The sequence below is a fragment of the Pseudomonas kuykendallii genome, assembly GCF_900106975.1.
Taxonomy (GTDB): Bacteria; Pseudomonadota; Gammaproteobacteria; order Pseudomonadales; family Pseudomonadaceae; genus Pseudomonas_O; species Pseudomonas_O kuykendallii.
In genome coordinates, this window is sequence record NZ_FNNU01000004.1 from 112,128 (window position 1) to 168,319 (window position 56,192).

At 67.2% G+C, this 56,192-nt stretch carries 50 protein-coding genes, 1 other RNA gene and 1 pseudogene (2 of these 52 cut by a window edge); 22 read left to right on the forward strand and 30 right to left on the reverse strand.

The window, feature by feature from the left end; translation table 11 throughout:
* The 3 genes from BLV15_RS13860 to prmB all read right to left on the reverse strand — a co-directional run.
* Positions 1–474, reverse strand: the 5' portion of a protein-coding gene (locus BLV15_RS13860) for a hypothetical protein (protein ID WP_139210728.1). The gene continues 150 nt to the left of window position 1, outside the view; the window shows 474 of its 624 coding nt (coding positions 1–474); it begins with the start codon at positions 472–474; its stop codon lies beyond the left edge, outside the window.
* Between the two features lie 164 nt (positions 475–638).
* The gene (locus BLV15_RS13865; protein ID WP_090229350.1) at positions 639–1,787 is read right to left on the reverse strand and encodes an acyl-CoA dehydrogenase family protein; all 1,149 of its coding nucleotides are present in this window, start codon (positions 1,785–1,787) and stop codon (positions 639–641) included.
* Positions 1,788–1,880: 93 nt separating this feature from the next.
* Positions 1,881–2,801 carry a 50S ribosomal protein L3 N(5)-glutamine methyltransferase gene (gene prmB / locus BLV15_RS13870; RefSeq protein WP_090229352.1) on the reverse strand — a complete coding sequence of 307 codons (921 nt, stop codon included), beginning with the start codon at positions 2,799–2,801 and terminating at the stop codon, positions 1,881–1,883.
* A gap of 167 nt (positions 2,802–2,968) precedes the next feature.
* On the opposite strand from prmB, the gene BLV15_RS13875 reads away from it, so the two are divergent.
* The 3 genes from BLV15_RS13875 to BLV15_RS13885 all read left to right on the forward strand — a co-directional run bounded on the left by BLV15_RS13875 (position 2,969) and on the right by BLV15_RS13885 (position 4,671).
* On the forward strand, positions 2,969–3,562 hold the full coding sequence (locus BLV15_RS13875; protein WP_090229355.1) for a cysteine hydrolase family protein: 594 nt from the start codon (positions 2,969–2,971) through the stop codon (positions 3,560–3,562).
* Between the two features lie 81 nt (positions 3,563–3,643).
* Complete coding sequence (locus tag BLV15_RS13880; protein WP_090229357.1) at positions 3,644–3,961, forward strand: hypothetical protein; 318 nt, start codon at positions 3,644–3,646, stop codon at positions 3,959–3,961.
* A 152-nt stretch (positions 3,962–4,113) separates the two neighbouring features.
* Positions 4,114–4,671, forward strand: a complete 558-nt coding sequence (locus BLV15_RS13885; RefSeq protein ID WP_090229359.1) for a Smr/MutS family protein — start codon at positions 4,114–4,116, stop codon at positions 4,669–4,671.
* 55 nt (positions 4,672–4,726) lie between these two features.
* Here BLV15_RS13885 and BLV15_RS13890 read toward each other — a convergent pair whose 3' ends face one another.
* The 6 genes from BLV15_RS13890 to BLV15_RS13915 form a co-directional block, all read right to left on the reverse strand.
* A complete protein-coding gene (locus BLV15_RS13890; RefSeq protein ID WP_090229360.1) occupies positions 4,727–5,455 on the reverse strand; it encodes a proteasome-type protease in 729 nt (242 codons plus the stop codon).
* Positions 5,456–5,572: 117 nt separating this feature from the next.
* Complete coding sequence (locus BLV15_RS13895; RefSeq protein ID WP_090229362.1) at positions 5,573–6,400, reverse strand: transglutaminase family protein; 828 nt, start codon at positions 6,398–6,400, stop codon at positions 5,573–5,575.
* Positions 6,397–7,350, reverse strand: a complete 954-nt coding sequence (locus BLV15_RS13900; protein WP_090229364.1) for an alpha-E domain-containing protein — start codon at positions 7,348–7,350, stop codon at positions 6,397–6,399. The genes BLV15_RS13895 and BLV15_RS13900 overlap by 4 nt, the downstream gene beginning before the upstream one ends.
* Positions 7,351–7,354: 4 nt before the next feature.
* On the reverse strand, positions 7,355–8,764 hold the full coding sequence (locus BLV15_RS13905) for a circularly permuted type 2 ATP-grasp protein (protein WP_090229366.1): 1,410 nt from the start codon (positions 8,762–8,764) through the stop codon (positions 7,355–7,357).
* Between the two features lie 216 nt (positions 8,765–8,980).
* On the reverse strand, positions 8,981–9,697 hold the full coding sequence (locus BLV15_RS13910) for a type 1 glutamine amidotransferase (protein WP_090229369.1): 717 nt from the start codon (positions 9,695–9,697) through the stop codon (positions 8,981–8,983).
* An 88-nt stretch (positions 9,698–9,785) separates the two neighbouring features.
* On the reverse strand, positions 9,786–10,127 hold the full coding sequence (locus BLV15_RS13915) for a ribonuclease E inhibitor RraB (protein ID WP_090229370.1): 342 nt from the start codon (positions 10,125–10,127) through the stop codon (positions 9,786–9,788).
* A 320-nt stretch (positions 10,128–10,447) separates the two neighbouring features.
* Here BLV15_RS13915 and BLV15_RS13920 point away from each other — a divergent pair, with 320 nt between their 5' ends.
* Both BLV15_RS13920 and BLV15_RS13925 read left to right on the forward strand, forming a co-directional pair.
* Entirely contained in the window at positions 10,448–11,338 is an 891-nt protein-coding gene (locus BLV15_RS13920; protein ID WP_090229374.1) for a DNA-3-methyladenine glycosylase family protein, read from the forward strand.
* Between the two features lie 2 nt (positions 11,339–11,340).
* Entirely contained in the window at positions 11,341–11,835 is a 495-nt protein-coding gene (locus BLV15_RS13925) for a methylated-DNA--[protein]-cysteine S-methyltransferase (protein WP_090229377.1), read from the forward strand.
* 2 nt (positions 11,836–11,837) lie between these two features.
* Here BLV15_RS13925 and BLV15_RS13930 read toward each other — a convergent pair whose 3' ends face one another.
* From BLV15_RS13930 to aroC, 5 genes are all read right to left on the reverse strand, one after another.
* A complete protein-coding gene (locus tag BLV15_RS13930; RefSeq protein WP_090229379.1) occupies positions 11,838–12,029 on the reverse strand; it encodes a PLDc N-terminal domain-containing protein in 192 nt (63 codons plus the stop codon).
* Positions 12,030–12,039: 10 nt separating this feature from the next.
* Complete coding sequence (locus BLV15_RS13935) at positions 12,040–12,234, reverse strand: PLDc N-terminal domain-containing protein (protein ID WP_090229382.1); 195 nt, start codon at positions 12,232–12,234, stop codon at positions 12,040–12,042.
* A 107-nt stretch (positions 12,235–12,341) separates the two neighbouring features.
* On the reverse strand, positions 12,342–12,887 hold the full coding sequence (locus tag BLV15_RS13940) for a 1,2-dihydroxy-3-keto-5-methylthiopentene dioxygenase (protein ID WP_090229384.1): 546 nt from the start codon (positions 12,885–12,887) through the stop codon (positions 12,342–12,344).
* A 97-nt stretch (positions 12,888–12,984) separates the two neighbouring features.
* Positions 12,985–14,139, reverse strand: a complete 1,155-nt coding sequence (locus tag BLV15_RS13945) for an MFS transporter (RefSeq protein WP_090229387.1) — start codon at positions 14,137–14,139, stop codon at positions 12,985–12,987.
* Positions 14,136–15,227: a chorismate synthase gene (gene aroC, locus BLV15_RS13950; protein WP_090229389.1), complete on the reverse strand. Its 1,092-nt coding sequence runs from the start codon at positions 15,225–15,227 to the stop codon at positions 14,136–14,138. The genes BLV15_RS13945 and aroC overlap by 4 nt, the downstream gene beginning before the upstream one ends.
* 130 nt (positions 15,228–15,357) lie before the next feature.
* Here aroC and BLV15_RS13955 point away from each other — a divergent pair, with 130 nt between their 5' ends.
* The 3 genes from BLV15_RS13955 (at position 15,358) to BLV15_RS13965 (ending at position 18,382) form a co-directional block, all read left to right on the forward strand.
* Positions 15,358–16,329, forward strand: coding sequence for an alpha/beta hydrolase (locus tag BLV15_RS13955; protein ID WP_090229392.1), 972 nt, complete (start codon positions 15,358–15,360; stop codon positions 16,327–16,329).
* A 43-nt stretch (positions 16,330–16,372) separates the two neighbouring features.
* The gene (locus tag BLV15_RS13960) at positions 16,373–17,143 is read left to right on the forward strand and encodes a hypothetical protein (RefSeq protein ID WP_090229395.1); all 771 of its coding nucleotides are present in this window, start codon (positions 16,373–16,375) and stop codon (positions 17,141–17,143) included.
* Positions 17,144–17,248: 105 nt separating this feature from the next.
* Positions 17,249–18,382, forward strand: a complete 1,134-nt coding sequence (locus BLV15_RS13965) for a Fic family protein (RefSeq protein ID WP_090229398.1) — start codon at positions 17,249–17,251, stop codon at positions 18,380–18,382.
* A 21-nt stretch (positions 18,383–18,403) separates the two neighbouring features.
* On the opposite strand, the gene recR is transcribed toward BLV15_RS13965, so the two are convergent.
* The 6 genes and pseudogenes from recR to BLV15_RS22545 all read right to left on the reverse strand — a co-directional run.
* A complete protein-coding gene (gene recR / locus BLV15_RS13970; RefSeq protein ID WP_090229400.1) occupies positions 18,404–19,003 on the reverse strand; it encodes a recombination mediator RecR in 600 nt (199 codons plus the stop codon).
* Between the two features lie 274 nt (positions 19,004–19,277).
* Positions 19,278–19,604, reverse strand: a complete 327-nt coding sequence (locus BLV15_RS13975; protein ID WP_090229404.1) for a YbaB/EbfC family nucleoid-associated protein — start codon at positions 19,602–19,604, stop codon at positions 19,278–19,280.
* Positions 19,601–21,655 carry a DNA polymerase III subunit gamma/tau gene (gene dnaX, locus BLV15_RS13980; RefSeq protein ID WP_090229407.1) on the reverse strand — a complete coding sequence of 685 codons (2,055 nt, stop codon included), beginning with the start codon at positions 21,653–21,655 and terminating at the stop codon, positions 19,601–19,603. Before dnaX ends, BLV15_RS13975 begins: the two co-directional genes overlap by 4 nt.
* A gap of 193 nt (positions 21,656–21,848) precedes the next feature.
* An RNA gene (gene ffs / locus BLV15_RS13985) (signal recognition particle sRNA small type) lies at positions 21,849–21,945 on the reverse strand.
* 128 nt (positions 21,946–22,073) lie between these two features.
* Positions 22,074–22,853 (reverse strand): methyl-accepting chemotaxis protein, encoded by a 780-nt coding sequence (locus BLV15_RS22540; RefSeq protein ID WP_376747761.1) that lies wholly within the window; start codon positions 22,851–22,853, stop codon positions 22,074–22,076.
* A 78-nt stretch (positions 22,854–22,931) separates the two neighbouring features.
* Positions 22,932–23,708, reverse strand: a pseudogene (locus tag BLV15_RS22545) (HAMP domain-containing protein); the annotation flags it as partial.
* 210 nt (positions 23,709–23,918) lie between these two features.
* Between BLV15_RS22545 and BLV15_RS13995 the strand changes: the two are divergent.
* The 6 genes from BLV15_RS13995 to BLV15_RS14020 all read left to right on the forward strand — a co-directional run bounded on the left by BLV15_RS13995 (position 23,919) and on the right by BLV15_RS14020 (position 30,317).
* Positions 23,919–24,197, forward strand: coding sequence for an HU family DNA-binding protein (locus BLV15_RS13995; RefSeq protein WP_090229412.1), 279 nt, complete (start codon positions 23,919–23,921; stop codon positions 24,195–24,197).
* A gap of 329 nt (positions 24,198–24,526) precedes the next feature.
* Entirely contained in the window at positions 24,527–25,459 is a 933-nt protein-coding gene (locus BLV15_RS14000; RefSeq protein ID WP_090229416.1) for a LysR family transcriptional regulator, read from the forward strand.
* A gap of 118 nt (positions 25,460–25,577) precedes the next feature.
* Complete coding sequence (locus tag BLV15_RS14005; protein ID WP_217632892.1) at positions 25,578–27,716, forward strand: FUSC family protein; 2,139 nt, start codon at positions 25,578–25,580, stop codon at positions 27,714–27,716.
* Positions 27,706–27,900 carry a DUF1656 domain-containing protein gene (locus BLV15_RS14010; protein ID WP_090229419.1) on the forward strand — a complete coding sequence of 65 codons (195 nt, stop codon included), beginning with the start codon at positions 27,706–27,708 and terminating at the stop codon, positions 27,898–27,900. Before BLV15_RS14005 ends, BLV15_RS14010 begins: the two co-directional genes overlap by 11 nt.
* Positions 27,893–28,819, forward strand: a complete 927-nt coding sequence (locus BLV15_RS14015) for an HlyD family secretion protein (protein ID WP_090229422.1) — start codon at positions 27,893–27,895, stop codon at positions 28,817–28,819. Before BLV15_RS14010 ends, BLV15_RS14015 begins: the two co-directional genes overlap by 8 nt.
* A 10-nt stretch (positions 28,820–28,829) precedes the next feature.
* Positions 28,830–30,317, forward strand: coding sequence for an efflux transporter outer membrane subunit (locus tag BLV15_RS14020; RefSeq protein WP_090229424.1), 1,488 nt, complete (start codon positions 28,830–28,832; stop codon positions 30,315–30,317).
* A 95-nt stretch (positions 30,318–30,412) separates the two neighbouring features.
* Here the strand turns inward: BLV15_RS14020 and ligA are convergent, their stop codons facing one another.
* The 4 genes from ligA to BLV15_RS14040 form a co-directional block, all read right to left on the reverse strand.
* Positions 30,413–32,791: an NAD-dependent DNA ligase LigA gene (gene ligA, locus BLV15_RS14025; RefSeq protein ID WP_090229426.1), complete on the reverse strand. Its 2,379-nt coding sequence runs from the start codon at positions 32,789–32,791 to the stop codon at positions 30,413–30,415.
* Positions 32,792–32,878: 87 nt separating this feature from the next.
* Complete coding sequence (gene zipA / locus BLV15_RS14030) at positions 32,879–33,685, reverse strand: cell division protein ZipA (protein ID WP_090229428.1); 807 nt, start codon at positions 33,683–33,685, stop codon at positions 32,879–32,881.
* A gap of 154 nt (positions 33,686–33,839) precedes the next feature.
* On the reverse strand, positions 33,840–37,328 hold the full coding sequence (smc, locus tag BLV15_RS14035; protein ID WP_090229431.1) for a chromosome segregation protein SMC: 3,489 nt from the start codon (positions 37,326–37,328) through the stop codon (positions 33,840–33,842).
* 26 nt (positions 37,329–37,354) lie between these two features.
* Positions 37,355–38,014 (reverse strand): GntR family transcriptional regulator, encoded by a 660-nt coding sequence (locus BLV15_RS14040; RefSeq protein ID WP_090229433.1) that lies wholly within the window; start codon positions 38,012–38,014, stop codon positions 37,355–37,357.
* Between the two features lie 210 nt (positions 38,015–38,224).
* Here BLV15_RS14040 and BLV15_RS14045 point away from each other — a divergent pair, with 210 nt between their 5' ends.
* The 6 genes from BLV15_RS14045 (at position 38,225) to BLV15_RS14070 (ending at position 46,950) form a co-directional block, all read left to right on the forward strand.
* A complete protein-coding gene (locus BLV15_RS14045; RefSeq protein ID WP_090229436.1) occupies positions 38,225–39,760 on the forward strand; it encodes a sigma-54-dependent transcriptional regulator in 1,536 nt (511 codons plus the stop codon).
* A gap of 293 nt (positions 39,761–40,053) precedes the next feature.
* Positions 40,054–40,437: a glycine cleavage system protein GcvH gene (gene gcvH, locus BLV15_RS14050; protein ID WP_090229438.1), complete on the forward strand. Its 384-nt coding sequence runs from the start codon at positions 40,054–40,056 to the stop codon at positions 40,435–40,437.
* 3 nt (positions 40,438–40,440) lie between these two features.
* Complete coding sequence (gcvP, locus tag BLV15_RS14055; RefSeq protein ID WP_090229441.1) at positions 40,441–43,287, forward strand: aminomethyl-transferring glycine dehydrogenase; 2,847 nt, start codon at positions 40,441–40,443, stop codon at positions 43,285–43,287.
* Between the two features lie 133 nt (positions 43,288–43,420).
* Entirely contained in the window at positions 43,421–44,797 is a 1,377-nt protein-coding gene (locus BLV15_RS14060) for an L-serine ammonia-lyase (RefSeq protein WP_090229444.1), read from the forward strand.
* Between the two features lie 100 nt (positions 44,798–44,897).
* Positions 44,898–46,013, forward strand: a complete 1,116-nt coding sequence (gene gcvT / locus BLV15_RS14065) for a glycine cleavage system aminomethyltransferase GcvT (protein WP_090229446.1) — start codon at positions 44,898–44,900, stop codon at positions 46,011–46,013.
* A gap of 292 nt (positions 46,014–46,305) precedes the next feature.
* Entirely contained in the window at positions 46,306–46,950 is a 645-nt protein-coding gene (locus BLV15_RS14070; protein ID WP_090229449.1) for a response regulator, read from the forward strand.
* On the opposite strand, the gene yegS is transcribed toward BLV15_RS14070, so the two are convergent.
* The 4 genes from yegS to BLV15_RS14090 form a co-directional block, all read right to left on the reverse strand.
* Positions 46,951–47,886 (reverse strand): lipid kinase YegS, encoded by a 936-nt coding sequence (gene yegS / locus BLV15_RS14075; protein WP_090229452.1) that lies wholly within the window; start codon positions 47,884–47,886, stop codon positions 46,951–46,953.
* A 202-nt stretch (positions 47,887–48,088) separates the two neighbouring features.
* Positions 48,089–49,648, reverse strand: coding sequence for an FGGY-family carbohydrate kinase (locus tag BLV15_RS14080; RefSeq protein ID WP_090229455.1), 1,560 nt, complete (start codon positions 49,646–49,648; stop codon positions 48,089–48,091).
* A 24-nt stretch (positions 49,649–49,672) separates the two neighbouring features.
* On the reverse strand, positions 49,673–51,250 hold the full coding sequence (locus BLV15_RS14085; protein ID WP_090229457.1) for a glycerol-3-phosphate dehydrogenase/oxidase: 1,578 nt from the start codon (positions 51,248–51,250) through the stop codon (positions 49,673–49,675).
* Positions 51,247–52,842: an FAD-binding oxidoreductase gene (locus tag BLV15_RS14090; protein ID WP_090229459.1), complete on the reverse strand. Its 1,596-nt coding sequence runs from the start codon at positions 52,840–52,842 to the stop codon at positions 51,247–51,249. The genes BLV15_RS14085 and BLV15_RS14090 overlap by 4 nt, the downstream gene beginning before the upstream one ends.
* Positions 52,843–52,972: 130 nt before the next feature.
* Here BLV15_RS14090 and gliR point away from each other — a divergent pair, with 130 nt between their 5' ends.
* Positions 52,973–54,022 (forward strand): AraC family transcriptional regulator GliR, encoded by a 1,050-nt coding sequence (gliR, locus tag BLV15_RS14095; RefSeq protein WP_090229461.1) that lies wholly within the window; start codon positions 52,973–52,975, stop codon positions 54,020–54,022.
* On the opposite strand, the gene BLV15_RS14100 is transcribed toward gliR, so the two are convergent.
* A complete protein-coding gene (locus tag BLV15_RS14100) occupies positions 54,019–55,233 on the reverse strand; it encodes a molybdopterin molybdotransferase MoeA (RefSeq protein WP_090229464.1) in 1,215 nt (404 codons plus the stop codon). The genes gliR and BLV15_RS14100 overlap by 4 nt on opposite strands.
* The gene (gene moaB / locus BLV15_RS14105) at positions 55,230–55,769 is read right to left on the reverse strand and encodes a molybdenum cofactor biosynthesis protein B (protein WP_090229466.1); all 540 of its coding nucleotides are present in this window, start codon (positions 55,767–55,769) and stop codon (positions 55,230–55,232) included. The genes BLV15_RS14100 and moaB overlap by 4 nt, the downstream gene beginning before the upstream one ends.
* 67 nt (positions 55,770–55,836) lie before the next feature.
* Here moaB and mobA point away from each other — a divergent pair, with 67 nt between their 5' ends.
* Positions 55,837–56,192, forward strand: the 5' portion of a protein-coding gene (gene mobA, locus BLV15_RS14110) for a molybdenum cofactor guanylyltransferase MobA (protein WP_090229469.1). It continues 250 nt past the right edge of the window; 356 of the gene's 606 nt are visible here — the first part of the coding sequence; the start codon lies at positions 55,837–55,839; the stop codon falls past the right edge of the window.

The window sequence follows — 56,192 nt, forward strand, 5'->3', positions numbered from 1 at the left end:
GCGCTGATCGCCGACCACAACCGGCGGCTCGGAAAAGTCGCCCGTCGAAAGCAGGCAGCGGACCTCGCGCCAGAAGCGTTGGCGGCTGTCCTCGCCAATGAAGCGACTGAGGAAGGTCTCCTCGTTTCCGGCGTGGGTCCTCACCAGATCGAGCAGGCCGTTGACGGTTTCCTCGGAGAACACGAAAGCCGATGGCCGCAGCGCCTCGCTCCGCCATTGGATACGGTTCCACTGCGCCACTGGCGCATTGAACACCCCTTCCAGCCGGGCAACCACCGTGGCCATTTCACTGCCCGGTAACGGAGGCCAGCTGTTATCGCCGGCGGCGAAGGGAATACAGGCGGAAATCACCGGCGCGGGGAAATTCGGCAACTCGGCCTGAACCGTCGCCGCAAGTCTGTCGCGGATCATCGTCGAGTCGTTCGGCACGAATGCCGTCCGATCCTGGGAGTGCGGGCTGGCGCTGAACATCATGGCTATCCGGATCGCTGGAATTGCATGACATCAGCAAGCGCCGGGCCAGCTTACAAAATCCGAGGGCCTCTTAAGAAACAATGACTTGTGTGAGCCTGCCGGCATTGTCGAGTTTCAAACTGCATGAATGCCCCAGGGCCGGGTTGCAATTTGCCCGCCTGCCACTACAGCCCCATCTGCTTGGCGATGATCTCGTTCATGATCTCCCGCGAGCCGCCGCCAATCGAAAGGACCCGCACGTCCCGGTACAACCGCTCCACCAGGCTTTCGCGCATGTAACCCATGCCGCCCAGAATCTGCACCGCGTCATGGGTGATGCGCTCGGCGGCGTCGGTGGCGATGTTCTTGGCCATGGAGATTTCCTTGATCACCGACTTGCCTGCGGCCATCTTCGCCGCCTGCCGGTAGGTGAACTCGCGCGAGCCCTCCAGCTGCGTGGCCATTTCCGCGAGGCGGTGCTTGAGTACCTGGAACTTGCCAATCGGCTTGCCGAAGGCACTGCGCTCGCGCGCCCAGCTCATCGCCACCTCCAGGGCCATCTGCGACGTCATGTTGGCCATGATCGCCAACGCCAGTCGCTCCGACTGGAAGTTCGCCATGATGCAGGCGAAGCCGGCATTTTCCACGCCGATGAGGTTTTCCCGGGGCACCAGGCAATCCTCGAAGAACAACTCGGCGGTATCCGATGCCCACCAGCCCATCTTCTTCAGCGGCTGCCCGACCCGGAATCCGGGTGTGCCCTTCTCGATCAGCAGCAGGCTTATCCCGCCAAATCCCACGTCGCCGGTGCGCACCGCCACGGTGTAATAGTCCGCGCGCGCGCCACTGGTGATGAAGGTCTTGCTGCCGCTGACCCGATAGAAATCGCCCTCGCGCACCGCGCGAGTCTTCAGATTGGCCACGTCGGAGCCGCCAGAAGGCTCGGTGACAGCCAGGGCGATGACCTTTACTCCCGCCAGGACGGCCGGAACCACGCGCTCGCGCAGCGCCGGAAGCGCCCAGCGCAGTACCGGCGGCAAGCCGATGTCGAGCGAGCCCAGACCGGCCACCAGGCCGCCAGAGCCGCACCGCATCAGCTCCTCGCTGGCGGCGACCTTGGCGAACAGGTCGCCTTCATGGCTACCGCCGAATGCCTCTGGATACCCGATGCCGAGGATTCCCGCCGCACCCGCCTGGCGATAAAGCGCCAGGGGAAAGCTGCCCTGCTCTTCCCAGACGTCGACCTGAGGGAGGATTTCCCTCTCGACGAAGCGCCGCACCGAATCGCGCACCAGTTGGTGGGAGGGCTCGAAGTATTCCTGGCACGCAGACATGGCATCGCTCCGATAGGGTCAGCGACGACCTTACCTAGCGCTTGCTTGGTTTTCAATCAGCCAGTTGTGCCACGCGCGATGGCATTTGCGCCGTCAGCGAGAAACCCGCGAGCGGAACAGAGCCTGGTGCTCGCGGCACTGGGCGGCGCCGAGAAGGAATACGCCGTGGCCGCCCCGGGCGAACTCCAGCCAAGTGAAACGCACTTCCGGATACAGCGCCTCGACATGCACCTGACTGTTGCCGACCTCGACGATCAGCAGACCGCGCTCGGTCAGATGATCCGCCGCCTCGGCGAGCATTCGCCGCACCAGATCCAGGCCGTCATCACCGCAGGCGAGCCCCATCGCCGGCTCGTGGTGGTACTCGGCGGGCATGTCGGCGAAATCCTCGGCATCGACATAGGGCGGATTGGAGACGATCAGGTCGAAACGCTGGCCCGGCAGGCCGTCGAAACCATCGCCCTGGACCGTATGCACGCGCGCCTCGAGGTCATGCCGCTCGATGTTCTGGTTGGCGACTTCCAGGGCATCGAAGGACAGGTCCGCCAGCAGCACTTCTGCCTCCGGAAAGGCATAGGCGCAGGCGATGCCGATGCAACCGGAACCGGTACAGAGGTCGAGGATGCGTTTCGGCTCATCCGCCAGCCAGGGCGTGAAGTGCCCGTCGATCAGTTCGGCGATGGGCGAGCGCGGCACCAGAACACGTTCGTCGACCAGGAACGGCAGCCCGCAGAACCACGCCTCGCCAAGCAGGTAGGCGGTCGGTACGCGCTCCTCGATGCGCCGCCGCAGCAATTCCTGCAGGGCGTCGCGCTCGTCATCCTCCAGCCGGCAATCGAGGTAGCTGTCGGCGATTTCGTAGGGCAGGTGCAATGCACCGAGGACCAGTTCGCGCGCCTCGTCCCAGGCGTTGTCGGTGCCATGGCCGAAGAACAGCTCCTCGGCATGGAAACGGCTGACGGCCCAGCGAATATGATCGCGCAGGCTGCGCAGGCGGGAAGACGAAGCGGTCACGGCGGTGCTCCAAGGCAAAAAAGCGCAAGTTTAGCCCAAGGCCAGCGCTGAAACACCGCACGGGAAAGCCCTGAAATGGCGCGGACCGGGTGCCGGGGTTTTAACGATTCACTTCCGCGGGCCGGCAGGTGACAATTGGCAGCTGTTGCATTAAGAGGATTCCCGCCATGTCCATGCCGCAAACCCTGTTCCAGCTCAGCGGCCGTGGTTATGCACCGGCCACCCTGAGTAACGCCACGCTGTTGATTATCGATGCGCAGGAAGAGTATCGCAGCGGTGCGATGGTCCTGCCCGGCCTGCAACCGGCGGTCGAGGAGATCGCCAGCCTGCTCGCCGCCGCGCGCCAGCTCGGTCGTCCGGTCGTCCACGTGCGCCACCTGGGCATTCCCGGCGGCCTGTTCGACCCGCAGGGGCCGCGCGGCGACTTCCTGCCCGGGCTGGCCCCGCAGGCCGGTGAAACCGTGGTCGAAAAACGCCTGCCGAACGCATTCGCCGGCACCGACCTGCATGACCGCCTGCTCGCCATCGGTCATCTGGATCTGATCGTCTGCGGGTTCATGACCCATTCCAGCGTCAGCACCACGGTGCGTGCCGCCAAGGATTACGGTTACCGCTGCACCCTGGTGGACGCCGCCTGCGCTACCCGCGACGTGCCCATGGGCGCGTCCTGCCTCTCCGCCGCCGACCTGCACAAGGTCGAAGTCGCCGCCCTCGCCGACAACTTCGCCACCGTGGTTGCCGACGCCAAGGCCCTGGTCTGAATCGGACGCGCTGCGGCGCGCCGAGGAACCCGACCGCCCCTGGCGAGTCATAGGCCGATATTCGAAAGGAAAGGGTTCTGAATGAAGTTAACCGATAGCTACGCCCGCACTCTGCGGCCACGCAAGCCCAGCCGCTGGCTGTGGCGCTTCGCGGCCTTGCTCGCGTTGCTGTTCGGCATCGTCGGCCTGCTGATGGGGTTCACCGGCGCGGCCACCCTGCTCGGCCATCCCTTGGTACTGGGCGAATTCAACGACACCGCGAGCGAAGCCGGCGTGCTGCTCGGCGGCGGTCTTTTTCTCCTGTTGCTGGCGATCCTGCTCTGGCGCAAGTGCCGGCGCAGCCTGCAGGCCGGCAACGACCTGAGTATCGCTCCGCATCTCCTGAAGAAGCGCGGCTGACGTCGGTCACGCCAGGCGTGAGATCGCGGCGCCTTCCGATCTCCGCAAGCGTTCCAACCCTGGCGCCCGTTCGCCCGTTCGCCCGTTCGCCCGCGCGATGAGCGACTGGGCGAAGGGCCGCTGATAGACTGCGCCGTCCCGAGGAGGACGACATGCAAGACGACGAAATCGACCTGTTCGCCGCGCAGATGCGCGGCGTCAGGCGCATCCAGGTGGACATCGCCGATACCGGCAAACCGCGGGCCGATCGCCTGCAGGTGGCCAGCCGGCGGCACAACGCGATCCAGCCCAACGACCGGGTCAAGGTGGACGGGCTGTCCGACCAGTTCGTCATCGATGTGGGCGCCGAGGACGAACTGTACTGGGCGCGCGACGGCGTCCAGGAAAGCCAGATGCGCAAGCTCAAGGCCGGACAGATCGAGTTCGAGGGCAGCCTGGACCTGCACGGCATGCGCGTGGAACAGGCACGGGAAATCCTTTGGGAATTCCTCGCCGAAGCCGCCAAGCACGAAGTGCGCTGCGCCCGCGTCACCCACGGCAAGGCGGCGCGCGTCGACGGCAAGCGGCCGATGATCAAGAGCCACGTCAACACCTGGCTGCGCCAGCATCCACAGGTGCTCGGCTTCGCCTCGTGCACGCCGCGGCATGGCGGAACGGGCGCGATCTACCTGCTGCTCAAGCGCACGATGATGGAAGGCCGCGACGAGTGAGGTCGCCGCGGCGGCGCTCACCCACGAAAAAGGCCGCATCGCGGCCCTTTTTCTTTCACTTGCGGTAGTCGTCCGGGGTCTCCGGCAACTGCCCGAGCAACTCGCGCAGGCCCTCGCCCCACTGTCCGCGCACGCCCTCGAAATAGGCGTCGCCCTCCTCCACGCGATAACCCTTCGGCACTTCCAGGCTGTCCGCCCGGTATACCAGCAGGTCCAGCGGCATGCCCACCGAGAGGTTGCTGCGGATGGTCGAGTCGAAGGAGATCAGCGCGCAGCGCAGGGCTTCGTCGAGCGGTGAGTGGAACGTCAGCGCGCGGTCGAGGATCGGCTTGCCGTACTTGCTCTCACCGATCTGGAAATACGGGGTATCCGGCGTTGCGGCAATGAAATTGCCCTGCGGATAGAGGTTGAACAGGCCCGGCTCCTGGCCTTTGATCTGCCCGCCGAGAAGGAACGAACAGCTCATGTCGACGCCGCCATCCTGGCGCGAATCGTGTTCGCTCATCTCGCGAATCGTCTGGCCGACCAGCCGCGCGGCGTCGAACAGCGTCGTCACGTTGTACAGGTGCGGGCAATCGCCATTGAGCCGCTGGCGCAGCAGGTTGACCACCGATTGCGAGGTTGCCAGGTTGCCGGCGGTCTGCAGCACGATCAATCGCTCGCCCGGCACGCCGAACACGTAGAGCTTGCGGAAGGTGGCTATGTGGTCGACGCCGGCATTGGTGCGCGAGTCGGAGACGAAAACCAGGCCATCGGCGAGGTTCATGGCGACGCAGTAAGTCATGAATGAGTGATCTCGAGTTGATTGAGCGCCAGGTTGTCGGTTTTGCACCGACAGCCTGGAGCACTCATTTTACAACTTGAGCAGCGCGCATCGTCGCCGATTGCGCGCGGCGGGCCCTCACTGCTGGGTCTGACCCTGCGACTGCCCCTGGGATTGCGATTGCGACAGGGTCGGCGACACCAGCACCTTGGCGTGCATCTGCTCGACGCCGCCGCCACGGCGCATGCCGCGAACCGGGCAGGCATCGAGGTAATCCAGCCCTACGGCGAGTTTCAGGTGGCGCTCCGGGCGCGACAGGCCGTTGGTCACGTCGAAGCTGTACCAGGCGTCGCTCAGCCAGGCTTCCGCCCAGGCGTGACTGGCCAGGTGGCCGGCGTCCTCGGTGTAGATATAGCCGGAGACGTAGCGCGCCGGGATGCCCAGGCTGCGCGCGCAGGCGAGGAACGCGTGGGTGTGGTCCTGGCAGACGCCGCTCTTGCCGGCAAAGGCTTCGGCGGCGCTGCTGTCGACCTTGGTGGAGCCGGGGGTGTAGACGATCCGTTCGCTCAGTGCATTCATCAGGCGGATCAGTGCATCGCGATCGCGGTGGCTATTGCACTGCTGGTGGGCGAACTCGCGCAGCGCCTCGTCCGGCTGGGTCAGTCGGGTGAAGCGCAGGTACGGATACGCCGACTGGTCGTCGTGCTCGGCTTCGCAGTGCTCGTCGATGTCGACTTCGCCGCTGGCGCTGATGATCAGGTCATCGTGCGGTTCGTCCATGGTCAGCACGTGAAGGATGTTGCCGAAGGGGTCGAGCTGCGCGCGCACCGGGCGCGGCAGGTTGAGCTGCCAGTTGAGTACGTGCTGGCGCTCGCTGTCGTGGGGCGTCAGGCGCAGGTACTGGATGCTGGTGCGCACCTGATCATCGTAGTGATAGGTGGTGTCGTGGCTGATGGACAATCTCATGCCGCCTCCAGATAGGAAATATGGATGGCGCTTCCGAGCTGGCCCACCAGTTGGATGAACTCGGTGATCCAGCCGTGCAGGCCTTCCTCGCCGTTGAGCACTTCTTCGATGCTGCTGTAACGCAGGCGGGCGTCCATTTCCGCGGCCAGTCGTTGTGCGGGCCGGCCGTTGTCGCCGGGCAGACTGGAAAGAATCAGGTTCAGTTCCTCCAGACAGGCGCGCAGCGAGCGTGGCACGTCCGGACGCAGCAGGAGCAGTTCGGCTACCTTCCGCGCGTGCGGCGAGCCGCGGTAGATCTCGGCGAAGGCCTCGAACGAGGACAACGCGCGCAGCAAGGCGCTCCACTGGTAGTAGGCGCGCGCCGAGCGGTCGTCGATGTCGTCTTCCTCGCCGAGCAGCTCATAGCGCGCATCGAGCAGACGCAGTGTGTTGTCGGCGCGCTCGATGAAGGTTCCCAGGCGAATGAAGCGGTAGGAATCGCTGCGCATGATGGTGCCGAAGGTGGCGCCACGGAACAGGTGCGAACGCTCCTTGACCCACTCGCAGAACCGGCTGATGCCGTACCCGCCGAGGCCCTGCTGGGCGATGCCGCGCATTTCCAGCCAGGTGGCGTTGATGTTTTCCCACATGTCCGCGGTGATGCGCCCGCGTACGGCATGTGCATTGGTGCGTGCGGCGCCCAGGCAGCTGTAGATGCTCGCCGGGTTGTTCGCATCGAAGGCGAAGAAGTGCAGCATGCGCTCGGCGTTGAGCTGGCCATGCAGCTCGAGGTAATCGTCGAAGGTGCCGGTGATCAGCAGCGGCATCGCCAGTTCGTCGAGGCCGTCGCCGCGTCCGTCGTGCGGCATCAGCGACAGCGAGTAACTGACGTCGAGCATGCGCGCGAGGTTCTCCGCGCGCTCCAGGTAACGTGACATCCAGTACAGGTCAGAGGCCGTTCTCGAAAGCATTCCCTTAATCCTCCACTACCCAGGTGTCCTTGGTTCCGCCGCCCTGCGACGAGTTGACCACCAGCGATCCCTCGCGCAAGGCCACTCGGGTAAGACCGCCGGGAACCAGCTGCGTTTCGCGGCCAGTCAGGACAAAGGGGCGCAGGTCGATGTGGCGCGGCGCGATGCCCTTCTCGACGAAGGTCGGGCAGGTCGACAGGCTCAGCGTCGGCTGCGCGATGTAGGCCTCCGGCCGGGCGATGATGCGCTGGCGGAAATCCTCGATCTCCGCGCTGCTGGCAGCCGGGCCGACCAGCATCCCGTAGCCGCCGGAACCCTGGGTTTCCTTGACCACCAGCTCCGGCAGGTTGGCCAGTACGTGGGACAACTCGGCCGGCTTGCGGCATTGCCAGGTCGGCACGTTCTTCAGGATCGGCTCCTCGCTGAGGTAGAAGCGGATCATGTCGGTGACGAACGGGTAGACCGATTTGTCGTCCGCCACGCCAGTGCCGATGGCGTTGGCCAGCACCACGTTGCCCGAGCGATAGGCCGACAGCAGCCCGGGCACGCCCAGCATGGAGTCCGGGTTGAACGCCAGCGGGTCGAGGAAGGCATCGTCGAGGCGGCGGTAGATCACGTCCACCGGGCGCGCGCCGGCGGTGGTGCGCATGAACACCTTCTCGTCGCGGACGAACAGGTCCGCGCCTTCCACCAGCTCCACGCCCATCTCGCGGGCGAGGAACGCGTGTTCGAAGTAGGCGCTGTTGAAGCGCCCCGGCGTGAGCACCACGACGCTCGGGTTGTCCATCGGGCTGGCGCACTTGAGGGTGTCCAGCAGCATGTTCGGGTAATGGCCGATCGGTGCGATGCGCTGCGCCGAGAACAGCTCGGGGAACAGCCGCATCATCATCTTGCGGTCTTCGAGCATGTAGCTGACGCCGCTCGGCGTGCGCAGGTTGTCTTCCAGCACGTAGTAGCTGCCGTCGCCGTCGCGCACCAGGTCGACCCCGGCGATGTGCGCGTAGATATCGCGGTGCAGGTTCAGCCCGCGCATCGCCAGCTGGTAGCCTTCGTTCGCCAGCACCTGCTCGGCGGGAATGATCCCGGCCTTGATGATGCGCTGCTCGTGGTAGAGGTCGGCGAGGAACATGTTCAGCGCCTGGACGCGCTGGATGCAGCCCTTCTCGACGATGCGCCATTCGCTCGCGGGAATGCTGCGGGGAATGATGTCGAAGGGAATCAGTCGCTCGGTACCTTGCTCGTCACCGTAAAGGGTGAAGGTGATACCGGCACGGTGGAACAGCAGATCGGCTTCGCGGCGGCGCTGCGCCAGTTGCTCTTCAGGCGTTTCCGCCAGCCAGCGGGCGAACTCCCGGTAGTGCGCCCGGCAGTCGCCGTTCGCATCGTGCATCTCGTCAAAAAAATTGCGGGACATGCCGTACTCCTTGTCCGGTCAGCAAGAGCATCGCAAGCCTCATGCCAGCGGTAAAAACCAATCAATTCAATGAGTTGAAGAACAACCCAAATATCCTTGCACCAAACCTGCGCACGCACGGCAATTCCTGATCAGCACAACGCCCCATTTGAAAGCGTCTGTGGCGGACGGGGCAGCCCCTGTTCAGCCCCACCTCGCTGAGCTATTTCCTCCCCATCAGACGGTTTCCCGCAGAGCCAGTTTCAACCAGTGACGATAGAAAACGTCGGCCACCCGATTGAGGGCGCCCACGCGGGCCGAAAGGTCTTCCAGCATCTGCGCGCCGCTTTGCTGGCTGGGTTGACGGCTGTCGAGCAGGTGACCCCAGTCGTTCACCCACAGGCGCACCAGTTCCTCAGTCATCTCCGGGTGCCCCTGCAGGCCCAATACCTTGTCGCCCCAGGCGAACCCCTGGTTGCCACACCAGTCGCTGGCGAATAGGCGTTGCGCACCGGCCGGCAACTCGAAGGTGTCGCCATGCCACTGAAACACCTCCACAGAGTCGGCCAGCCCGTCGAGCCATGGGCTGGCATGCTCGCCGTCGCAGCGGCACAGGGTCTTCCAGCCGATTTCGCTGTAGGGCATCCGCGTGACGCGCGCCCCGAGTGTTTTCGCCAGCAGCTGCCCGCCCAGGCAATGGCCGATCAGCGGAATGTCGCGCTCAATGAAATGCCGCAACGCGGCGTCTTCGGTGGCCAGCCAGGGCAAGGGATCGTTGACGCTCATCGGGCCGCCCATCACCGCGACGGCGCGTGGACGGTCAAGGTCGTAGCCGTCCAGATCGCCCTGGTCGACGCGCAGTACGTCGAACGCCAGGCCCTGGGCATCGAGCGTTTCGGCCAAATGGCCGGGTGAACAGAAATCGGCGTGGGTAAGAATCAGGATATCGCTCATGGCCCCTCCAGTTTGTCGCCAGTCTGGCGGAAGGGTCGCGACAGGTCGAGCGCGGGCGCCGACCGAGGCCGGCGCCCGCGTGCGTGCATCAGACGCCGGGCGCGGAAAGCTCCTGAGTCACGCCCCAGCCATCGAGTACGCCCCCCAAAGGCTCGACGACGGATTCGAGCCCCTGCTCGAAGTCGTCGATGCCCTCGTGGGTGGCGTACATCACCTTGCTGACCTGCAGGTGCCAGATGCCGTCATCCAGCGGGGAAATCTGCGTATTCAAGGATTCGCCACGAAAATTCGTGGCGGCCGAACGGGCGCCGTCCTCGTCGGGAAACAAGGCGTAGAACTCGATCGGATGGACGCGGGCAAAGTCGAAACCGCCTTCTTTCATGCGGCGCAGTACGGAGGTGCTGACATCATCTTGGAAGGTTGTGCTCATGCAATGAACTCCTCTCAGGCGATGGCTCGATTGACCCTCTCGTCGTAAGGCGAACGCCTCTCGGCACGCGGCGATGCCGTACGGGATCAAGCGGGGATGAAGCGCGGAGCGACCGGTTCCCGGGTGGCATTCCGTGGGGCGAATGCCGAGGCCCGTTCCTGCAGGTTAGCGTCATCCTGCGAACCCTGTCGCTCCCTTCATTTCAATGGACCTTGCGGCGACGCCGGCGTCCTCGCCTTTTGTCGGACACGCCACCGGGGCGCGAGTATGAAAGCGCGTTTCGCTGCAGACGGGCCACGCCACGCTGCTACAGTCGGCCCATGAATGACCTTTACCACCACCAAACGCTGCGTCTGCCGTATCTGCCCCCGTGGGACTGGCAGCATTTCCGGCGCTTCTTCGCCCAGCGCCTGCTGCCGGGCGTCGAGCTACTGGACGAGCAACGCTACGCCCGCAGCTTTCGCATAGGCGAGGTGCGCAGCTGGTTCGCCGTCAGCCCGCTGCCCGACGAGCACGCCCTGGCGCTGACCGTCGGCGCCGAAGCCCGCGAGCTGACCCAGGCACTGGTGCCCAAGGTGCGCCGGATGTTCGACCTGGATGCCGACCTCGACAGGATCGCCGCGCACCTGGGCAACGATGCGCTGCTCGGCCCGCTGCTGGCGCGTCACCCCCCACTGCGCCTTCCCGCCGCGTTCGATCCGTTCGAGCAGGCGGTGCGTGCCATCGTCGGCCAGCAGGTCACCGTCAAGGCGGCCGTGACTATCACCCGGCGCCTGGTGGAACGTCTCGGCGAAACGCTGCCCGACACGCCGGCTGACCAGCCACAGCGACTCTTTCCCACACCCGCCGCGATCGCCGACGCCGACCTCGCGCTCATCGGCATGCCCGGCAAACGGGTGCAGACGCTGCAACGTTTCGCCGCTGCGGTTGCCGAGGGTACGCTGCGACTGCATGTGGAAGACGGCCCGGAGGACCTGGTGAGGCGCCTGCGCGAACTGCCTGGCATCGGCCCCTGGACCGCCGAGTACATCGCCCTGCGCGGCTTCGGCGCGGCGGACGCCTTCCCCGCCGCCGACCTCGGCCTGTTGAAGGCGCCGCTGTGGGGCGCGTCCGGCATCAGCGCCCGCCAGCTCCAGGCCCGCGCCGAGGCCTGGCGCCCCTGGCGAGCCTATGCGGCGCTGCACCTCTGGCACAACTATTCGGGAGCCTGACCATGCACTACCGCTACCTCGACAGCCCACTCGGTCGCCTGCTGCTGGTCGGCAGCGACGCCGGCCTGAACCTGGTGCACATGGACGAGCAGACGCATCTGCCGCCACAGACGAGCTGGACGCGGGCGGAACGCCAGCTGGATGAGGCGTGTCAGCAACTGGACGAGTATTTCGGCGGCCGGCGGCGCCGTTTCGACCTGCCGCTGGCGCCACAGGGAACCGCCTTTCAGCGGGCGGTGTGGCAGGCGCTGCTGGAAATCCCCTTCGGCGAAACCCGCAGTTATCGCCAGCAGGCCGAACGCATCGGTCGGCCCAGCGCCGTTCGCGCGGTCGGCACCGCCAATGGCGCCAATCCGCTCGCCGTGATCGTTCCCTGTCACCGGGTGATCGGCAGCGACGGAAGCCTCACCGGGTATGCCGGCGGGCTGGTGCGCAAGGCACTGTTGCTGGAGCTGGAAGGCGCCAGCCTGCCGGCGCAGGCCAGACTGGCGTTCTGAGGTCAGCGCGCGAGGCGGCGCGCCCGCGGCCCCATCACGAACCAGTTGAACAACCCCAGGACGGGAAACAGGGCGATCAGCGCAACCCATATCACCTTGACCCGTCGCGCCGAGTCGCTGCTCAGCACCTGGTAGATGGCCCACAGGTGCAGCGCCAGGAGCAGCGCACCGATGGCGCCGTAGGTCATTCCCATGTCGGGGTCCTCAGAGTCGCGCGGCACCGCTGCCGCGCGGGCCGGCGACGGCCCAGATGATCAGTCCCAGCACTGGCAGGATCACGATCAGCAGAATCCAGAGAATCTTCTTGCCGGTATCCGTACCGCTACGCAGCACGTTGATGATCGCCCAGATATCCAGGGCAAAGATGATCAGGCCAAGCACACCACCAAACGCATCCATGAGATTTCTCCTAATGATCGGTCTAATTAGGATCGCGACAGGCGGTCAGAGGTTCAGCGCAATCCGCGAAGCAGGCGCCCTCACCCACCGGCAGCGGCCGTCCACCCTCAGTACTCCAGCGGCGGGAACTGGCTGGCGATCGAGTCGCCGGTGAAGGACGCCTGCCAGCCCTGCGGGTCGTTGAACAGGCGAATGGCGATGAAATCCGGCTCCTCGCCCATGTCGAACCAGTGTCGGGAGCCGGCCGGCACCGAAATCAGGTCGTTCTTCTCGCAGAGCACGGCATAGACGTAGTCGTCGATATGCAGGTTGAACAGGCCGCGACCTGCAACGAAGAAACGCACCTCGTCCTCTGCATGCCGGTGCTCCTCGAGAAACCGGGCACGCAGCTCGGCCTTCTGCGGGTGGTCACGGTTGACGCTGACCACGTCCACGGCGACGTAACTCCGCTCGCTCATCAAGCGGTCGATCTGCGCCCGGTAGGCGGCGATCACCGCGTTCGGTTCGGCGCCGGGGCGAACCGGCTGCGCGGCCTCCCAGCGCTCGAAGCACACGCCGACCGCATCGAGGGTCGAGGCGATGTCCTCGAAGTGGCTGAGCACCTTGTTCGGCGACTGGGGGTTCGACAGGTGGTAGACGGACAGGCGGCTCATGCGGTTCTCCAGCATCGGGGAGCGGCTCGGCGCGGCAGCGCGCGGGGCAGCCAGTGTAACGGCCGGGGCGGCGGATCAGGTAGACGGAGGGGCGGCCTCAGTCCGGCGTCGATCTGCTCGGCAGCGCGATGATCGCCGCCGCGCCCAGCGCCGCCAGGCTGGCGATGGCGAAGGTCCAGAACGCGCCCAGGGCGTTCCAGGTGTAGCCGGAATACACCGCGCCAAGCGCGCCACCGATGCCGGCAAGGGCGGCGTACAGCGCCTGGCCCTGGCCCTGCTGGCGCGGCCCGAAGCTGCGCTGGACGAAGTGGATCGCCGCGGCGTGGAAGGCGCCGAAGGTGGCCGCGTGCATCAGCTGCGCCAGCAGTAGCACCCACAGGTGTCCGGCCAGCCCGCCCAGGAGCAGCCAGCGCAGCGCTGCCAGCAGGAAGCAGGCGAGCAGCACCTGGCGCAACGAGAAACGCCCGAGTATCCGCGCCATGCCGATGAACAGGATGACCTCCGCCACCACGCCCAGCGCCCACAGCTGGCCGATGGTCGCGCGGCTGTAGCCGAGCGTTTCCAGGTGGATGCTGAGGAAGGTGTAGTACGGGCCGTGGGACAGTTGCATCAGCCCCACGCAGAGGTAGAACGCCGCCACGCCGGGACGCCGCAGCTGGGCGATGAAGCCACCCTCGCCCAGACCTGGCCCGCGAAACTCGGGGCGCGCGTCCGGCACCCAGAGGCTGCTGGCGAGAATGCCGAGCATGATCACGATCAGCGCCCAGGGATAAGCGTCCAGACTGAACCGGTCGAACAGCTCGCCCAGCCCGACCACCGTGCAAATGAAGCCGATGCTGCCCCACAGGCGGATCTGACTGTAGCGCGCCGCCTGCTCGCGCAGGTGCGCCAGGGTGATCACCTCGAACTGCGGCAGCACCGCGTGCCAGAAGAACGCATGCAGCGCCATCACCAGCGCCAGCCAGGCGTAGCGCTTGTCGAACAGGATCAGCGCGAAGCCGGCCAGCGTGCACAGCGCGCCGAACCGCACGATGGCCAGGCGCCGACCGGTCACGTCGCCCAGCCAACCCCACAGGTTCGGGGCGATGCAGCGCATCAGCATGGGAATCGCCACCAGCTCGCCTATCCTCGCCGGTGAAAAGCCGAGATGGGCGAAGTACAGGCCGAGGAACGGCGCCGTACCGCCGAGCAGGCAGAAATAGAAGAAGTAGAAGCCCGACAGCCGCCAGTAAGGCAATGCGGCGGCGGTCACAGCTGGCCGAGTACCGGCGTGGCTACCCGGACGTCGGCGTTCTGGGCGCGATGACGGAGCAAGTGATCGAGCAGCACGATGGCCATCATCGCCTCGGCGATCGGCGTGGCACGTATGCCGACGCAGGGGTCGTGGCGGCCCTTGGTGATGACCTCGAGCGGATTGCCGTCGACATCGATCGAACGGCCCGGCGTGGTGATGCTGGAGGTCGGCTTGAGCGCCAGGTGCGCGACTATGGGTTGCCCCGAGGACACGCCGCCCAGCACGCCGCCGGCGTTGTTGGACAGGAAGCCGGCAGGCGTCAGCTCGTCGCGGTGCTCGGTGCCGCGCTGGGCGACGCAGGCGAAACCGGCACCGATTTCCACGCCTTTCACCGCGTTGATGCTCATCAGTGCATGCGCCAGCTCCGCGTCGAGGCGATCGAAAATCGGCTCGCCAAGCCCCGGCGGCACTCCTTCGGCGACCACGGTGATCTTCGCACCGACGGAATCCTGATCGCGGCGCAGCTGGTCCATGTAGGCCTCCAGCTCCGGCACCTTGTCCGGATCGGGACTGAAGAAGGCGTTCTGCTCGACGCTTTCCCAGCCTTTGAAGGGGATCTCGATGGGACCGAGCTGGCTCATGTAGCCGCGCACCGAGATGCCCATCGTCGCCAGATACTTCTTGGCGATGGCGCCCGCGGCGACGCGCATCGCCGTCTCGCGCGCCGAGCTGCGACCGCCGCCCCGGTAATCGCGGATGCCGTATTTGTGGTGGTAGCTGTAGTCGGCGTGGGCCGGGCGGAACAGGTCCTTGATCGCCGAGTAGTCCTTGGACTTCTGGTCGGTATTGCGGATCAGCAGACCGATGGAGTGTCCGGTGGTCTTGCCCTCGAACACGCCGGAAAGGATTTCCACCTCGTCGGCTTCCTGGCGCTGGGTGGTGTGCCGGCTGGTGCCGGGCTTGCGCCGGTCGAGGTCGCGCTGCAGGTCGTCCAGGCTCAGATCCAGCCCCGGCGGGCAGCCGTCGACGATGGCGACCAGCGCCGGGCCGTGGCTTTCGCCGGCGGTGGTGACGGTGAACAGCTTGCCGAAGGTATTGCCGGACATGCAGGGCTCCGCGATGGCCTGAAACGAAAAAGGGCCGGCAGTATAACCGAGCCTGCGGCGGTTTCGCCGCCCACCCGGCTCGCGCATACTGCCCCGCCACGCCCTGACCACTCTCGCGGAACGGACCCCGATGCGCTCATTCCTCTGCCTGTTGCTGACCATGCTCACGCCTCTCGCCTTCGCCCAGACCATCCTCAACCGCAGCGTCGAGCTGGACACCCCGAGCGGCACGCTGCACGGCAGCCTGATGCTGCCCAAGAGCGACCAGCGCCTGCCCGTTGTGCTGCTGATCGCCGGCTCCGGGCCGACCGACCGCAACGGCAACAATCCGCAGATGCGCAACGACAGCCTCAAACGCCTGGCGCAGGTGCTGGCCAGAAACGGCATCGCCAGCCTGCGCTACGACAAGCGCGGGATCGCTGCCAGCCAGCCCGCGGGGCCGGACGAGCGCAGCCTGAGCGTCGAGCGCTATGCCGAGGACGCCGTCGCCTGGAGCCGGCAGTTGAAGGCCGACCCGCGTTTCGGCGCGCTGATCCTGATCGGCCACAGCGAAGGCGCGCTGATCGCCAGCCTCGCCGCGCAGAACGCCGGCGCCGATGCGCTGGTGTCGATCTCGGGCAGTGGCCGACCGCTGGATGCGCTGCTGCTCGAACAGCTGCAAGGCAAGCTCCCGCCGCCGTTGCTCGCCTACAGCCAATGGCTGATCGCCGAACTCAAGGAGGGTCGCGAGCACGACGATGTGCCCCAGCCCCTGCTGGTACTGTTCCGCCCCAGCGTGCAGCCGTACCTGATCTCGATGTTCCGCCAAGACCCGGCAGACGCCTTCGCCAGCGTGAAAGTGCCGGCGCTGATCGTGCAGGGTACGCACGATATTCAGGTCGCCGTGGAGGACGCCGAACGGCAGCACTCGGCGAAACCGGACGCCGAACTGCTGCTGGTGCCGGGGATGAACCATGTGCTGCGCATCGTCCCGGCGGCTCGCGAGCAGCAACTGGGCTCGTACAACGACCCGCAGCTGCCGCTGGCGAATGCCCTGGGCAATGGAATCGTCGAGTTCATCAAGCGCACGCTCGCCTTAAGCAACGCGCAGAACGGCCGATAACCCTCGCAGGCCAGAATCGCTGACAGCAGCCACGGACGCCGCGATGAACGACACCCCCTCCCAGCCGCCAGACAACGAAACCACCAGGGCGCTGCCCTGGGCGGGCCTCGCGGCTGACCAGTTCCGTCTGCTGCGCCTGGCGCCCTTGCCGACCGACCGCCTCAGCGGCCCGCGCCCGCTGCGCTTCGTCCAGCTCGGCCGACTGGAACGCCATAGCCGTGAGCAGAGCCTGCTGCGGCTGACGCTGCAGTTGCCGAACCAGATCGTGCACAGCGATCAGAACGTGCTGGAAGTCTGGGCCGACCATCAGCGCAAGGTGGTTTACCTGGGCAACGACGACCTGCAGGTCGAACCGCAGAATCGCGGCCTCGGTCGTTTCCTGCTCGCCCAGGCGATCGGTTGGGCGAAGCAGCGCTGGGGCCACTATCAGATCGCCGCCAGCACGCTGCCACTCAAGGACGTGCTCAACGACGAGCTGCGCCAGCGCCGCGATCATTTCCTGCGCAGCCAGGGTGTCGACGTGCAGTATCCGGACGCGTTGCAGCTCAAGGCCGGCTACGCCGCCGCCCAGGTTGGCGATCTGCTCGGTGACTGGAATCAGGAAAAGGTCCAGATCATCGAGCTGCTCGACGCCGCGGCGATGCTCCAGCAGGCCGATCAGAACCTTCGCGAGCAGGATGTGAGGCTGCGCAAGCAGGAAGAGAACATCAATGCGATGAAGCGCGAGGACGGCACCCTGCGATTCACCGTTTCCTGCCTGGCCGTGTTCGTGGTCTTCCAGGCCGGCCTGCTGATCTGGATCGCCACTCACTAACCCGCCCGCTGCGCTGGACAATGAGCCGAATAGCGGCGACAATCGGCTCACTATATGAGCCGATTAACCTCTCCCATTCGGCTCAGCGAATCAGGCGGAACAGCCATGAACTCCCCACGCTGGATCTGGCAACAGCCCGATTGGCCGCATTTTCGCTGGCAGGCGGAGCGATTGGCGCCGCTGCTGCGCGAATGCGCCCAGGCGCAGGGCCGGCTGCTTGGCATGGCAGGCGCGACGGCCAGTTCGCTCGGCGCCGAGGACGAACTGGATGTGCTGCTGCAGAACATCGTCACCTCTTCGGCGATCGAGGGCGAACAGCTCAACGTGGGCTCGGTTCGCTCGTCGCTGGCCCGCCGACTCGGCCTGGAGGCGGATCAGGACGGCCGCGTCAGCCCGCGTAGCGAGGGCCTCGCCGAACTGATGCTGGACGCCACCCAGCACGCCGAACAGCCCCTCGACGAGGCCCGCCTGTTGCGCTGGCACGGATTGCTGTTCAGCGAGCAGAGCGCCTCGCCGCGTATCCGTGTCGGGGTGCTGCGCGGGGACGAGCCGATGCAGGTGGTATCGGGGCGTATCGACCGCCCCACCGTGCACTTCGAGGCGCCGCCGCGCGACGGCCTGGAACGGCAGCTGGGCGAATTCCTCGCCTGGTTCGCCAGTAGCCGCCAGGATGCGGGCCTCGATCCGCTGCTGCGCGCCGGCATCGCCCACCTGTGGTTCGTCACGCTGCATCCGTTCGACGACGGCAACGGCCGCCTGACCCGCGCCCTCACCGACCTGGCGCTGGCGCAGGCGGAAAACCAGGCCATCCGCTTCCACGCGATGTCCGCCAGCATCCTCGAGGATCGCGCCGGTTACTACCGCGCACTGGAGAGCTGCCAGAAAGCCGACCTGGATATCAGCGCCTGGCTCGACTGGTTCCTGCGCACCTTGCTCGCCAGCCTGCGGCAGGCGCTGGAGCGTATCGACCGGGTGCTGGCGAAGTCGCGCTACTGGCAGCGCCACCGCCAGCACGCACTGGGCACAGAACAGCTCAAGGTGCTCAATCGCCTGCTGGATGGTGGCGAGCGCGGCTTCGAGAACGGCATCAGCGCCGCGCAGTACCAGAGCGTCGCCAAGGTCTCCAAGGCCACCGCCACACGCCATCTGGGCGATCTGCTGGAGAAGGGTTATCTGCAACGCCTGCCCGGCGGCGGACGCAGCACGCGCTATCGAATCGCCGGCGAGGAAATGTCGTAGCGCGGGAGAATCCGAGCGGACCTACAGCGTGATGGCCTTGCGGCCATTGAAGGCATGCGCCAGGGTGCCGCCATCGACCAGGTCCAACTCGCCACCCAGCGGCACGCCATGAGCGATCCGCGACACCGAAAGCCCCTTGGGAATCAGCAACTGGGCGATGTAGTGAGCGGTCGCCTCGCCTTCCACCGTCGGATTGGTAGCCAGGATGACCTCGCTGAACGCGCCCTCGGCGATGCGCGCCAACAGCTCCGGCACGCCGATCGCCTCGGGGCCGAGCCCGTCCAGTGGCGACAGGTGCCCCTTGAGTACGAAGTAACGCCCGCGAAAACCGGTCTGATCCACCGCGAACACGTCCATCGGCGCCTGCACCACGCAGAGCAGGCTGTCGTCGCGATTGGGATCGGCGCACTGCGGGCAGAGTTCTTCCTCGCAGAGCGTGCGGCAGCGCTTGCAGTGCCCGACCCGCTCCATCGCCTCGTTCAGCGCATGCGCCAGCCGCAGCGCACCGCTACGGTCGCGCTCGAGCATCTGCAGCGCCATGCGCTGCGCGGTCTTCTGCCCCACACCGGGCAGGATGCGCAGGGCATCGATCAGTTGGCGAATCAGCGGGCTGAAGCTCATGGACATTACCGAAGTGAGTGCGAACGGACGAAGGTACAGCGCTGTAACAGCCCCTCACGCAGGTGAACTACACCTTGAATGCCACCGGCAGCGCCGTGGTGGAGGGGTGAAGCGACATCCACCCTAGGTTCAGGAGAACGAATGGAACGGGGCGCTCAGGGGCGGTAGCGGACAAGGCGCCGACGGACGAGGAACCGGAGTGTGCTGTTGCACATGAGGATTCCGAGTTCGTCGGCAACGCCGGCCGGTGCCGTCCATGGACGGCACAAACGAACTAGAAGGGCATCTTGAAGCCTGGGGGCAGCTGCATCCCGGCTGTCATACCCGACATCTTCTCCTGGCTGTTCTGCTCGATCTTGCGCACCGCATCGTTCACCGCGGCGGCGATCAGGTCTTCGAGGATGTCCTTGTCTTCCTGCATCAGGCTGTCGTCCAGGCTGACGCGCTTGACGTCATGGCGACCGGTCATCACCACGCTGACCAGCCCGGCGCCGGATTGCCCGGTGACCTCGGCATTGGCCAACTCTTCCTGCATCTTCTGCATTTTTTCCTGCATCTGCTGGGCCTGCTTCATCAGGCCGGCCATGCCACCTTTCATCATGGGGTCACCTCGGTATTCAGGGTTTCAACGGGTTCGATCGTACCGTCGCGGATCACCGCGGCGAATTGCTGGATCATCTGCTGCACCAGCGGGTCGGACTGGATCGCAACCTCCGCCAGGTGCTGGCGCTCGGCGCGCTTGCGCGCGGCCATTTGCGCGGGGGTCTCCTGCTCGGGCTTGCGCACCTCGACCTCGAGTTTGAGGGTGCGGCCCAGATACTGGTTCAGCGCATCGTTCAGCCGGCGCTGCTGGTTGGCGTTGAACAACGCGCTCTGCGTCGGCTCCAGGTGCACGCGCCAGACGTCGCCTTCCACCGCCACCAGGCTGCAGTTGGCGCCGATGCTGCCGGTCAGCCCGCTCAGGCCGAGACGCGGGAACAGTTCGAGCCATTCCGCCGCCAGGCCCGTGGCGGGTTGCACGTCGGCCAGGCTCTGCGCATCGGTGGCGCTGTCGTCGGCCGCTTCGTCGCCGAGCGACTCCAGGTAATCGAACGCTTCGCCGTCGACCTCGTAATACTCGTCGGCTGGCGGTGGCTCGTCGTCATCGTCATCCGCGTCGGTCTCGACATCCAGCACCTGGGCTTCGCTGGCGGCCGGATGGTCGACCGGTTCGCTTACTTCCGCCGACCGGATGACCGGCGCGTCGGCGGCCTCGGCGCTGGTGGGTGACGGCGCCGCTACCGGTTCCGTGGCGACAGCGGCTTCGACCGGCTCGGATTCTTCCCAGGGAGGATTGATCTTTTCCGCGGCGACGGGCGCAACCGGCGCGGGCGGAGGGGCGGCAACCGCTACCGGAGCAGGCTCGGCCGGCGCAGGTGGCGTCAGGTCCACCGGCGCTGGCGCAACGGCGACGGATTGCACAACCGGCGCGGCAATGTCGGCGCCGGCCACCGGGTTGGTCGTGGAATCAGTGGTGGCCCTGCTGATTCCCGGATTCTTTAGCGGTGTACTCGGCGCGCCGTCGGCATCCGCCGGACGGAACGCCAGCATGCGCAGCAGCGCCATCTCGAAACCACCACGCGGGTCCGGCGCCAGCGGCAGGTCGCGGCGGCCGATCAGGCCCATCTGGTAGTAGAACTGCACGTCCTCGGCGGCCAGCGCCTGGGCCAGATCGAGCACCCGTTCGCGGTCGCCCTGGCCGTTGTCCACCGCATCCGGCAGCGCCTGGGCAATGGCCACGCGGTGCAACACGTTGAGCATCTCGGCGAGCACGCCGTTCCAGTCCGGGCCCTGCTCGGCCAGGCGGCGCACCGCCTCGAGCATCGCCCGCGCATCGCCTTCGATGAGCGCATGCAGCACACCGTAGACCTGCCCGTGGTCCAGCGTGCCGAGCATGGCGCGCACGTCGGCGGCCAGCACCCTGCCCTCGCCGAAGGCGATGGCCTGGTCGGTGAGGCTCATGGCGTCGCGCATCGACCCATCGGCGGCGCGGCCGAGCAACCAGAGCGCGTCGGCCTCGAACGGCACGTTTTCCGCGGAAAGCACGTGGGTGAGATGCTCGACCACCCGCTCGGGCGTCATGTTCTTCAGCGAGAACTGCAGGCAGCGCGAAAGAATGGTCGCCGGCAGTTTCTGCGGATCGGTGGTGGCGAGGATGAATTTGACGTAAGGCGGCGGCTCTTCCAGGGTCTTCAACAGCGCGTTGAACGAGTGGCTGGAGAGCATGTGCACTTCGTCGATCAGGTAGACCTTGAAGCGCCCGCGGCTCGGCGCGTACTGCACGTTGTCGAGCAGTTCGCGGGTGTCCTCGACCTTGGTGCGGCTGGCGGCGTCGATCTCGATCAGGTCGACGAAGCGCCCCTCGTCGATCTCCCGGCACACCGAGCAGGTGCCGCAGGGCGTCGAGGTGATGCCGGTCTCGCAGTTCAGGCACTTGGCGATGATCCGCGCGATGGTGGTCTTGCCCACGCCACGCGTGCCGGTGAACAAATAGGCGTGGTGCAGGCGCTGGTTGTCCAGCGCATTGATCAGGGCCTTGAGCACATGGGTCTGGCCGACCATTTCGCGGAACGAGCGCGGACGCCATTTTCGTGCAAGAACCTGATAACTCATCGAACCGTCGCAGCAGGGTAGCGGAAGGAGGGCTAATGCTAGCGGAGCACCGGGCAAATTGCATCCGGCTTGCCGCCAGCGAATGCATCCATTGGCCAGGCGCAGACGAACGCCGGCAATCGCAACGCCGCGCGAGGCAAAAGGATCGGGGAACGGAAGAGATAAGGTGTCGCGAAGAGCGTTATGGAGGCAGCCCTACCAGCCACACCCCGGCACACGATGTCACCGCTGCGGCTGCTCCCTTCCGGGCCTGACCGGGTTCACGGCTGATCGTTGCGGGGGGACCGGCAGGGCCACCATAACGACGCCCACCTGGCGATGGGCCGCGCCATTGTACCGACTCGCCGGCAACTTACAACCGGCAGCGGCCGTTAAAGAAAAACTATCCCACACAAGCACTTGGCACGCGTCACCGACCTCACACACGGAACCGGCCGACCAGTTGCGCAAGCCCTTCGGAGAGCGCCGAGAGGTGCTCGCTGGCCCGCGTGCTTTCCCCGGACGTCTGCGCCGCCTGGTTCGACAGGTCGCGAATATCGCTGATGTTGCGGGCGATTTCCTCGGTCACGCTGCTCTGCTCCTCGCAGGCGGTGGCGATCTGCGCGGCCATGTCGTTGATCCGTTGCACCGACTCGCCGGTGCGCCCGATCGCCTGGTCGACGCCCGCGGCACGCTCCACGCTGTCGCGCGCCTGCTGGCTGCCGGCCTGCATCGCGGTCACGGCGTTGTGCACGCCCTGCTGCAGCCGTTCGATCATCTGCTGGATGTCGTTGGTCGAGTTCTGCGTGCGCCCGGCCAACGCGCGGACCTCATCGGCGACCACGGCGAAACCGCGGCCCTGCTCCCCTGCCCTGGCCGCCTCGATGGCCGCGTTCAGCGCCAGCAGGTTGGTCTGGTCGGCGATGCCCTTGATCACCGCCAACACCGCGCCGATCTGCTGCGCCTCGTGCTCCAGGGTGCGAATGCGCTCGGACGCGCTTTCCACGTCGCGCGCCAGCGCACGGATCGAACCGATGGTGGAACCGACCACCTCGGCGCCTTCGCGCGACTGCTCGTCCGCCCGTTGCGCGGCCTCGGCCGCGTTCTGCGCACTGCGAGCGACCTCGTTCACCGCGGCGCTCATCTGCGTGGCCGCGGTGCTGACCTGATCCACCGCCAGATGCTCGCGGCCGATCAGTTGATCGTTCGCCGCCGCCATGCCGGAAAGCTGCCGGGCGGAATCGGCGACCTCGCCGGTCACCCGGCCGACTTCGCGAATCAGCGGCTGCAGCTTGTCGAGGAAGCGGTTGAACGCCACGCCCAGGCGGCCCAGCTCATCGCGGGAAGACACCTCCAGGCGCGGGCGCAGGTCACCGTCGCCATCGGCGATCTGCTCGATGCGATGCAGCAGCAACTGCAACGGCCGGGTAATCAGCGAGGGGAATGCCAGCACCAGCACCAGGCAGAGCGCCAGGGCCAGGCCGACCACCAGACCCTGCTGCCAGAGGCCGCTTCGGCTGTTGGCATCCGCGTGCTCGCCCTGTTGATTGGCCGCCTGCTCCTCGAGGTTGCCGAGTTCGTCGATCGCCTCGCGCATGCTTCCGAACTGGGTCTCGCTGTCGCCGAAGCTCAGGGCGCGCGCCGCCGCGGGATCGCTTGCCGCCAGTTGCACCACCCGCAACGACGTCGCCTTCCACAGCGCGAAGCCCTGCTCGAAGCGAGTGACCAGTTCCTGGACCTTCGGCTCCTGCTGCGTGGCCGCGTACTTGTGCACGCGGTCGTAGCTCTGCTGCAGGTTTTCCGCATGCGACTTGCGCAACGCGTCGCCCTGCTGGCCGTTTTCATCGCTCAGCAGGCTGCGCTCCGCGACGAAGGCCTGATAAAGGTCGCGGTCGGCATTCAGCAGCAGTGTGATCGCCGGCAGGTGATGGCGGCTCAAGGCTTCGCTCGCCGACGCCACCGAGCGGATCGTCTGCATGCCCAGCGCACCGGTGATGATCAGCAGGGCTGCAAGCAGAAGAATGGGCAGTGCGATCTTCCAGCGGAAGTTGAGGTCGGCGAAGGATTGCAGCATGAACAGCTCCTTTCTTCATTATTGCTGGCGGATAGCTATCGCTTCGGTCCGGCGCGACTGGCACAGGCGATCACGGATGAATTCAATCTAGCAGCGCTTCGCAAGCGCCGCGAAATCGCAACGCGACTGCGACCATCCCGCGATGGTTGGCGTGCAGCCTGGCGGGTTAGACTGCCGGCGCACTCACGCACCGCACTACGGAGCAGCACAATGGCCCTGACCAAAGACCAACTGATCACCGATATCGCCGAAGCCACCGACGCGCCCAAGGCAACCGTCCGCGCCGTTCTCGAGCAGCTCGGCGAAATCGTCAGCGACGCCCTGGAAAACGGTAGCGAACTGACCCTCCCGGGCATCGGCAAGCTGAAGGTCGGCGACCGTCCGGCACGCACCGGGCGCAACCCGCAGACCGGCAAGGCCATCGAGATCGCCGCGAAGAAGGTGGTGAAGTTCGTGCCGGCCAAGGCACTGAGCGACGCGCTGAACTGAGTGTCAGCGAAACGAAAGAACCGGCCGAGGCCGGTTTTTTCTTTTCTCCAGCAGCGCAATTTGCTGGGCGACCCGACATAGGTCGGCGCTTTCCGAAACCCTCTTTCCCCCTGTGCGGCTCGGCTTTCCGATGGGTCATCACGGCGAAGCCCGTGCTGCAATCGATCCGCGCCCAGACAAGCCCCTCGAGCGGCGCAATGCCGTGGCCCGGCGTCCGTGACAGATCGCCACGAAGGAAATAAAAGCTGGTTCCAACCGCTTCTGCATGCTTTAGCCGTTATCCAGAAAGCTCTAGGATTGCATGCAGGTAAATATCAAGAGGGCAACCCGTGCCACGTCCCGATCTCAATCTCCTGCTGGCGTTGGACGCCCTGCTGGACGAGGGCAGCGTCATCGGCGCCGCGCGCCGCATGCACCTGAGCGCGCCGGCGATGAGCCGCACCTTGAGCCGTATCCGCGAGGCGCTGGGCGACCCGGTGTTCGTCCAGGTCGGCCGCAAGCTGATGCCCACGCCCAAGGCGCTGGCACTGCGCGAGCAGGTGCGGATGGCGGTCGAACAGGCCTCGCAGGTGTTCTCGTCCGGCGCCGAGATCGACCTGAAGTCGCTGGAACGGCGCTTCAACGTCCGCGCCACTGATGAGTTCGTGAGCATCCATCTAGGCCATCTCCTCGACGCGATGGCACGGGAGATGCCGCGGGCGATGCTGCGCTTCTCGCCGGAGGAAGACGACGTGGACGACGAGGCGCTGCGCAGCGGCCGCATCGATCTGTTCATCAGCGCTTCCCGCACGCTCGGCCCGGAGATTCGCGTGCAGTCGCTGTTCACCACGACATTCGTCGGCGTCGCGCGCGTCAACCATCCGATTTTCGACGACGAGATCACGTCCGAACGCCTCACCCGCTGGGAACACATCAACGTCTCACGGCGCGGCAAGGCTGCCGGGCCGGTCGATGCCGCGCTGGAAGCGCAGGGGCTGCGCCGGCATGTCGCCCTGGTGGTGCCCAATCCGTACACCGCGCTGTTCGCGCTGCAGGACTCGGACCTGCTGCTGCCCCTGCCCCGGCATCTCGCCAGCAGTGCGTTGGCCGCGGGCCTGCACATTCGCCTGTTCGAGCTGCCGACGCCGCTGGAAACGGTGCTTCTGACACAGGCCTGGCACCCGCGCCTGGAGAGCGACCCGGCCCATCAATGGCTGCGACAGACCATTCATACGCTCTGCAACGAAAGCCAGGCGCAGACGGCGAAGCGCGCCAAGCCATAGCGCACGGCCTGCTCCTATGCGTGCGTTTAGCGCACTCATGCGAGTGCAGTAAATTCACTTTCCGGAATCGTTGGCTCTGCCTACGGTGACGCGCATCGGTCACCGCAGGAAGGATTGAATGATGCATTCGGCGAATGTGCCTGAAGCGGATTCGGGCGACGTTCCACCGCGCTCGCGGCGTTGGGAAAGGCTGGCGCGCGGGCTGCCGTATCTGGATCTGACGACACCCCGTGCAGCCTATGTGATGCGTTCGCTGCTAGCCGCCTGCCTCGCTTTGGTGGTGGCCTATCTGCTGGAACTGCACGCGCCCTACGCGGCGGCCTCCAGCGTGCTGCTCGTCATCAACCCCCTTCAGGGTGGCGTGATCGGCAAGGGAACGTGGCGTGTCCTGGGCACGCTGGTCGGCATGCTGGCGGCCTTCGTGCTGATGAGCGCCTTCGGCCAGATGCCCTGGCTGTTCCTGCTCGGCTTTGGCCTGTGGCTGGGAATCTGCGTGGCGGGCATGACCCTGCTGCGTCATTTTCGGGCCTATGGCGCCACGCTGGCCGGCTACACCGTGGGCCTGGCGGCTTACGGTGCCATGCAGCATCCGGAACGCACCTTCGACCAGGTGATGGGGCGCGGCGCTTCCGTGCTGATCGGCGTGGTCTGCCTGGCGCTGGTCTCGGCCCTGTTCAGCAGCCGCAGCGTGCACAGCCGCGTGGCCGCGCTGCTCGACCGCCTGGCGTCCGCCACCGCGGACGTGCTGGCAGGGCATCACCAGGCCATTCAAGGCAGCGCCGTACCCGGCGGAAAGCCCCTGGACGCAGATCGGCACAACCTCATCACCGAGGTGTATGGCGTGGACGACCTGCTGGCGCTGGGAAAGGCCGAATCCGCCGATCTCGCCCATCGTGCCGGTACAGTGCGACATACGATGGTGTCGCTGTTCTCCGCCCTGGTGGGCGGCGTGCCGCCCCTGCGCGAACATCGCGCCGGCCTCGCTGCGCTGGGCGCGTTGCAGCCGGACTGGGAACAGACATGGCGGGAGGTCGGGCAGGTGCTGGAGCGGGAACCCGGCCCGGCCGGAAGGGCGCTTGCCATCCTCCGGCTGGCCGAGTTGCGCGCCCGGATGGTGGCCGCGCTCACCGCGACCTCGATGGACGACGCCGACGGGCAGGCCGCGCTGATGATCGCGGGCGATCGCCTGATCGAGCAGCTCGACGATTACCGGCAAGCCCTCGAGGGCATCGAGCGTTTCCACCAGCCCAGGCCGACGCCGGCGCGCGTCTCCGTGCCGTTCCACCGCGATACCGCAGCAGCCCTGGAGAATGGCATGCGCGCGTTGCTGACCGTGATCATGGGCGGCGCCTTCTGGATCGCCACGGGCTGGACCGACGGCAACATGATGCTGGCCGGATTGGCAGCCGCCTGTGCACTGTTGTCCACCGCGCCCAACCCCGTGCTGGGCGCCATCGAATTCATCAAGGGCACGGCGGCCGCCGTGGCGATGGCCCTCCTGTGCACCTTCATCGTGTTGCCGCACCTCTGCGGCCTACCGCTGCTGCTGGTGGTCCTGTGCCTGTTCTGGCTACCCGGCGTGTATGCCACGACGATGCCGCGCCATGCCTTGGCGGGTGTGGCCTACCTGGTCGCATTCACATCGCTGGCGGCGCCGGACAACCCGATGCGCTACGACTTCGCGCTGTTCCTCAATAGCGCCATGGCCTGGATTCTGGCGACCTGTTTCACCCTGCTGGGCTTCAGGATCGTGCTGCCGCGCAATCCAGTGCGCGACGTCACGCGCCTGCGCCAGCGCATCCGCGACGAAGCGCTGGGCACCTTGCGCGGCGAGCCGGCCGATGCGCAAGCCTGGCAATGGCGCCAGCAGCACCGCATCGCGCAACTCGGTGCATTGCTCAGGACGCAGCCGCAGGCGATGGACCGCGCCATCGCCCAGGCGCTGAACAGCCTGCATCTGGGCCGGGAAGTCCTGCGCCTGCGACGCTGGCTGCGCGAGGCGCAACAGGATGCCGAATGGCCACGCGTGGTGGCGCGCCCGCTGCGCCATATGCGCCAGCTGGCCGGCGATCCCGCTCGGGCCGCGCGCCATGCCCGTCGCGCGGCGACCTCCCTGGCGCGTTTGCCGGCGCGCGCCGACACCGCGATGGATGACGTGCGACGCGTGACGGTCGTGTTGCTCGACATCGCCGCGCTGCTGGAGCGCCATGCGGATGCCGTCGTACCGACCTCCGGAAGCCACGCCCATGCTCAGTGAGTTCTCCTTCGCCGGCATCTACCTGCCGCCCTTCTTCGTCTACGCCTGCGTGGCCCTGCCGATCTACCTGGGCCTTCGCTTCGTGCTCGCCCGCAGCGGAATGCTGCGCCGGGTGTGGCATCCGGGCCTGTTCGAGTTCGCCATATCCCTCTGCCTCGTTTCCCTTCTGGTGCTCTATGTCTGAACGTTCATTCCCCGCCAAGCTGCTACGGGCAGGATTCACCCTCGCGATGGCCGTCGCTGCCGGCCTGCTGGTCAGCGCACTGTGGAGCGCCTACGTCGTCGCCCCCTGGACACGCGATGGCCGGGTCAGCGCGCAAATCGTGCACATCGCCCCCGAGGTGCCTGGCACCGTCGCCGAGGTTCCGGTCACGGACGATCAATACGTCAAACAGGGCGACGTGCTCTACCGCATCGACAGCGCCAGTTTCGCGTTGGCCTTGGCCCAGGCCGAGGCGCAGTGGGCGGCGGCGGACGTCTCGCTGCGCCAGAAGACCGAGGAGGCGCGGCGGCGCCGGGGTCTGGAACGCCTGGTGCCCGCCGAGGAAATCCAGCGCGCGAACCAGGCGGTGGCCATCGCCCAGGCGGAACTGCGCAGCGCGCAGGTCGCCGTGGACAGGGCGAAGCTGGACCTGGCGCGCACCGTGCTGCGCGCACCGACCGATGGCTATGTCACGCACCTGCGCTTGAACAAGGGCGACTACGCCGTGGCGGGCCAGCCGAACATCGCCCTGATCGACGCCCGCAGCTTCTGGATCACCGGGTACTTCGAGGAAACCAAGCTGCACGGCATCCAGCCTGGCGCGGCGGCGCGCATCCGCCTGATGGGGTTCGATCCGGTGTTGCCGGGGCGGGTGGCCAGCATCGGGCGGGGCATCACCGACAGCAACCAGCAGGCCGACGCGCAGGGCCTGCCGAGCGTGGAACCCAGCTTCAGCTGGGTCCGGCTGGCGCAGCGTATTCCCGTGCGCATCGAATTCGAGCATGTCCCGCAGGACGTCGTGCTGGCAGCCGGCATGACCGGCAGCATCGAGGTCACGCCCTCGGCAGGCGCGCCGGTGCTCCAGGGCCGGCTGATCTCGCTGCTGCACCGCTGGATGTGAGGGCGAGTCCATGCATGCATCCCTCCCTCGCACGCCGCCGCGCCTTCGGCAGGCACTGCTGGCCTCGCTGCTGAGCGTCCTGGCCGGCTGCACCACTGTGGGCCCGGACTACCAGACGCAGGCGCCGGACGTGCCCGCGCACTGGATCGAGGCCGACGCAGCCCCGCCCGATGGCGACCACGACGACCTGCGCACTTGGTGGCTCGCCTTTCAGGATCCCTTGCTCGACCGCCTGGTCGATCAGGCCCTGGCGCACAACCAGGACCTGGACATCGCCCTGGCGCGCCTGCGTAAGGCCCGCGCCGAGCGCGTGCAGATCGCCGCGGCCGGCCTGCCCGAGGTTTCGATCGGCGTTGCCGGCGAGGCCGTGCGTGGCAGCAAGGCACTCGGCTCGCAGCCCGGCGGACAGGCGCGAACCTGGCACCTGGGCTTCGATGCCAGTTGGGAGCCGGACCTGTTCGGCGCCACGCGCCGCGCGGTCGAGACCGCCGATGCCGGCATCCAGGCGCTGGCCGAGGACCGTCGTGCGCTGCGGCTGAGCCTGGTGGCCGAGGTGGTGTCCGATTACGCAGGGCTGCGTACCGCGCAACAGCGCCTGCTCATTGCGCAGGACAGCATCCGCACGCTGGTCGAAGCCGAGCGCTTGGCCGAACGGGCGCAGCGCAGCGGCCTGGGAACGCTGGCCGATGTCACCCAGGCCCGCGCCGAGCGCGAAATGGCCGAGGCGCAGCCACCTTTGCTGCATGCGGACGTCGCCCGCTTCAGCCATGCCATAGGCGTGCTGACGGGCGGGTTTCCCGGCGACTGGCATGCCGCCCTCGCCACGCCCGCGCCCGCGCCCGCGTTGCCCATGCCAGCCGATTTGCCGCTGTCGCTGCCTTCGGACGTCATTCGCCAACGCCCCGACCTGCGCGCGGACGAACGCCGCCTGGCCGCCGCCACCGCGAAGATCGGCGTAGCCGAGGCCGAACGCTTCCCCAGGTTCCGCATTCCCTTGGGGTTCGGCACCAGCGCCAGCGTCATCCACGACCTGTTCTCCGGCGCCAGCCTGGCGTGGTCGGCGGCGATGCAGGGCAGCCACTCCCTCTACGACGTCGGACGCACGCGGGCAGGCATGACCGCGGCGCAGGCCAACGCCGACGCTGTCAGGCGCATCTACGAGCGGGACCTGCGTGCGGCGCTACGCGACGTGGAGGACGCCTTGACCACGAGGAACGGCGAACGCCAACGACAAGCCGCGCTGCAGAAGGCCGTGGTCGACAGCCAGCAGGCACTGCAACAGGCCAGCCAGCTATATACGCGAGGATTGAGCGCCTACCTGCCGGTGCTGATAACGCAGCGCAGCCTGAACCAGGCACGCGATGCACTGGCCCTCAGCCAACTGGCGCAACGGCGTGGGGAAATCGCCTTGTACAAGGCGCTGGGAGCAGGCGGGGCGGACAACGCGCCGGGTGTTTCCGACCACCGCAACGCCGCGGAGACGACGGCGACTCGGTGACGCGTAGGCACCTGGCGGAGCCGCGTCATCGCCTCACGTGCAGCGGCCGAAGCCGTCACACGTCGACCGGACATCGGGCAGCAACGACGACCGGCCTACTGCTGCAGCGTTTCCAGCTCGGCGATGAACTGCGCCTCGTCCAGCACCTTGAGTCCCAGCTCGTTGGCCTTGGCCAGCTTGGAGCCGGCGCCCGGCCCGGCGACGACGCAGTGGGTCTTCGCCGATACCGAGCCGGCGACCTTGGCGCCCAGCGCCTCCAGCCGCTCCTTGGCCTGGTCGCGGCTCATCGCCTCCAGCGTGCCGGTGAGCACCCAGGTCTGGCCGGCCAATGGCAGCCCGGCGGCAGCTTTGCGCTCGCTGTCCCAGTGCATGCCGAATTCGCGCAGCTGCGCCTCGATGGCGCGCGCGCGTTCGGCGTTTTCCGGCGCGTCGAAGAAGTCGCGCAGCGCGCGCGCGGCCTTCTCGTTGAGCCGTTCGACCTGGCGCAGGTCGAGCCAGTCGGCGCCGATGATCGCCTCCAGCGAGCCGAAGCGGGCCGCCAGTCTTTCCGCGCCGGTGGCGGCGATGAAGGGAATGTTCAGCTTGTCGATGAAGCCGGCCAGGCTCGCGCAGGCAGCAAATTCAGCGTGCAGCTCGCCCTCCTCCTGAAACGCCACGCCGCGCTCGCGCAACTGGGCGATCACCTCGCGGTTGTGCGCGTCCCCGAAGAAGCTGTGGATCTCGTGGGCCACTTCGCCGCCCACGTCCGGCAGGTAGGTGAGCACCTCGGGCAACGCCTTGCCGATGCGCTCCAGCGAGCCGAGGGCGCGGGCCAGCAACTTCGCCGTCTCCTCGCCGACATCGGGAATGCCGAGGGCGAAGATGAAGCGCGCCAGGCTGGGCGTGCGGCTCTTGTCGATGGACGCCAGCAGGTTCTTCGTCGACAGCTCGGCGAAGCCTTCCAGCTCGACGACCTGTTCGTAGGTCAGCGTGTAGAGGTCCGCCGGCGACGCCACCAGGCCCTTGTCGACCAGTTGCTCGACGATCTTGTCGCCCAGGCCGTCGATGTCCATGGCGCGGCGCGAGACGAAATGGATGATCGCCTGCTTGAGTTGCGCCTGGCAGGCGAGCCGCCCGACGCAGCGATAGATCGAGCCTTCGCTGACCGATTCGCGGCCCTTGCTGCGCTTGACCAGTTGGGTGCGCTCGACGGCCGAGCCGCACACCGGGCAACGCTCCGGGACATGCACCGCGCGCGCATCGGCCGGGCGGCGCTCGGCGATCACGCCGAGAATCTGCGGAATCACGTCGCCAGCGCGGCGGACGATCACGCTGTCGCCGATCATCACGCCCAGGCGCGCCACTTCGTCCATGTTGTGCAGGGTCGCGTTGGACACCGTCACGCCCGCCACCTGCACCGGTTTCAGCCGCGCCACCGGGGTGATCGCGCCGGTACGGCCGACCTGGAACTCGACGCCCAGCAGCTCGGTGATTTCCTCGCGCGCCGGGAATTTGTGCGCGATGGCCCAGCGCGGCTCACGGGCGCGAAAGCCCAGTTCGCGCTGCTGGGCGAAGTCGTTGACCTTGAACACCACGCCGTCGATCTCGTAGGCCAGCGCATCGCGTTTCTCACCGATCGCCTGGTAGTAGGTCCGGCATTCGGCGATGCCCTTTGCCAGCTTCAGCTCGCGGCTGATCGGCAGGCCCCAGCCCTTCAGCGCCTTGAGCATGTCGATGTGATTACCCGGCAGGCCGCCGTCGCTGCGCCCGACACCGTAGGCACAGAGCTCCAGCGGGCGTGACGCGGTGATCCGCGGATCGAGCTGGCGCAGACTGCCGGCGGCGGCGTTGCGCGGGTTGGCGAAGGTCTTGCCGCCATTCTCCAGCTGCCGCGCGTTGAGCGCCTCGAAGCCCGCCTTGGGCATGTAGATTTCGCCGCGCACTTCCAGCACCGCCGGCCAGCCGCTGCCGTGCAGCTTGAGTGGAATGTTGCGCACGGTGCGCACGTTGGCGCTGATGTCTTCGCCGGTGCTGCCGTCGCCACGCGTGGCGCCGCGCACCAGCTGGCCGTTTTCGTAGAGCAGGCTCACCGCCAGGCCGTCGAGCTTGGGCTCGCAGCTGTACTCCACCTCGGCGCCGCCGCCGAACAGATCGCCGGCCGGCAGGTCCAGCCCTTCGCGCACGCGGCGGTCGAAGTCCAGCAGGTCCTGTTCCTCGAAGGCGTTGCCCAGGCTGAGCATCGGCACTTCGTGGCGCACCTGGCCGAACGCCGCCAGCGCTTCGCCCCCGACACGCTGGGTCGGCGACTCGGCGGTGACCAGTTCGGGATGCTCGGCCTCCAGGGCGCGAAGTTCCTTGAACAGGCGGTCGTACTCGGCGTCCGGCACGCTCGGCTCGTCGAGGACGTAATAGCGGTAGTTGTGCGCATCGATTTCGCTGCGCAGGGCGGCGATGCGTTCGGCGGCCTGCTGGGCAGGTAGGGCGGCGTCGGTCATTCTCGTGTCTCGAAAAGCAAAAGAGCAGCCAGGGCTGCTCTCTTTGACTGGCGGCGAGGGGCGCGAGGTCCCTGGCCAGGAAACGAATCAGCGTCTCATCGTCAGCCCGCGGCGCTCGAACTCGACGATGCGCTGGCGGTAGTGCTCGATGGTCTGCGCGGTCAGCACGCTGCGCTGGTCGTCCTTCAGCTCGCCGTTGAGCTCCTGGGACAGTTTGCGCGCGGCGGCGACCATCACGTCGAAGGCCTGCTTGGGATGACGCGGGCCTGGCAGGCCAAGGAAGAAACTCACCGCCGGCGTGCTGAACAGGTCGATGTCGTCCAGATCGAAGGTGCCCGGCTTGACCGCGTTGGCCATGGAGAACAGCACTTCGCCGTTGCCGGCCATGCTTTCGTGACGATGGAAGATGTCCATCTCGCCGAAGCGCAGGCCGCTTTCGAGGATGTTCTGCAACAGCGCCGGGCCCTTGAAGCCGAGCGCATCGCGGGAAATCACGTTGATCACCAGCACTTCCTCGACCGGCGGTAGGTCGCGGGGTTCGCCTTTGCCGGCAGCGAGGTCTTCGTCGACGGGGCTGAGCAGGGTCGGCACCGGCTCTTCGCTGCCCAGCTCCAGGTCGCCCTGGCGCGGCTCGCCGCGACGCTTGCCGTCACGCGCGCTCATGGAGGGGAGATCGCCTTCGTCCAGCTGCGGTTCGTTGTGCGCGTTGCGCTCGATCACCCGCGGCGGGCCGAGCAGTTCGGGGTCGCCTTCGTCATCGGGGAGGTTGGAGAAACTACGGTCGAGCTTGAACTTGAGTTTGCCTTTACCGCCGCGCATGCGCCGCCAGCCATCGAACAGGATGCCGACGATTACGATGATACCGACAACGATCAGCCAATAGCGCAGCTCCATGAAATCCTATGACCCCTACCTTGAATATGAAAAATGAAGAAGGGCATCCTGCCCCTTGAAACGCGGCAACTGTATGTTCTTACAGGTGTTTTCCGCGCATACTGAAATGGGTCCCTAAGCTAGCACGACGAACGGTTAAAGTGCAGTGCTTCGCTCAGGCTTCGACCAACGCAACCGCCTCTTCGACGTCCACCGCCACCAGCCGCGAACAACCGGGCTCGTGCATCGTCACCCCCATCAATTGATCGGCCATCTCCATGGCGATCTTGTTGTGGGTGATGTAGATGAACTGCACGGTTTCCGACATCTCCTTGACCAGCCTGGCATAGCGGCCGACGTTGGCGTCGTCCAGCGGCGCGTCCACTTCGTCGAGCATGCAGAACGGCGCGGGATTGAGCTGGAAGATCGCGAACACCAGCGCCAACGCCGTGAGTGCCTTTTCGCCGCCGGACAGCAGGTGAATCGTGCTGTTCTTCTTGCCCGGCGGGCGCGCCATGATCGCCACCCCGGTATCGAGTAAATCTTCGCCGGTTAGTTCCAGATAGGCCTGGCCGCCGCCGAAGACTTTCGGGAACAGCGCCTGCAACCCGCCGTTGATCTGGTCGAAGGTTTCCTTGAAGCGGTTGCGGGTTTCCTTGTCGATCTTGCGGATGACGTTTTCCAGGGTGTCCAGCGCTTCGACGAGGTCGGCGTTCTGCGCATCCAGGTAGCGCTTGCGCTCGGACTGCTGCTGGTATTCGTCGATCGCCGCCAGGTTGATCGGACCGAGGCGCTGGATACGCGCGGCGAGCCGCTCCAGTTCCTCCTCCCAGCCCTTTTCGCTGGCCTCGGCGGGCAGGCTGCCGAGCACGCCGTGGAGGTCGTAGCCGTCCTCGAGCAGTTGCTCCTGCAGGGCCTTGCGACGCACCGTCAGCGCCTGCCATTCCATGCGCTGCTGCTCCAACTGACCGCGCAGCAGTTGCGCCTGCTGTTCGGCCTGAGTGCGGCGCTTCTCGGCGTCGCGCAGCTCGCGATCGGCGTCTTCCAGCGCCAGGCGCGCCTGCTTGAGTTCTTCCTCCACGCCCATGCGCCGTTCGAGCAGTTCCTCGAGCTTGATGCGCAGTTCCTCCAGCGGCGCCTCGCCCTCCTCAAGATTGAGGCTGAGCTGCTCGCGGCGTTCGATGACGCGCTCGAACTGTTGCTCCAGACGCTCCAGCGCCTGCCGGGTGGAATCGTGCTGGGCCTTCAGCGAGCCGGCGCGCACCGCCAGCTGATGGCTGTTGTCCTTGTGCTGCCGGGCTTCCTGGCGGACGCGGTCGAGGCGCTCGCGCAGGGCGTCGCGCTGCGCCAGCAGTTGCTCGCGCTGCTCGCTGTCCGTGGCCATCGCGTCCAGGGCGTCCTGCAACTGCAGGCGCGCTTCGCCGAGTTGCTCGTGCTCCAGCGCGCGCTGCTCGTCCAGTTCGCCGAGTTCTTCTTCGAGGCGCCGGCGACGCAGGGTCAGCTGTTCGAGCCTGGCCTGGCGCGCGGACAGCTGCGCCTTGAGTTCGCCCTGCTGGCGCGCTTCGTCCTGCAGCAGGCGGCGCTGGCGTTCGCGCGCGTCTTCCTGGCTGCGCTGCTCATCGCGCCGTTGCTGCAGGCGCTCGTCGAGTTGTTCCAGGCGCGCTTCGCGTTCGCCGCGCTCGGCCTGCAGGCACTCCAGTTCCTGGCCGCGGGCAAGCAGCCCGCTTTCCGCCTCGCTGGCACGGCGCACGCGTAAAAAGTGCCGGCCGACCCAGTAGCCGTCGCGGCTGATCAGGCTTTCGCCCTCGCCCAGCGCAGCGCGGCCAGCGAGCGCCGCATCGAGGCTTTCCACGGGCCGAACCCGCGCCAGCCAAGGCGCCAGATCGACCGGCGCCTCGACCTTGTCCAGCAGGCTGCCCGGCTGGCGTGCGGAGGGTTTGCCCGGATCGAGCAGGCGCAGGTCGCCCTGCTCGAAACCCTGCAGGTCGAGCCCGGCGAAGTCGTCCAGCAACACCGCCTGCAGGTCGGCGCCGAGCACGGTTTCCACCGCCAGCTCCCAGCCCGGCTCGACGCGCAGCCCCTCGGCCAGGCGCGGATGGCGATCCAGGTGCTGCTCGCGCAGCCATTCGCCGGTTCCCTTGCCCGGGTCCAGCGCCGCCTGCTGCAGCGCTTCCAGCGATGCGATGCGACCGTCGAGGCGTTGCAGGTCGCCCTGCGCCTGCTGCTGCTCGCGCGTCGTCTGCTGCAGTTCGACGCGCAGTTGCTCGAGCCGTCCGGCCAGCGCCTGCTCGGCGGCCTGGAGCTCCTCGAGGTGCATGTCGCTGACGGCCAGTTGCTCGCTCAGTTCGAGGATCGCCGCATCGTCCGGGTCGGCGGCAAGCAAGGCGCGCTCGTCATCCAGGCGACGGCGGCGTTCGGCGAGCCGCTCCAGGCTCTGCTCCAGCTGCAGGAGGCGCGCCTGCAGCACTTCGGCGGCACGGCGCGGCTCGGCGCTGCGCTGGTTGAAGCTGTCCCACTGTTCCTGCCAGCCGTGCATGCCGGCCTCGGCGTCTTCGAGCATCGCCGCCGACTCTTCGGCCGCGGCGCTGGCCATTTCCTGCTCGGGTTCGAGGACCGCCAGCTCTTCACCGAGGGTCGCCAGCAGCGTGCGGTCGTGGCCCAGGTGGGATTCGGTTTCCAGGCGCGCGCGCTCGGCTTCGCGCAGGTCGTCCTGCAACTGGCGCAGGCGCTGCTGGCCGTGCTGGATGCTCTGCTCGACGCGGGCGATGTCTCCGCCCACGGAATAGAAGCGGCCCTGGACTTGATTGAAGCGTTCGGACAGCTCGTGGTGACCGTCGCGCAGACGCTCGATGCTGGCATCGGCGTTGCGCTGTTCGGCGACCAGCGCCTCGAAGCCGACCTCCTGATCGCCGATCACCGCTTCGCGCTGGCCGACCTGTTCGTTCAGCGCACGCCAGCGCAGGCCGGCGAGCTGGGCCCTGAGCTGACGCTCCTCGGCCTTGTATTCCTGGTATTTCTCCGCCGACTGCGCCTGCCGGTGCAGGCGTTCGAGCTGGCGCTCCAGCTCTTCGCGCAGGTCGGTCAGGCGCGCGAGGTTCTCGTGGGTGCGGCGGATGCGGCTCTCGGTCTCGCGGCGGCGCTCCTTGTACTTGGAGATGCCGGCGGCTTCCTCGATGAAGTTGCGCAGGTCCTCGGGCTTGGCCTCGATCAGCTTGGAGATCATCCCCTGCTCGATGATCGAGTAGCTGCGCGGGCCCAGGCCGGTGCCGAGGAAGATGTCGGTGATGTCGCGGCGACGGCATTTCACGCCGTTGAGGAAGTAGGTGTTCTGCGCGTCGCGGGTGACTCGGCGGCGGATGGAGATTTCCGCGAAGGCGGCGTATTCGCCGGTCAGGCTGCCGTCGGAGTTGTCGAAGATCAGCTCGATGCTGGCCTGGGTCACCGGCTTGCGGGTGTTGGAGCCGTTGAAGATGACGTCGGTCATCGACTCGCCGCGCAGATTCTTCGCCGAACTCTCGCCCATCACCCAGCGCACGGCGTCGATGATGTTCGACTTGCCACACCCGTTAGGCCCGACCACGGCGGCCATGTTGCTGGGAAAGCTCACGGTGGTCGGGTCGACGAAGGATTTGAAGCCCGCCAGCTTGATGCTTTTCAACCGCATGTGCCGCCTCGCCCCCGGGGATTCGTTCAGCGCTTGGCCAGAGCAGCCAGCACCATCTGGCAATTATGCTGGCAATAGCGGGCGACTACCTCACGAATACGCGGCGGATTGCGATCGATCACCGCCTGAAACAGGTGGCCGTAGGCGTTCATCATTTCCTTCATCTCTTCCGGATGCCCATTGATCGCCAGGTGATAGGTGCGCGCGATCGCCGGCTGCAGGTTCTCGACCACGCTTTGCAGGTAGGGGTTGTCGGCGAACGGGAAGGTGGCGGCTACGGCTTCCATGCTGGCCTCGATGAATACATCGGCATCCTCGTGCTGCATGCCCCGCATCAGGCGCTGCTGCACCTCGACGAAGGGCTGCAGCTCTTCCGGGCGCCGCCAGCGATCGGCAACGGCGTCGCTGAGCAGGATGTACAGCTCGGTCACCAGCGCATACAGGGACTTCACGTGATGCGGGGTCAGCTCGCAGACCTGGGCACCGCGTCGCGGCAGGATGTCCACCATGTGCCGACGCTCGAGAATCAGCAGCGCCTCGCGCACCGAGCCACGGCTGACATTGAGCGCCTTGACCACCTTGATCTCCTGGATACGCTCGCGCTCCTTGAGTTGGCCATGGATGATCCGCTCGGCGATATGCCGCGCTATCTGCTCGGACACGCTGTCCGGGGCTGTGAACGTCATGATTTTCCTTCGAAACAGAATGCCGAGCGACGGGGTACAAGGTGACTCGGGGAGGCAGGCATCGCCTGCAGACCGGCGTCTGGGAGCCGGCCGGGCGCGGATTGTAGCATAAGGCCACCCCTCACCAAGCCGCTCCCGATGGACTACATGGCGTCGCACCGGGGCGACGTAGCGGGCATAATTCGCGTTCGTTCACGAACCCGGATTTCCATGCGCATCCACGTCACCTTCATCGATCGCGTCGGCATCACCCAGGAGGTGCTGGCCCTCCTCGGCGGGCGCAACCTCAACCTCGACGCCGTCGAGATGGTGCCGCCGAACGTCTACATCGATGCGCCAACCCTGAGCGCCCAGGTGCTCGACGAACTGCGCGGCGCGCTGTTCAACGTCAGCGGCGTGCAGGCGGTGAACGTGGTCGACATCCTGCCCGGCCAGCACCGCCGCCTTCAGCTCGACGCGCTGCTCGCCGCCATGGCTGATCCGGTGCTGGCGGTGGACGCCAATTGCCGGGTGCTGCTGGCGAACCCGGCGCTGATCGCGGTGTGCGGGCGCCAGCTCGAAGGCGAAACGCTGGGCGAGCTGTTCGCCGACGCGCAACTGCAACAGGCGCTGCTGGACGAGGACTTCCGCCTCCCGCTGCGCGAAGTCACCCTCAACGGCCAGGCGCTGCTGCTCGACGCGATGCCGATCACCGAGGCCGTCGAAACCGACCAGCGCCATCTCGCCGGCGGCCTGCTCACGCTGTACTCGCCGAGCCGCATCGGCGAACGCCTGGCGGCGCTGCACCACGACCACGCCGAGGGCTTCGATGCCCTGCTCGGCGACTCGCCACCGTTGCGCACGCTCAAAGCCCGCGCGCAACGGGTCGCGGTGCTCGACGCGCCGCTGCTGATCCACGGCGAAACCGGCACCGGCAAGGAGCTGGTGGCCCGCGCCTGCCACGCCGTCAGCAGCCGGCGCAATGCGCCCTTCCTCGCGCTGAACTGCGCCGCGCTGCCGGAAAACCTCGCCGAGAGCGAGCTCTTCGGCTACGCCCCTGGCGCTTTCACCGGTGCCGCCCGCGGTGGCAAGCCGGGCCTGCTGGAGCTGGCCAATAAAGGCACCGTGTTCCTCGACGAGATTGGCGAGATGTCGCCCTACCTGCAGGCCAAGCTGCTGCGCTTTCTCAGCGACGGCAGTTTCCGCCGGGTCGGCGGCGAACGCGAAGTGAAGGTGGACGTGCGCATCCTCAGCGCCACCCACCGCGACCTGGAAAAGATGGTCGGCGACGGCAGCTTTCGCGAGGACCTCTTCTACCGCCTCAACGTGCTCAAGCTGGACGTGCCGCCGCTGCGCGACCGCGGCCAGGATATTCTCCTGCTCGCCGGACACTTCATGGCCCAGGCCTGCGCCCAGATCCAGCGCCCGCCCTGCCGCCTGGCGCCCGGCACCTATCCGGCACTGCTGGCCAACCGCTGGCCGGGCAACGTGCGTCAGTTGCAGAACGTGATCTTCCGCGCCGCCGCGATCAGCGAGAGCAACCTGGTGGATATCGACGACCTGGACATCGCCGGGACCGAGGTGGCGCGGCAGGGCGAAGGCGAGGTCGGCAGCCTGGAACAGGCGGTCGGCGACTTCGAGCGCGCGCTGCTGGAAAAGCTCTACGCCAGCTACCCTTCCAGCCGGCAACTGGCGCAGCGGCTGCAGACCTCGCACACAGCCATCGCCCAGCGCCTGCGCAAGTACGGCATTCCGGGCAAGGCCTGACGGCTTGAGAACCCGTATCGATATCGAAACAGCGTAGCGATATCACTACAAACAGAGCCATCGACACAGCCTGCGCAGGCTCTAGGCGCTGATTTCCACGGAAACCATTGGCCGCGTAGCGATTTCGCTACAGCACGGTGCGCCACGCCGCCGCCTGAAATACCTATAATACTGATAAATAACGATATTTTTATCATGGCACCCGGCTTGCTATGACCTGCGCAACCGCGCCCCATGCCTGGGCGCACCGTTTATCCCGCCACAGCAGCGGGAAGCCGCCAACAGGAGTTCACATGAGCGAGTTGCGTTTCACCGTCGATCACGAATGGCTGCGCCTGGACAGCGATGGCCTGGTTACCGTCGGCATCACCGCGTTCGCCCAGGACGCACTCGGCGACGTGGTCTTCGTGCAACTCCCCGAGTTGCAGGCCTACGAGGCCGGCGCCGAAGTCGCGGTACTGGAATCGGTGAAGGCGGCGAGCAACATCGTCATGCCGCTGGCGGGTGAAGTCGTGGAGATCAACCCGGAGCTGGAAGCCAGCCCGGAACGGGTCAACGAGCAACCGCTGGAGGGCGGCTGGTTTTTCCGCTTCCGCCCGTCCGATGTGGATGCGGTGGCCGGCCTGCTCGACCAAGCTGCCTACGACCGCCTGCTGAAAGCCAACGCCGAGGCCTGATCCATGACCGAACTGAGCACGCAGAACGAATTCATCGCCCGCCACATCGGCCCGCGCGAGGCCGACACCGTCGCCATGCTGCAGAGCCTGGGCTACGACTCGCTGGAAGCGCTGTCCGCCAGCGTGATCCCGGAAAGCATCAAGGGCACCAGCGTGCTCGACCTGCCGGCCGGGCAGAGCGAAGCGGCGGCCCTGGCCGAGATCAAGGCCATCGCCGCGAAGAACCAGCTGTTCACCCATTACATCGGCCAGGGTTACTACGGCACCCACACGCCGGCGCCGATCCTGCGCAACCTGCTGGAAAACCCGGCCTGGTACACCGCCTACACCCCGTATCAGCCGGAGATTTCCCAGGGTCGCCTGGAAGCGCTGCTGAACTTCCAGACGCTGATCATCGACCTCACCGGCCTGCCGATCGCCAACGCCTCGCTGCTCGACGAAGCCACCGCCGCGGCCGAGGCGATGACCTTCTGCAAGCGCCTGGCGAAGAACAAGGCGAGCAACGCCTTCTTCGCCTCCCGGCACTGCCTGCCGCAGACCCTCGACGTGCTGCGCACCCGCGCCGAGCCGCTGGGCATCGAGGTGGTGGTCGGCGACGAGCGCGAGATCGACGACGCCAGCGCCTACTTTGGCGCGCTGCTGCAGTATCCCGGCGCCGACGGCGACATCTTCGACTACCGCGAGCTGGTCGAGCGCTTTCACGCCGCCAATGCGCTGGTGGCGGTCGCCGCCGACCTGCTGGCGCTGACCCTGCTCACCCCGCCCGGCGAGTTCGGCGCCGACGTCGCCCTCGGCACCGCCCAGCGCTTCGGCGTACCGCTCGGCTTCGGCGGCCCGCACGCCGCCTACTTCGCCACCCGCGACGCCTTCAAGCGCGACATGCCGGGGCGCCTGGTGGGCGTCTCCGTGGACCGCTTCGGCAAGCCGGCACTGCGCCTGGCGATGCAGACCCGCGAGCAGCACATCCGCCGCGAGAAGGCCACCAGCAACATCTGCACCGCGCAGGTGCTGCTGGCCAACATCGCCAGCATGTACGCCGTCTACCACGGCCCGCAGGGGCTGACGCAGATCGCCCAGCGCGTGCACGGCCTGACCGCGATCCTCGCTGCCGGCCTGGTCGAGATGGGCTACGCCGTCGAGCAGGAAAGCTTCTTCGATACCCTGACGCTGGCCACGGGCGAGAAGACCGCCGCGCTGCACGCCAAGGCGCGCGAGGCGCAGATCAACCTGCGCGAAATCGATGCCACGCGCCTCGGCCTGTCGCTCAACGAAACCACCACGCCGGCCGACGTCGAAGCGCTCTGGGCGATCTTCGCCGACGCTGCGCGGCCGGACTTCGCCGCCCTCGCCTCCGCCGAACGCCGCCTGCCGGCCGCGCTGCTGCGTCAGTCGAGCTTCCTGCAGCACGCGGTGTTCAACCGCTACCACTCGGAAACCGAGCTGATGCGCTACCTGCGCAAGCTCGCCGACAAGGACCTGGCGCTGGACCGCACCATGATCCCGCTGGGCTCCTGCACCATGAAGCTCAACGCCGCCAGCGAAATGATCCCGATCACCTGGGCCGAATTCGGCAGCCTGCACCCGTTCGCACCGGTCGAGCAGAGCCAGGGCTACACCCAGCTGACCGACGACCTGGAGCGCATGCTCTGCGCCGCCACCGGCTACGACGCCATCTCGCTGCAGCCGAACGCCGGCTCCCAGGGCGAATATGCCGGCCTGCTGGCGATCCGCGCCTATCACCACAGCCATGGCGACGTGCAGCGCGACATCTGCCTGATCCCCGCCTCGGCCCACGGCACCAACCCGGCCACCGCCAGCATGGTCGGCATGCGCGTGGTCGTGGTCGCCTGCGACACGCGTGGCAACGTCGACGTCGATGACCTGCGCAAGAAGGCCGAGGAACACCGCGCGCGCCTCGCCGCGCTGATGATCACCTACCCGTCGACCCACGGCGTGTTCGAGGAAGCGATCCGCGAGATCTGCACGGTGGTGCACGACAACGGCGGCCAGGTGTACATCGACGGCGCCAACATGAACGCCATGGTCGGCCTCTGCGCACCGGGCAAGTTCGGCGGCGACGTGTCCCACCTGAACCTGCACAAGACCTTCTGCATCCCCCACGGCGGCGGCGGACCGGGCGTCGGCCCGATCGGCGTCAAGGCACACCTGGCGCCGTTCATGCCGGGCCACGGCCAGATGCAGCGCAAGGAAGGTGCGGTCAGCGCCGCGCCGTTCGGCAGCGCCAGCATCCTGCCGATCACCTGGATGTATATCCGCATGATGGGCGGCGAAGGCCTGACCCGCGCCTCGCAGATGGCGATCCTCAACGCCAACTACATCGCCCGGCGCCTGGAAGAGCACTACCCGGTGCTCTACAGCGGCAGCAACGGCCTGGTTGCCCACGAGTGCATCCTCGACCTGCGCCCGCTCAAGGAAACCAGCGGCGTCAGCGTCGACGACGTCGCCAAGCGCCTGATCGACTTCGGCTTCCACGCCCCGACCATGTCCTTCCCGGTCGCCGGCACGCTGATGATCGAACCGACCGAGAGCGAATCGCGCGAGGAGCTCGACCGCTTCTGCGACGCCATGATCGCCATCCGCGAGGAAATCCGCGCTGTGGAGAGCGGCGCCCTGCACAGCGACGACAACCCGCTGAAGAACGCCCCGCACACCGCGGCGGAGCTGGTCGGCGAGTGGAACCATCCGTACAGCCGCGAGCAGGCGGTGTATCCGCTGGCATCGCTGGTGGAGGCCAAGTACTGGCCGCCGGTCGGTCGCGTCGACAACGTCTTCGGCGACCGCAACCTGGTCTGCGCCTGCCCGTCGATCGAGGCGTACCAGGAAGCCTGATCGCCCGGCCCCGGACCTCTTCCGACGGGAGAGGGACGCAATCGACGGTCTTTCGTCAGCCAACCCTCTCCGCGGGAGAGGGTTGGCTGACGAGGTGTCCCGCGCCTCACCGGCCATAACCGAAGAGTGATTCATGTCCCTCAGCGTTTTCGACCTGTTCAAGATCGGCATCGGCCCCTCCAGCTCGCACACCGTCGGGCCGATGCGCGCCGCCGTGCGCTTCGTCGAAGGGCTGCGGCGCGACGGCCTGCTGGACGCGACCACCGGCGTCAAGGTCGAGCTGTACGGCTCGCTCGGCGCCACCGGCAAGGGTCACGGCAGCGACAAGGCGGTGCTCCTCGGCCTGGAAGGCGAACAGCCGGACAGCGTGGATACCAGCACCATCGAGCGTCGGCTGGCGGCGATCCGCTCCTCCGGCGAGCTGAAGCTGCTGGGCGAGAAGCCGATCCGCTTCGTCGAGAAGGAACACCTGGCGATGATCCGCAAGCCGCTGCCGTTCCATCCGAACGGCCTGGTGTTCCGCGCGTTCGACGCCGCCGGCATGCAGCTGCGTTCGCGTGAGTACTACTCGGTGGGCGGTGGCTTCGTCGTCGACGAGGAAGCCGCCGGCGCCGACCGCATCGTCGAAGACCGCACGCCGCTGCGCTACCCCTTCACCACCGGTGCCGAACTGCTCGCCCACTGCGCGGAATCCGGGTTGTCGATCAGCCAGGTGATGCTCATCAACGAGAGCGCCTGGCGCCCGGAGCAGGAAACCCGCGCCGGTCTCCTGCGCATCTGGCAGGTGATGCAGGACTGCGTGGCCGCCGGTTGCCGCAACGAGGGCATCATGCCCGGAGGGCTCAAGGTCAAGCGCCGCGCTGCCGCGCTACACCGGCAGCTGTGCGCGAATCCGGAAGCCAACCTGCGCGATGCGCTGAGCGTGCTCGACTGGGTCAACCTCTACGCCCTCGCGGTGAACGAGGAAAACGCCAGCGGCGGCCGTGTCGTCACCGCCCCCACCAACGGCGCCGCCGGGATCGTTCCCGCCGTGCTGCATTACTACATGCGCTTCATCGCCGGCGCGGACGAAGACGGCGTGGTGCGCTTCCTGCTCACCGCCGCCGCCATCGGCATTCTCTACAAGGAGAACGCCTCGATCTCCGGCGCCGAAGTCGGCTGCCAGGGCGAGGTCGGCGTGGCCTGCTCGATGGCCGCCGGCGCGCTCTGCGAAGTGATGGGCGGCAGCGTCCAGCAGGTGGAGAACGCCGCCGAGATCGGCATGGAGCACAACCTGGGGCTGACCTGCGACCCGGTCGGCGGGCTGGTCCAGGTGCCCTGCATCGAGCGCAACGCGATGGGCTCGGTGAAGGCGATCAACGCCGTGCGCATGGCCTTGCGTGGCGACGGCCAGCACTTCATCTCGCTGGACAAGGTGATCCGCACCATGCGCCAGACCGGCGCTGACATGAAGAGCAAATACAAGGAAACCGCGCGCGGCGGACTGGCCGTGAACATCATTGAATGTTGATCAAGAGCAGCTTGAAGCCGAAAGCCGGAAGCCTGAAGTACACATCGGCTCCTGCTTCCAGCTTCTGGCTTCAAGCTTCCAGCTAACAGAAGGAATTTCCATGACCCTCGCCAAAACCCCGCTGCACAGCCTCCACCTCGAACTCGGAGCAAAAATGGTTCCCTTCGCCGGCTACGACATGCCGGTGCAGTACCCGCTCGGGGTGATGAAGGAACACCTGCACACCCGCGAGAAGGCCGGCCTGTTCGATGTTTCGCACATGGGCCAGATCCTCCTGCGCGGCGCGGATGCCGCAGCGGCGCTGGAAAGCCTGGTGCCGGTGGACATCCTCGACCTGCCGCAAGGCATGCAGCGTTACGCGCTGTTCACCGATGACAACGGCGGCATCCTCGATGACCTGATGGTCGCCAACCTCGGCGACGACACGCTGTTCCTGGTCGTCAATGCCGCCTGCAAGGAGCAGGACCTGGCGCACCTGCAGCAACGCATCAGCGCGCGCTGCGAGATCGAAAGCCTGTTCGACGCGCGCGCCCTGCTCGCCCTGCAGGGGCCGAAGGCGGTGGACGTGCTGGCGCGCCTGGCGCCCGAGGTCGCGGGCATGACCTTCATGCAGTTCCGCCGCGTGCAACTGCTGGGCGTCGACTGCTTCGTCAGCCGCTCCGGCTACACCGGCGAGGACGGTTTCGAGATTTCCGTGCCGGTGGAGAATGCCGAAGCGCTGGCCCGCGCGCTGCTTGCCGAGGAAGAGGTACAACCCATCGGCCTCGGCGCTCGCGATTCGCTACGTCTGGAAGCCGGCCTGTGCCTCTACGGCCACGACATGAGCACCGCCACCTCGCCGATCGAGGCCAGCCTGCTGTGGGCGATGTCCAAGCCACGGCGTGCCGATGGCGCCCGCGCCGGCGGCTTCCCCGGCGCCGAGCGGATCTTCGCCCAGCAGCGCGACGGTGCGCCGAACAAACGCGTCGGCCTGCTGCCGCAGGAGCGCGTACCGGTGCGTGAGGGCGCCGAGATCGTCGATGCCGAAGGCCAGGTGATCGGGCAGGTCAGCAGCGGCGGCTTTGGCCCGAGCCTGGGCGCGCCGGTCGCCATGGGCTACGTACAGAGCAGCCACGCGGCGATCGACACCCCGGTCTGGGCCATGGTGCGCGGCAAGCGCGTACCGATGCGCGTCGCCAGGACGCCCTTCGTAGCGCAACGCTACTACCGCGGCTGAGGCTTTGCCCGGCAGGTCCGCGACGCTCGTCGCGGGCCTGTGATCCCCGAATTCCCCTCCAAAATTGTCGACAATCGACACCAATTTCCCCAAAAAGACGCAACTCGGCGGCCATCCTGAACCACTCTGTCTATTATCAATCACTAGATAACAACTAGATCAACGCCACTGAGCTGTGATCCGTACAATCCGTGGCGCTTGCGACAACCCAGCCGGGAACGATGGACATGACTCTTGCATCCGCTGTTAGCCTCACCGCGTCCCTTTGCGTCAGTGACGCCGGAGCAGGCCGATGACTTGCCGCCTGCTGCTGGCTGACGACCATGCCCTGATCCGCGCCGGCGTGCGGGTAATGATCAGCGATCTGGAAGGTTACGAGGTGGTCGGCGAGGCCGAGGATGGCGGCCAGGCCGTGGAAATGGCCCGCGAACTGGAACCGGACATCATCCTGCTGGACGTTTCGATGCGCGACGTCGGCGGCCTGGAAGCGCTGCAGCTGCTGACCAAGCACGCGCCCGGTTGCAAGGTGCTGATGCTGTCCATGCACACTGACCCGGAGACGGTCTTCCAGTCCTTGCAGAAAGGCGCCGTCGGCTACCTGCTCAAGGATGCCGCGATGGCCGAATTGCACCTCGCGCTGCGCGCGGTCGGGCGCGGTGAGCGCTACCTGAGTTCCGCGATCGCCCAGCATGTCATCGAGCAGGCCCTGGCGCGTACGCCGGTTCCGCCGAGCCTGATGCTGACCCAGCGGCAGATCGAGATCCTGCGGCTGATCTCGCGTGGCGCCTCGACCCGCGCCATCGCCAACGGCCTCGGCCTGAGCGTGAAGACCGTCGAGGCGCATCGCTCGCAGATCATGAAACGCCTGGAGATACACGACGTGCCAGGCCTGGTGCTCTACGCGGTGCGCGAAGGCATCATCAGCCCGGACGACTGATCACTCGGCAGTGGCGTGGGTCGGCGGCAATGCCTGCGCCTGACCGCCGAGCAGCGGCGAATTCGCCGGCAGGTGCACGCGCAGCGCCTTCGGCCGGACGCTCAGGCGCAGGGTCCGGACTTCGATCGGTTCGCCGTCGAGGTTCAGGTCCAGCCCTTCCGGCGCCTCGATCTCGACCCACGGCAACCGCGCGCTGACCGACACCGACTCCAGCCCGCGGATGCCGCCGGTGAGCATGGTGGTCAGCGTACCGACCACATCGGCCGGCGCCGGTACGATGCAGATATCCAGCAAGCCGTCGTCCGCCAGCGCCTGCGGGCACAACTGGTGACCGCCGCCGGCCTGGCGGCCGTTGCCGATGCCGAGCGCGAGAAACTCACCCTCCCAGCTGAAATCCGGCCCCTTGAAGCGGCCGAAGGCGGAGTGCACCTCGGGAAACTTGGTCAGGCCGGTGAGCAGATAGGCACTGCCGCCGAGTATCTTCTTCAGGTCCTCGGAGGTGTTGGCGGTGACCTTGGACCCGAAACCGCCGGTGGCCATGTTGAGGAACAACTGCCCGTTGGCATCGCCGATATCCACCGCACGGGGCGCGCTGTCCAACTGGCCGAGGGCTTCGTCCGGCGGCAGCGGCACGCCGGCGGCGCGGGCGAAGTCGTTCGCGGTGCCCAGCGGCAGCAACACCAGGCTGGCCTCGCAGTCCTTCTGCGCCATCGCCTCGGCCACGTCGCGCACGGTGCCGTCGCCGCCGCCCGCGATGATGATCGGATAGCCGGCACCCAGCGCTTCGTCGACCAGGCGCTGGGCATCGCCCGGTTCCCAGGTCACCCGTACGGTCAGCTCCCAGCCTTCCTTGCGACGCGCCATCACCGCGGCGCGAACCTCGTCGTTGGCGGCCTGCTTGCCATGCAGAATCAAGAACGCCCTGCGCTCGCTCATCACCGGTTCCCCTGGAATATCCACTGCGCGACGGCCGAATGGGCGCCCGCCTAGATCGGATCGACAGGCACGGGGAAAGTTTCTGTGCGGATGACGTGCGCGGCGGCCGGTTCGTCCGCCCGATGGCCGCGGATTTGCGCCGCCTGGTGATCGTGGCCAACGCTGGCGCTCCAGCCCGCCCGGCGAAGCATCGCCAACCCCTTTAGCCCGGATAGCCGGTAATCTCGCTGATGCTGCGGTACAGCGGCTCGAGCCGCCGGTACATGCGCTGGTAGACCTCGCGGTACAACCGCTGGTAGATCGCCTGGGCCTGCGGGTCGGGCTGGAAGACCTGGCCCACGCGGGTCATCGCGGCGATCGCGCTGGGGAAATCCGCATGCAGGCCGAGGCCCACCGCGCAATCGATGGCCGCCCCGAGGCCGGAAGTCTCGTAGAGGTGCGGGCGTTCCGCGGGCAGGCCGAAGATGTCGGCGGTCAGCTGCATCGCCGCATCGCTCTGCGAACCGCCGCCGGATACACGCAGGCGGCTGATCGGCGTGCCGGAGCGTTTCTCGATGCGCTCGCGGCCTTCGCGCAGCGCGTAGGCCAGCCCCTCGAGGATCGCCCGATACATGTGCGCCCGCGTGTGCACGTCGCCGAACCCGATGATCGCGCCTTTCGCTTCGATGCCCGGCTCGCGGATGCCGGGCGTCCAGTAGGGTTGCAGCATCAGCCCCATCGAACCCGGTGGCACCGCCCTCACCAGTTCGTCGAACAGTGCCTCCGGCTCGACGTCCAGCGCCTTGGCGCGCTGGGTTTCCTCCAGGCCGAACTGCCGCTTGAACCAGCTGACCATCCAGTAGCCGCGGTAGATCATCACCTCGCTGTTGTAGTGATCGGGAATCGCCGCCGGGTAAGGCGGGATCAGCGGCGTCACCTCCAGGTAGCGACTTCGCGTGGTGTTGATGGTGGCCGTGGTGCCGTAGGACAGACAGGCGATGTTCGGCGCCACGCCGCCAGCGCCGATCACCTCGCAGGCTTTGTCCGACGCCGCCGCGATCAGCGGAAGGCCCTGCGGAATGCCGGTGTGCGCGCTGGCTTCGGCGCTGATCGTGCCGAGCGTTTCGCCGGGTTTGTACAGCTCGGCGAGCTGCTCGCGGCGCACCGGCATCGCCTGCCACTTCCAGTCGCGCGGACCGGCCCAGCGCAGGCGCTTGTAGTCGAACGGCAGGTAGCCGACGGTGCAGCCCACCGAATCGACGAAACGCCCGGTGAGCCGGTGCGTGAGGAAGCCCGAAAGCAGCAACAGCTTGTGCGTCTTCGCCCAGATGTCCGGCTGGTTCTGCGCGATCCAGTTGACCTCGGCCTGGGCGCGCACGTGGTCCACCGTCGCCTGCGCACGCGCCACCTTGAACAGCCAGCCCCAGGGTCCCTTGATGCGCTCACGGACCTCGGCGCGCCGCTGGTCGAGCCAGAGGATCGCCGGACGCAGCGGCGTGCCCGCCGCGTCGACGTTGATCAGCGTGCCACGCTGGGTCGTCAATGCCACGCCGCGAACCAGGCGGCGGTCGACGCTGGTGCTGCGCCACAGCCGCTGGCAGGCCTCGCCCAGGCTCGCCCAGAAGTAGTCCGGGTCCTGCTCCGCCCAGCCCGGCTGCGCCGAATAGTAGGGTTCCAGCTCGACCTTGCCCTTGCCGATCAGGTTGCCGGACAGGTCGAACAGCAAGGCGCGGACACTCTGGGTGCCGTTGTCGATGGCCAGCAGGTAACTTGGTTCGCTCACGATGCGCTCACTCGGCTCATGTCTTCATTCCCGCGGCAGGCGATAGCAGCTCTGCCATAGCTGCAGGTAGTCGCGCACTTCGCGCAGCCAGCGCTCGTCGCTCCAGCCCAGCCGCGCCTGGCACAGCGAGCGGATGCGCGGCAACTCGGCCTCGGCGCCGTTGGCGAGCAGCAGCCCGAGACGCGTGCGGCGCAGCAGCAGGTCGTCCAGATGCAGCACCAGCTCGTTCTGCGCCGCCCAGGCCAGCTCCGCCCAGAGCGTGTCGGTGGCGCCCACCCGCTCGGGCCCGACTTCGTCCAGCAACGCCAGTACACCTTGCAGCTCGCGCCCGTGCCGCCCGGCCAGACGCCGCTGCCGGGCCGGCGACAGGGAAGGCATCGGCTGCGCAGGCTGCTGGCGAAACACCGCCGCGCCGCGGTCGTCCAGTTCGCGGCCGACGAAGCCGGTACAGGCGCGCAGCACTTCCAGCGCCAGCAGGCGGAAGGTGGTCAGCTTGCCGCCGGCCAGGGTCACGCAGCCGGGTTCGACCCAGAGCAGGTGTTCGCGCTTCTCGTCCGACGGCTTGAGCGTGGAGCCGGCCGCGCAGACCACCGGACGCACGCCGGCCCAGGTCGACAGCACGTCCGCCGCGGCGATACGCGCGCCGGGGAACTGCTGGGCACAGGCCGCGAGCAGGTAGTCGGCCTCGTCGACGCTGATCCGCGCCTCGCGATCCAGCGACTCGGCGTGGTCGAGATCCGTGGTGCCGACCACCGTGGCGCCCTCCCAGGGGAAGACGAACACCGGGCGCCGGTCCTGCTCATGCAGGAAGCTGAACGCATGCGCCACCGGCAGCCGCCAGGCCGGAAGCAGCAGGTGGCTGCCACGCAACGGGCGAATCCGCACGTCGTCGTCCTGGCGGAACCGACCTGCCCAGGCGCCGGTGGCCTGCGCCACGGCTCGCGCGCGAAACCGCAGGCGCTGGCCGCTCTCGCGATCCTCGCCGAGCAGGCCGACCACCCGGCCCTCCTCGCGCAGCAGCTCGACGACTTCGATGCCGTTCAGCGCCTCGCCACCGTCGCCGCGCGCCTCGCCGAGCACGCGCATCACCAGCCGCGCATCGTCGGTCACCGCATCGAAGAAACGCGTGCCGCCAAGCAGCCCGTCCTCCTTCAGCCCCGGCGCCAGGTAGCGCAGCTGCTGCAGCGAATGGAACAGGTGGTTGCGCTTGCCGGCCAGGGCGTCATACAGCGAGAGCACCCCGCCGAAGACCTTCGGCCCGGGAAAGGTGGCGCGGTAGTGCGCCATGATGAAACTCAGCGGGTCCACCAGCCCCGGTGCCTCGGCGAGCAGGCGCTGGCGTTCGCGCACCGAATCGCGGGTCAGGCCGAACTGGCCCTTGGCGATGTAGCGCAGGCCGCCGTGGACCATCTTCGACGAACGACTCGACGTGCCCCAGGCGAAATCCCGCTGCTCCAGCAGCAGGCATTTCCAGCCGCGTCGGGCCGCTTCGCGCAGGATGCCGGCGCCGCTGATGCCGCCGCCGATGATGATCAGGTCCCACTCGCGGGCCGCCAGCTCGGGCAGCGCGCGCTCGCGCCAGGCGGCGTTCCAGACGCTCATTCCGGCAACAGCACGCCGGGAGCCAGGCGGCCTTCCGGGTCGAAATGAACCGCCAGCGCACGCAGCGCGGCCATGCCTCGCTCGCCCTTCTCCACCGCCAGGTAGGGAGCATGGTCGCGGCCGACGCCATGCTGGTGGCTGATGGTGCCGCGGTTGTCGACGATGCAACGGCTGGCGGCGTGCTTGAGCCGTTGCCAGCGCTCCAGCGCCTGCGCGTAGCTGCCGCCCGGCCGATACACGTAGGTGGTGTAGAGGCTGCAGCCTTCACCGTAGACGTGGGACAGGTGGGTGAACACGTGGACCCGCTCGCCCGCATCGGCAAGGCCATCGCGCAGGCTGGCCTCGAGCCTGTTCAGCAACGTGTCGACGTTGCTCCAGTCGGTGGCGGTTTCCAGCGTGTCCACCAGGTAGCCGGCGCTCCACAGGCCGTGGCGCAGGTAGGGGAAACGGAAGCGGTTCTGCGCCCATTTGCGGCCCAGCAGTGTGCCGGTGAACACCCCGCCGAAGCTCCGCAGGAGCTTCCTCGCCTGGCGCAGCGAAGCGGCGTTCTGCACGCGGCTGCCGGTGACGCCGAAAGTCAGCATGCATTTGTCGCCCCGCGCACCGCGCAGCGCCAGGTACTTCTCCAGCAGCGCGATCTGCTCCGGATGACCGGCCAGCGCCAGTTGGGTGCGGGTCTCGATGGCATTGGACAGACGCAGCATCGACAGCGGCACCCGCGCCTGCGCCAGGCTGCGGATCGCCTCCAGCGCGCGCGGCCAGTCGGGCAGGAATACCGCGTAGAAGGTTTCCGCATCGGGCAGGCGGCTGATGCGCACCCGGACCTCGGAGATCACCCCGAAGCGCCCTTCCGAACCCAGCACCATTTCGCGCAGATCGGGACCGGCCGCCGACGCCGGAAAACTCGGCAGCTGCAACGGGCCGGCGAAGGTTTCCAGCGTGCCGCCGGCGAACAGTTGCTCGATGCGTCCATAACGCAGCGACTGCTGGCCGCTGGAGCGCGCGGCCACCCAGCCGCCGAGGGTCGACAGCTCCCAGGATTGCGGGAAGTGCCCGAGGGTGTAGCCCTGCGCGCGCAGTTGGCTTTCCACCTGAGGGCCGTTGGCGCCGGGGCCGAAGGTGGCGATCAGACTCGCGGCGTCGATCTCCAGCAGGCTGTTCATGCGCTCCAGCGAGAGCGTCAGCACCGGCCGTTCGCCGTGCTGGGGATTGATGTGGCCGGCCACCGAAGTGCCGCCGCCGTAGGGGATCAGGACCAGGTCCCGCTCCGCCGCCCAGGCCATCAGCTCGCGGATCTGCCCGGCGGTTTCGGGAAAGGCCACGCCATCGGGAAACACGCCGAAGTCGCCCGAGCGCATCGCCAGCCAGTCCGGCAGGCTCTGCCCGCGGGCGTGGCGCAGGCGATCCTCGGCGTCCAGGCTGACCTGCGGATGCGCCGGCAGTCGCGACGCGGGCACACGGGCCAGCACCTGCTCGAGCGTCGCATCGGCCAGCGGCTCGCCGGCACCGATCAGCGCGTGGAGAAATTCAGCCCCGTGCGCCGGCAATTCGACCTCGGTGGTGTCTTCGCCCCAGCCATTCCAGCGTCGCATTCCGCCCTCCCTCGTCCGGTATTCCGGAGCTTGTTGTTCGCTGCCTATACTAGCCGGCAGCCGCTCCGCGTCACTGTCGGATCGGGACAGACGAGCTCGCCAAACGCGCCATCAGAAGAACAAGAAACCCATGCAAAGCCTCGGCTACACCTCCGTGCCGGTCCTGCTGAAATACCTGCGCTACGCCGAACACCTCGGCCTGGACTGCGCGCCCGCGCTCGCCGCCGCCGGCATTTCCCGCCAGGCGCTGGCCGACAACGGCGGACGCTTCCCCAGCGAGCTCCACGAAACCCTCCTCGCCGAACTGGCCGAACGCTCCGCCGACCCGCTGTTCGGCCTGCATGCCGCGCGCTTCGTGCAGCCCGGCTCGTGGAGCGTGCTGGGCTACATCACCATGAACTGCGCGACCCTGGGCGAAGCCATGGCGCGCATCGTGCCCTACGAAAAACTGGTCGGCGACATGGGCACCAGCCGCATCGAAAACGACGGCGGGCAGATCCGGCTGAGCTGGAACTGCCGGCATCGGCACGGCGAGGTGCGGCGGCACATGGTGGAGAACGTGCTGGCGTCTTGGCTGCTCTACGCGCGCTGGATCGCCGACCTGCAACGCTCGCCGAGCGAAGTCTGGTTCGAGCACGCCCAGCCGGCCGGCACCACGCAGGCGGATTACCAGGCGGTGTTCGGCTGCCCGGTGCGCTTCGAGCAGCGTTGCAGCGCCCTGCTAGTCCCCGGCGAATATCTGGGCGTGCCGCTGCGCCAGGCGGACGCCAACCTGCTGCGCACCCTGGAGGCGCACGCGCTCGCGCTGATGGCCGAGCTGGATGTGGACGAACCGCTGCCGCTACGGGTGAAGAACGTGCTGCGCCAGTCGCTGCGGGACGGGATGCCGAGCAAGGAACGCGTCGCGGAGAAATTCCACCTGAGCCTTCGCACCCTGCAGCGCCGGTTGCAGGAAGCCGGCACCAGCTATCAGCAGGTGCTCGACGAATTGCGCCGGGAGCTGGCCGAACGCTACCTGCTGGGCAGCGACCTGCCGATCCAGGAGATCGCCGTCTACCTCGGTTTCAGCGAGCCACGCTCGTTCCACCGCAGCTTCAAGGCCTGGACCGGACACACGCCGGGAGAATTCCGTGAGCGCCGGCGCGCCCCTCAGGAAACGGGGTTGCCGGCGCTCGGCTAGCCGAGCAACTCGCTCAGCGGGATGAAGCGGATCGGATCGCCCTCTTCCAGCGTCTGGCCTTCGCGCACCTCCACCAGGCCGTTGGCCCAGGCGGCGCTGCTCAGCACCCCGGAACTCTGGTTCGGATGCAACAGGGCGCGGTTGTTCTCCAGCCGCGCGCGGAGAAATTCCCGGCGCGTGCCCGGTTTGCGCCAGACGAAACCGGCAGCCACCTCGAAGCCCAGTGGCCCGACCTCAACCACGCCCAGGCGCCGCAGCAGGTAAGGCCGCGCCAGCAGGGCGAAGGTCACCAGCGACGACCCCGGATTGCCCGGCAGGCCGATCACGGGAACGCCCTGGCAATGCCCGACGGTCAGTGGTTTTCCCGGCTTGAGGGCAAGTTTCCACAGGGTCAGCTCGCCCTCTTCGCGCAGCACTTCGCCGAGGAAATCCGCCTCGCCCACCGACACGCCGCCGGTGGACAGGATCAGGTCGACATCGCCGAGATTTCGCAGCGTCTGCCGCGTCAGTTCGAGGTCGTCGGCGAGGATGCCGGCGTCCACTACGGCGCAGCCCAAACGCTGCAACCAGGCGATCAGCAAACGGCGGTTGCTGTTGTAGATCTGTCCGGCGCCCAGCGGCTGGCCCGGCTCGACCAACTCGTCACCGGTGGACAGCACGGCGACGCGCGGACGGCGCCGAACGCCCAGTTGCGCGGCGCCCAGCGAGGCGGCAAGGCCAAGCTCGATCGGCCCGAGCTGGGTACCGGCCGGCAGCACGCTGTCGCCGACGCGGGTCTCGTGGCCTTGCAGGCGGATGTTGCGATGGGCCCGCAGCGGCTCGACGAAGCGCACCCGGCCGTCGTCCAGCACCTCGGCGTTCTCCTGCATCTCCACCGTGTCGGCACCCGCCGGCACTGGCGCGCCGGTGAAGATGCGCGCGCAGGTTCCCGGCTGCAGCGTCGCCGGAGCGCTGCCGGCGAGGATGCGCTGGCTGACGACCAGCGGTTCGCCGGTCCAGTCGGCAAGCGCCAATGCGTAGCCATCCATCGCGCTGTTATCCCACGGCGGCAGGTCGAGACCGGACACCAGCGCCTCGGCCAGCACCCGACCGTCGGCCTCGGCGAGTCCGACCTGCTCCACCTCGTTTATCGGGCAGGTCTCGGCCATCGCCAGCAGACGCGCCAGGGCGTCCTCCAGCGGCAACAGGCCGGGATGGTCGCAGCCACTCATCCGCGGCTCTCGCAGGGTTCGGCCTGTTTTAGATGCGGCACGAAATTGCAGGGACGGAAACGCGCGTCCAGCTGCTCGGCGAGGATGCCGTCCCAGGCGGTGCGGCAGGCGTTGGTCGAACCCGGCAGGCAGCAGACGAGCGTGCCGTTGGAGAGTCCGGCCAGGGCGCGCGACTGCATGGTGGAGGTGCCGATATCCGCCACGGAAATCTGCCGGAAGACCTCGCCGAAGCCATCCACCTGCTTGTCCAGCAGGCAGCCGACCGCCTCGGGCGTGCTGTCGCGCTCGGTGAAACCGGTGCCGCCGGTGATCAATACCACCTGCACGCGGTCATCGGCGATCCAGGCAGCGACCTGGGCGCGGATCTTGTAGATGTCGTCCTTGAGCAGCACGCGATCGGCCAGTACGTGGCCAGCGCTGGTGAGGCGGTCGACGAACAGCTGGCCGGAGGTGTCGGTTTCCAGCGAACGGGTATCGCTGACGGTCAGAACGGCGATATTCAGCGGTACGAACACCGCGTCAGCCTTGTGGCTCATGGCAGTTTTCCAGTTGTCGGGGAAGAAGGGCCGGTGTTATATCACAGCCCCGTTTTGGAGGTCCCCGATGCCGTCAATGCCGCCGGTTCCCTGCTCCGTACTGCTGCTTTCCGGCGGCCGGGGACAACGCATGGGCGGCCGCGACAAGGGCCTGATCGACTGGCGCGGTCGGCCGCTGATCGCCTGGCTGCACGCGTTGGTGCGACCGCTGACCGACGACCTGATCATCTCCTGCAATCGCAACGCCGAACGCTATGGCCGTTACGCCGACCAGCTGGTGAGCGACGACAGCCCCGACTTCCCCGGCCCACTGGCGGGCATTCGCGCCGGCCTGAAGGCCGCCCGCCACGATCACCTGCTGGTGCTGCCCTGCGACGCGCCGCTGCTGGATCGCGAGCTGCTCGACGCGCTGCTGGCGCAGGT

Bases quoted from the DNA above. Each gene is read 5' to 3' on its own strand.
- BLV15_RS13865 (WP_090229350.1), bottom strand. From the start codon at position 1,787: ATGTCTGCGTGCCAGGAATACTTCGAGCCCTCCCACCAACTGGTGCGC.
- BLV15_RS13875 (WP_090229355.1), top strand. From the start codon at position 2,969: ATGTCCATGCCGCAAACCCTGTTCCAGCTCAGCGGCCGTGGTTATGCA.
- BLV15_RS13880 (WP_090229357.1), top strand. From the start codon at position 3,644: ATGAAGTTAACCGATAGCTACGCCCGCACTCTGCGGCCACGCAAGCCC.
- BLV15_RS13885 (WP_090229359.1), top strand. From the start codon at position 4,114: ATGCAAGACGACGAAATCGACCTGTTCGCCGCGCAGATGCGCGGCGTC.
- BLV15_RS13890 (WP_090229360.1), bottom strand. From the start codon at position 5,455: ATGACTTACTGCGTCGCCATGAACCTCGCCGATGGCCTGGTTTTCGTC.
- BLV15_RS13895 (WP_090229362.1), bottom strand. From the start codon at position 6,400: ATGAGATTGTCCATCAGCCACGACACCACCTATCACTACGATGATCAG.
- BLV15_RS13900 (WP_090229364.1), bottom strand. From the start codon at position 7,350: ATGCTTTCGAGAACGGCCTCTGACCTGTACTGGATGTCACGTTACCTG.
- BLV15_RS13905 (WP_090229366.1), bottom strand. From the start codon at position 8,764: ATGTCCCGCAATTTTTTTGACGAGATGCACGATGCGAACGGCGACTGC.
- BLV15_RS13910 (WP_090229369.1), bottom strand. From the start codon at position 9,697: ATGAGCGATATCCTGATTCTTACCCACGCCGATTTCTGTTCACCCGGC.
- BLV15_RS13915 (WP_090229370.1), bottom strand. From the start codon at position 10,127: ATGAGCACAACCTTCCAAGATGATGTCAGCACCTCCGTACTGCGCCGC.
- BLV15_RS13920 (WP_090229374.1), top strand. From the start codon at position 10,448: ATGAATGACCTTTACCACCACCAAACGCTGCGTCTGCCGTATCTGCCC.
- BLV15_RS13925 (WP_090229377.1), top strand. From the start codon at position 11,341: ATGCACTACCGCTACCTCGACAGCCCACTCGGTCGCCTGCTGCTGGTC.
- BLV15_RS13930 (WP_090229379.1), bottom strand. From the start codon at position 12,029: ATGGGAATGACCTACGGCGCCATCGGTGCGCTGCTCCTGGCGCTGCAC.
- BLV15_RS13935 (WP_090229382.1), bottom strand. From the start codon at position 12,234: ATGGATGCGTTTGGTGGTGTGCTTGGCCTGATCATCTTTGCCCTGGAT.
- BLV15_RS13940 (WP_090229384.1), bottom strand. From the start codon at position 12,887: ATGAGCCGCCTGTCCGTCTACCACCTGTCGAACCCCCAGTCGCCGAAC.
- aroC (WP_090229389.1), bottom strand. From the start codon at position 15,227: ATGTCCGGCAATACCTTCGGCAAGCTGTTCACCGTCACCACCGCCGGC.
- BLV15_RS13955 (WP_090229392.1), top strand. From the start codon at position 15,358: ATGCGCTCATTCCTCTGCCTGTTGCTGACCATGCTCACGCCTCTCGCC.
- BLV15_RS13960 (WP_090229395.1), top strand. From the start codon at position 16,373: ATGAACGACACCCCCTCCCAGCCGCCAGACAACGAAACCACCAGGGCG.
- BLV15_RS13965 (WP_090229398.1), top strand. From the start codon at position 17,249: ATGAACTCCCCACGCTGGATCTGGCAACAGCCCGATTGGCCGCATTTT.
- recR (WP_090229400.1), bottom strand. From the start codon at position 19,003: ATGAGCTTCAGCCCGCTGATTCGCCAACTGATCGATGCCCTGCGCATC.
- BLV15_RS13975 (WP_090229404.1), bottom strand. From the start codon at position 19,604: ATGATGAAAGGTGGCATGGCCGGCCTGATGAAGCAGGCCCAGCAGATG.
- dnaX (WP_090229407.1), bottom strand. From the start codon at position 21,655: ATGAGTTATCAGGTTCTTGCACGAAAATGGCGTCCGCGCTCGTTCCGC.
- BLV15_RS22540 (WP_376747761.1), bottom strand. From the start codon at position 22,853: ATGGCGGCGGCGAACGATCAACTGATCGGCCGCGAGCATCTGGCGGTG.
- BLV15_RS13995 (WP_090229412.1), top strand. From the start codon at position 23,919: ATGGCCCTGACCAAAGACCAACTGATCACCGATATCGCCGAAGCCACC.
- BLV15_RS14005 (WP_217632892.1), top strand. From the start codon at position 25,578: ATGATGCATTCGGCGAATGTGCCTGAAGCGGATTCGGGCGACGTTCCA.
- BLV15_RS14010 (WP_090229419.1), top strand. From the start codon at position 27,706: ATGCTCAGTGAGTTCTCCTTCGCCGGCATCTACCTGCCGCCCTTCTTC.
- BLV15_RS14015 (WP_090229422.1), top strand. From the start codon at position 27,893: ATGTCTGAACGTTCATTCCCCGCCAAGCTGCTACGGGCAGGATTCACC.
- BLV15_RS14020 (WP_090229424.1), top strand. From the start codon at position 28,830: ATGCATGCATCCCTCCCTCGCACGCCGCCGCGCCTTCGGCAGGCACTG.
- ligA (WP_090229426.1), bottom strand. From the start codon at position 32,791: ATGACCGACGCCGCCCTACCTGCCCAGCAGGCCGCCGAACGCATCGCC.
- zipA (WP_090229428.1), bottom strand. From the start codon at position 33,685: ATGGAGCTGCGCTATTGGCTGATCGTTGTCGGTATCATCGTAATCGTC.
- smc (WP_090229431.1), bottom strand. From the start codon at position 37,328: ATGCGGTTGAAAAGCATCAAGCTGGCGGGCTTCAAATCCTTCGTCGAC.
- BLV15_RS14040 (WP_090229433.1), bottom strand. From the start codon at position 38,014: ATGACGTTCACAGCCCCGGACAGCGTGTCCGAGCAGATAGCGCGGCAT.
- BLV15_RS14045 (WP_090229436.1), top strand. From the start codon at position 38,225: ATGCGCATCCACGTCACCTTCATCGATCGCGTCGGCATCACCCAGGAG.
- gcvH (WP_090229438.1), top strand. From the start codon at position 40,054: ATGAGCGAGTTGCGTTTCACCGTCGATCACGAATGGCTGCGCCTGGAC.
- gcvP (WP_090229441.1), top strand. From the start codon at position 40,441: ATGACCGAACTGAGCACGCAGAACGAATTCATCGCCCGCCACATCGGC.
- BLV15_RS14060 (WP_090229444.1), top strand. From the start codon at position 43,421: ATGTCCCTCAGCGTTTTCGACCTGTTCAAGATCGGCATCGGCCCCTCC.
- gcvT (WP_090229446.1), top strand. From the start codon at position 44,898: ATGACCCTCGCCAAAACCCCGCTGCACAGCCTCCACCTCGAACTCGGA.
- BLV15_RS14070 (WP_090229449.1), top strand. From the start codon at position 46,306: ATGACTTGCCGCCTGCTGCTGGCTGACGACCATGCCCTGATCCGCGCC.
- yegS (WP_090229452.1), bottom strand. From the start codon at position 47,886: ATGAGCGAGCGCAGGGCGTTCTTGATTCTGCATGGCAAGCAGGCCGCC.
- BLV15_RS14085 (WP_090229457.1), bottom strand. From the start codon at position 51,250: ATGAGCGTCTGGAACGCCGCCTGGCGCGAGCGCGCGCTGCCCGAGCTG.
- BLV15_RS14090 (WP_090229459.1), bottom strand. From the start codon at position 52,842: ATGCGACGCTGGAATGGCTGGGGCGAAGACACCACCGAGGTCGAATTG.
- gliR (WP_090229461.1), top strand. From the start codon at position 52,973: ATGCAAAGCCTCGGCTACACCTCCGTGCCGGTCCTGCTGAAATACCTG.
- BLV15_RS14100 (WP_090229464.1), bottom strand. From the start codon at position 55,233: ATGAGTGGCTGCGACCATCCCGGCCTGTTGCCGCTGGAGGACGCCCTG.
- moaB (WP_090229466.1), bottom strand. From the start codon at position 55,769: ATGAGCCACAAGGCTGACGCGGTGTTCGTACCGCTGAATATCGCCGTT.